We start from the raw sequence: 54,739 nt of genomic DNA, 5'->3' as shown, positions 1-54,739 counted from the left end.
GGTGCTCGTCGTCGTCCGGGCTGATCGGCTCGGCGGTCTCGGTCTCGGTCTCGGTGTCGTCGTCGGGGAGTTCGACGGTCGGCATTTCTTCTCCTCGGGGGGTCTTGAGGGCGTGGGTTGCCGTGTCCGGCAGGGCGGCTACTCGTCGTCTTCCGGGGCCCCGTACAGGCTTTCCGGGGTGTGGTTGCGTACGTGCCGGTCCAGGAGCGCGCCTTGTGTCTGGTCGGGGCGCGACCGCGGTAGTGCCCGCCCCCTGCCAGTGATCACGTTTGGGGAAGCGATCCAGTCGGGGCAGGGGGCGGAGTCGCACTGGGGAGGTTTGGCCCCGGCCGTCGGACGGAGACGGCCGGGGCCAGGGGCGCCGACCCTCAGCGGTGCCCCTCTTCCCTCAGTCCTGTGGGGATCGTTCACATCAGGGCTGAGGGGGTGCCGCTCCCGCGCGATCCTCCGCAGCGCCGGGGGGACGCTGCCGCGCGGAGCGGGGGTTGGTTGGCCCGCCCAACTGCCGCTGTCTGGTTATCAGTTGGGAGGGCGCGCTCAAGGCGCAGCCTGGACCAGCTCGGGTATGTGCTTCCGGTGTCGGCCTCGCCGAGCCGGCGCCGAGGGGGACGGACTGGCACGGGCGGATACGGGCCAGATCGTGAACGAGTAGAGCCCGCTGTGATCGGCGACGATCAGGGCCCACGGGTCCCCGCCCTGAAGTTGGCGGTACGCGTCACGCCGGTCGGTGTCCGAGTCCGCCCACTCGCGCAGGCGGGTAGGTACGTCGCCCTCGGCGATGACCGCATCGGAGACGGTGCGCAGTGCCCCGACGGGACACCAGGCCACGCCGGGCTCGGGGTCCAGTGCGTCAGCGATCCGAAGTGCCCGCGCTGCTGTCCAGTCGAGGGCAGCCTTGATGAACGGGGAATCAAACCGTCCGAGGATCGCGCGGCCCACGTGATCTCGCCCGTAGATGGGGCCCTCTGCGGTGATCTCTGACCAGTACGCATGGGGGTCGGTCACGTGGTCACCCCATTGATGGTGAGGGGGTCCACATCTGCGGGCGGGTCCCACTGGACCGTGTCGCAGATGAAGCGTTCGTAACGGCGGTGCCCGGTGCGACGGAAGTGGTACTCGGCCCACGCCTCGATGTCGTCCGGGGTGAGCCCTTTCGTGGCGTCGGGCGGTTCCGCCCCGCACGGGGGGGAACCGGATACGCACTCGACGTGTGCGCGGACACCCAAGGACTCCACATGCGTCAGCGTCCATAAGAGGTGACGGAACAGCCGAGTCATCCCCATGGAGAACTCCCGCTACTGCGCTCGTTCACTTCGGCGAGAGCGGGGCGAAGTTGGTCCGCCACGGTCGCCGACCGAACGTCCGCACACAAGGCGGTCCACTCGATACCGCCCTTGGGCGGACGGAGAGAGCAGTGAGCTTCCGTCGTGCCCGTACGCGTCTCCATGACCACTCCGAGGGCTTCCTTGCGGATGTCGAACACAAGGTCACCGACGCTGAGTTGGGGTGCCTGATGTTCCGATACGTTCTTGCCGGACATGGCCCGCTCCTCTCCGTAGCCTCTCCGCTACCAAGGGCTGTCAGAGTGGCCTAGGGTGAAGTGCAGTTCAACTTGGAGTATCGGCAAACAAATTTGGGGGCCACGCACATGGCGAACCGGAAGGATCTGAATCCGGATGCTGGTCCGCAGGCAGCTCTGGGGGCACGTCTCCGTCGCGAGCGGGAGCAGCGCGGTTGGAAGCAGCGTGAGTTGGGTGCTCGGATGGGATACTCGCCGACACAGATTTCGCATGTTGAAACTGCTCTGAAGATTGCTACTTTGCCTTTCTGTCGCGCCGCTGATGTCGTGTTAGGGCTTGCAGGAACGGAGGAGAGTTTCGAGCGCGAGTGGTTGGGGATGAAGTACGGCGCGTTACTGGAAGGCTTCCCGGGGTTCATCCGGTACGAGAGCCGGGCCGTGGAGATCCGGTTCTATGAAGTGGGCGTGATCCCCGGCCTGTTTCAGACGCTTGAGTACGCGGCAACCATCGAAGAGCACAGCGTCACGCGGGGTGCGATCACACCTGAGCAGGCCCGCGAGCGGGTTGCCATAGTTGCGGACCGGCAAGCAGCCATCGACCGGACACCACGGCCACTGATTCATGCGGTTGTGGATGAGAGCTGTATCCGTCGATGGGTTGGCAGCCCTGAGATCATGAGCGCAGTACGACCGGCTGTTGGAGTTCGCGGAGCACCCGAACACGATGCTTCAGATCGCACCGTTCACCATGGGAGAGCGCAGGCCCTTCAACTTGCCGCTCTACGTCCTGACGCTGTCGGACCGCTCGCTCGTGTCCTACGCAGAGAGTGCTCACCGGGGGCACCTTGAACGGGATAGCCGCTTCGTGGGGCCCACACTTTCGGCCTACTATCAACTGCAGAAGTACGCGCTTCCGCAGGCGGACTCTGTCGCCATGATCAATGAGGTACGAAAGGGCACCACGTGACGACCACGACCGAACCTTTCAACTGGATCAAGTCTTCATACAGCGGCAACGGCGGTGCCTGTGTCGAGTGGGCTCCCGCGCATGCATCCGCCATGGGCGTCGTCCCCATCCGGGACAGCAAGCGCCCGACCGGCCCGGTCCTGACGGTCTCCCCCTCGGCGTTCGCCGGCCTGGTCGCGCTCGCCCGGTCCGCCGAACTGTAGAAACGCAACCGCACGACCCCGAGCCCCGCCGTTTCCCATCCTCCGGAACGGCGGGGCTCGGCGTGTCATCCGGCCAGGGTCACGGACAGTACGGCGCAGGTCCACACCTCCGGTGCGTGGCGGCGCTTTGTTCACGCTGCACGGACCCAAGACCCGTTCATGCTGCGGCGACGTCCGACCCCCAACAGGTCCACGGGTCGACAGCAGGCACCATTCGCCCGGTCTCAGTGCTTCGCGCCCATTCGTAGTGCCCTGTGAGGCGCCCCGTAACGATGGTGTGGACCACCATGCGGAAACGCCGGGGCGGGCGGTGGGGGAGTCGCCGGACGTGCTGGTGGTGGGGTACGAGACGGAGGTTGAGGAACATCCATGTCAGATCGTGCACTAAGCCCTCGCGGCCCTGTTCGGCACTTTGACCTGGGCTGATCGGCGGCGGAGCCTTCGCGGGTCGATGTTGTCGATCTTCGGAGGCCCCGGTGGCGGTCGAGTTCTTGTCGGATCAACAGGCAGCCCGGTACGCAGCGTTCAACGGAGCGCCGTCTCGTGCGGATTTGGAGCGATACTTCTTCCTGGATGACTCGGATCGGGAGAAGGCGCAGGCCAAGCGGCGGGCCCACAACCGGCTCGGGTTCGCGGTCCAGATGACAAGCGTGCGCTACTTGGGCCGGTTCATGCCGGACCCGCGGCAGGTGCCGGCGGGGTCGCCGAGTACCTGGCCGAGCAGATGGGGATCGCCGATGCGTCGTGCCTGAAGGAGTACGGGGAGCGTGACGGGACGGCCGGTACGCACGCTGGGGAGATCCAGGAGGCCGGGGGCCGGCGTGACTTCGCCGAGGTCCGGGACGAGCTGAGCGAGTGGCTGGACGCGCGGGCCTGGAGGGGTGTGACCGAGATACACGCCAAAGGGGCAACGAGATGATCTTGAAGCCCTGAGTGCCCGGGCCGTCACCCGTTCGGCTCAGTGTCGTTGGTGGTGATGTTGAGCGTCGTCTGGGCCTGGGGTGGGTTGTGACTTCGATCGAGCGGACCGCGTATCCGCGGTTCAAGCGGCTGATCACCGCGCACGAGCTGCATCTGTTCTTCTCGCCGACTCGCGAGGAACTGGAGTGGGCAGCCGAGGCCACGGACTGCGACGAGCACCTGCTGGCCCTGCTGCTGAAGTCGTACCGGCGCATGGGGTGTTTCCCGGCGCTGGAGGACGTTCCGGTGATGGTGGTGGACTTCGTACGGCGGGCGGTGGAACTACCGGAGAGCACGCTGCCGGTCTACCGGGCGGAGAGGACGGCCAAGCATCACCGTGGCCTGGTCCGCAAGCGGGTCGGCGTGACGTACGACCAGGCCAGGGCCCGCGCGATCGTCGAGCAGTCGATCCGCAAGGAGGCCGCGGCGAAGAACCGCCCGGCGGATCTGATCAACATCGCGCTGGAGAAGGTGGTGGAGGCCGGGCTGGAACTGCCGGGGTTCTCCACCTTCGACAAGATGGCCTCGAAGATCCGCACCGAGGTGAACGCCTCGATCTGTACGGGCATCCACGACCGCATGAGTCCTGCTCAGCGGGCGAGGCTCATGCGCCTGCTGGAGGAGCGCGACAGCGACGGGACGACGCTGTTCAACCGGTTGAAGAAGCCCGCCAAGGGCCCGACCTGGTCGCACTTCAAGAACCTGACCAAGCGTCTGGAATGGCTGGACGCTCTCGGCGACAGCGATGTGTGGATGGACGGTGTCGCCGCCGGGAAGATCACTGACTTCGCAGGGGAGGCGGACGCGGCGGATGCCTCGGAGCTGCGGGACTTCGTCCCCGTCAAGCGCATCGCGCTGGTCGCGGCCCTGACGCACAAGGCGAGGATGCGGGTACGCGACGACCTCGCGACGATGTTCTGCAAACGCGTGGCGACGAAGATCAAGAAGGCCAAGGCGGAGCTGGAGGAGATCCGGCTCGCCGAGCGGGAGATCGTCGAGGCCCTGATCGGGAACTACCACACCGTGCTCAAGCACATCGACGAGGGCGGCCCGGCCCAGGAGGCGCTCACGAAGGCGGCGGCCATGACCGCCGAGACCCGTCAAGCGCTGGATGGCCTGGACGAAGAGGCGTCGGTGGACGAGGTCGCGAAGCGGCTTCAGGGCCGAGTCTCCCCGGCAGTGATCGCCCTGGTGAAGGCCCAGATGGTGCAGGTCGGCGGGCTCGGCTCGGTCACGCGGGCGGTGGAGGGTTTCGGCGGGTTCGCCAAGCAGTACGAGCAGATCGAGAAGGTCTCCGCCCACCACGGCAACTTCTGGGAAGTGCTGTTGTACGGGCAGATTGGCCGGGACCGGGCGGTGATGTTCGACCTGGCCGGTGCCGAGAACCTGAAGTTCACCGCGACCAGCGAGGACAGCCGGGTGCTGGACGCGCTCGCGCACGCCCAGCGTCACCAGGCGGCCCGAGGCGAGTACATCACCGCCTTCGATGAGGAGGGCAAGGAAGTCGACATCTCCTTCGCCACCCAGAACTGGCGCAAGGCCGTGGTCGACAAGACCCGGAGTGGGCAGTTCGTCCGCAAGCACTTCGAGGCGATGGTCTTCACCGCGCTGGCCGAGGAGCTGCGTACCGGCGACGTCGCGGTGGTCGGCTCGGAGGAGTACGCCGACTGGTCCGAGCAGCTGCTGGACTGGGAAGCAGTGCAGGAGACACTGGGGTCCTACCTGGTGGAGGTCGGCCTCGCCGAGCCGGGCGAGAGCGCCGAGTTCGACGCGAAGTTCTTCCGTCGGCAGCTGGAGGACAAGCTGCGGAACGCTGCCGCGGCGGCGGACGCCGGGTACCCGGAGAACGAGGGCCTGGTCATCGATCCGGAGACGGGCATCCCGTCGCTGAAGGCATTCCGCGCCGACGGTCAGCGGCCCTCGGCGAAGCGGCTGGAGCAGGAGATCAAGGCGCGGATGCCGGAGCGTTCCCTGATGGGGATCGTGGCCCGCACCGCGTACTGGGTGGAGTGGTGGCGCTGCTTCGGCCCGCCGTCGGGCAACGAGCCCAAGCTCACCGACCCCTTGGGCCGCTACGTCATCGTCACGTTCGTCAAGGGCACCAACATGGGTCCCTACGAGGCCGCCCGGCATATCCCCGGCGTGTCCGGGCATGAACTGTCGTACGTCGCCAACAAGCACTTCTCGATCGTGCTGCTCAACGAGGCGATCGCCGACCTGGTCAACGCGCACGCCCGCCTGGACATCTCGCAAGCGTGGGGCGACGGCACCGCCGTGGCGGCGGACGGCACCCACATGGACACCTACCTCGACAACCTGCTCTCCGAGACGAGCGTCAGGTACGGCAAGCCGGGCGGCATCGCCTACCACCACGTCTCGGACACCTACATCGCGCTGTTCACGCACTTCATCCCATGCGGCGTCTGGGAGGCCGTCTACATCATCGAGGGCCTGCTGAAGAACACGAGCGAGGTGCAGCCGACCACGGTGCACGCCGATACCCAGGGCCAGAGCTTCCCTGTCTTCGCGCTCGCCCACCTGCTGGGCTTCGACCTGATGCCCAGGATCAGAAATTGGAAGGAACTGACCTTCTACCGGCCCTCCAAGACCACGGAGTACGTGCACATCGACGCCCTGTTCGGCGAGGCCGGGAAGAATGTCATCGACTTCGACCTGATCGAGACCCAGTTCCGCCACCTGATGCGTGTAGCCGTCTCCGTACGCGAGGGCGCCATCTCCTCCTCCACGCTGCTCAAGCGGCTGCGGTCGGGGTCGCGGAAGAACGCCACGTACGCCGCGTTCCGCGAGGTCGGCCGCGTGATCCGCACCGTCCAGCTCCTGCGCTACCTCTCCGACGCACCGCTTCGCCGGCGGGTGACCGCGGCGACCAACAAGGTCGAGTCGTTCAACCGGTTCTCCCAGTGGATCGGCTTCGGCAACCGCGGTGTCATCGCCGACAACGACCCCGTCGAGCAGGAGACGGCGATGAAGTTCAACGCGCTGCTCACGAACGCGGTGATCTTCCACAACGCCCTGGACATCGCGGAGATCGTCCGGCAGCTGCTGGACGAAGGGTGGGAGATCGACCCGGAGGACCTGGCCCACATCTCGCCGTACCTGACCGAGCACATCAACCGGTGCGGCGAGTACTCCACGCACGAGCTCGGCATCCAGCCCGACGCGTACGACCCGAAGCTCGACGTCGACTTCACTCCGCTGCGCGAGCGGGACCTGCCCGCCGCCGGCCTCGGCCAGGCCGCCTGAACCAGCGAGGCGCCCACCCACCTGGTGACGTGCCTTCAGCAGCGCGGGGTGTCGAAGGTGTAACCGAGCAGCGGGCGGGCGGCGCCGAGGCCGGCGGCTGCCAGGAATGCGGTCGACGGCGGCTTGCTGGGGGGCATCGCGGGTATGGCCGTCCGCGGCGACCCGCCGACGGCCGGGCACGGTGGCCAGCGGGTGGCCGATGCATGCGGGGAGACGTTGCCCAGCTCGCGGTAGATCTTGCCGACGTGACAGACCGGCACGGTGGGCGCTTTAAGGGCTTTGCGTTCTTGGCGTCGGTGACGTCGGCCGTGGCGGGGCATGAAGTCCACTGTCAGTGGCAAGTGTCGGCCCGGGAGACGTGGGCTCCTACTGACCGCCGGTCCGAAAACACACATCGATGGCGAGGAGAACCGCTCCTCGCCATGCTCAACGTTTAGCGCACTGGGGGCCTTGCGGCAAGACCCCGGTGGTGCCGCAGAATCGTCGGCCTGGGCCGGGAAGTGGCCCGGAATCGTCGATAGCGGGAGAATCGCAACGTGCATGTGCTTTTGTCGACTTATGGGTCACGCGGGGACGTCGAGCCGCTGGCAGGGCTGGCGGCACAGTTGCGGGAGCTCGGTGCCGAGGTGCGGGTGTGCGCGCCGCCGGATGAGGACTTCGAGCGGCGATTGGCCGAGGTTGGGGTGGTGCTGGTGCCGGTCGGTATGTCGGCGCGGGCATTGACGAAGTCAGCGCCGCCGCCGTCGGCGCTGCCCGAGCGTGCCGCCCAGGTGATCGCCAGCCAGTTCGAGGTCGTCACCGCGGCGGCTGAGGGATGTGACGTGTTGGTGGCGACCGGCATGATGCCGGCCGCGGCGGGTGCGCTGTCGGTGGCCGAGAAGCTGGGCATCTCCTCGGTGTCCGTGACGTTCCAGCAGCTCACCCTCCCCTCGCCGTACCGACGGCCGCTGGAGTACGCAGGTCGGTCCTTTCCGCTGGAAGTGACTGACAACCGCATGCTGTGGGAGCTGGACGCCGAGATCAACAACGAGTTGTTCGGTGCGGTGCTCAACACCAACCGGGCGGCGGCCGGCCTGCCGCCGGTCGACGATGTCCGCGGCTACGTCACGGGCAGTCGGCCGTGGCTGGCCACGGACCCGGTCCTGGACCCGTGGCAGCAGGCCCCTGGTTTCACGGACTTTGACGTTGTGCAGACCGGGGCGTGGATCGTCCCCGACGCCAACCCGCTCCCGCCCGATCTGATGGCGTTCCTGGACGCCGGCGCGCCACCGGTGTACGTGGGCTTCGGCAGCATGCCCATGCTCGCGGCGACGGACGTCGCCCAGGGGGCACTGGCGGCCGTCCGGGCGCACGGCCGCCGCGTGATCATGGCTCGCGGCTGGGCGGACCTGGATGTGCTCGATGACCGGGACGACTGCTTCGTCGTCGGCGAGGTCAACCAGCAGGCGCTGTTTCCCCGGATGGCCGCCGTTGTACACCACGGCGGGGCGGGAACGACGACGACGGCCACCCTGGCCGGCGCACCGCAGGTGGTGGTGCCCCAGGCAGCTGACCAGCCGTATTGGGCTGGCCGGATCGCCGACCTGGGCATCGGCGTCGACCACGGCGGTCCGGCGCCGACCGGCGAGTCCCTGTCGGTCGCGCTGGCGACGGCTCTGAACCCTGAGACCCGTGCGCGTGCCGAGGCCGTGGCCGGACGGATCCGGACCGACGGGACGGCGGTGGCCGCGAAGCTGCTGGTCGACGCGTGCGGTTGAGCAGGTACGGGCCCGGCGCGGCGGGCATCTGTCGATCTGGTTGACAGCAATGGTGAGATATAGAGCTCGCCTCGAGAGGGCGGTATGTGCCGTGATGTCGCGTCTGTCGCCACCAGAACGTGCGGGACCGAAATTTCGCGCTGACCAGAGTGGTCTGCCGCGCTGGAGCGTCACCGTGGGCGTTCGCCAGTCCTGGAAGAGCGACTTGTCTGACGAGCGCGGGGCCTTGATCAAGTTCGGCCGAGGCCAGGTCGTCGACTAGAAGCGGCCCACCGCGATGAAGACCGCGACCGCGAGGTAGACGATGTTCACCGCTACGAGCTTGTACTGGCCGAGGCGGCCGTGGGTGACCATGGCGCCGACCATCAGGGCGATCCAGCAAGCGGCGGTCACCGGGACCATGACCGTTGCTATGCCGAGCGCCTTGGGCAGGACGAGGCCGACCGCGGCCAGGAGTTCGAGGGCTCCCAGGGCCCTGATGGCATTGGCGCCGAATCCCGCGGTCCATTCAGCGCCGTGGATGGTGGCGAGCTTCTCCTTCGGGATGAAGGACTTCGTAATGCCCCCGGTGAGCGCGACCAGGGCGAGCAGACAGGCGGTGATCCAGAGCGCGAGGTTCATGACCCCTCCTTCGATGCAGTCATTGCGCTGATATGCCGGCCCGGGGTGGGTGATCCCGGCCGGGCGGTGGTCGGTGTGCTGGTCATTTGGCCATTCCGGCGAACTGGCCGGGCTGGTAGGCGCCTCCGGGGTTGCGCACGATCACGTTGAGTCGGTTGTTGGCGTTGATCATGGCGATCAGGGAGACCAGCGCGGCGATCTGGTCGTCGTCGTAGTGCTCGCGCACCCGACTCCAGGTCTCGTCCGACACGCCCTGGTGGGCGTCGGCGATCCGGGTGCCTTCCTCGGTCAGTGCCAGCGCCGCGCGTTCGGCGTCGGTGAAGACCGTGGACTCGTGCCAGGCGGCGACCAGGTTGAGGCGGGTGGCGTTCTCTCCGGCCGCCGCGGCGTCCTTGGTGTGGTAGTCGACGCAGAAGCCGCAGCCGTTGATCTGGCTGGCGCGCAGCATCACCAGGTTCTGGGTGTCCGCGGGCAGCGGCGAGTCGACTATCGCGAGGGCGACGTTGTAGATCCTCTTGGCGATCTTGGCGCCGAGGTCGTTGGCCAGCAGGTTGAATCGGGGTTGCATGGTCTGTGTCCTTAGTCGTGGGTCCGGGGGCCGAGCTGGTGCTTTGCGTGGCGTCGTGCGGATCGTGGTTCGCCGACTACCCGAGGCGGCCGGGCTCGTAGTCACCGCCGTGTTGCCGGACGATGACGCTCATGCGGTTGGTCGCGTTGATCAGGGCGATGAGCATCACCAGATCGGACAACTGGTCCTGGGCGTAGTGCTTGGCGGCGTCCGTCCAGACCTCGTCGGTGACGCCGCCGACGGCGTCGGCGATGCGAGTGCCTTCCTCGGTCAGTGCCAGCGCCGCGCGTTCGGCGTCGGTGAAGACCGTGGACTCGTGCCAGGCGGCGACCAGGTTGAGGCGGGTGGCGCTCTCTCCGGCGGCCGCGGCGTTCTTGGCCCAGACGTCGGTGGCGTAGCTGTCGCCGTTGATCTGGCTGGCCCGCAGCAGTACCAGCTTCTGGGTCGCGGCGGGCAGGCTCGACTCCTGAAGGATCGTCTTGCTCGCCGTGCCGAAGTGGGCGGCGGCCTTGGCCGCGGTGGCGTTCGGGTTACCGAGCAAACTCAAACGAGCGGTCATGGTGTGCTCCTTGCACGTCGTCGTTGGTCGAAGTCGAACAGGAGATGCCGGTGGCCGGAGTTGCGTGACAGTGCGGTGGTGTGACCCATGTCACCGAAGGCGGGCGTCACGAAGCCGGCGGGACCGGCATCTTGTGTGCGGCATTAAGAAGATCCAGAACGGATGGGAGCCGGCGATGAGCGAGCGCAGTGACCGAACCATGGAAGCCACCGAGCCGCCCACTGATCACGGCGGCGCGGATCAGGCCACCGAAACCTTCGTCGGCCACCGGAACCTGTTGTTCACCGTCGCCTACGAGATGCTCGGCTCGGCGGCCGACGCCGAGGACGTGCTGCAGGAGACCTGGATGCGGTGGGTGGAGGTCGATCCGGGCATCGTGCGCGATCCGCGCGCGTACCTGGTCCGGATCACCACCCGCCAGGCGCTGATGCGGCTGCGGGCGCTGCGCCGGCGCAAGGAGACCTACGTCGGCCCCTGGCTGCCCGAGCCGCTGCTGACCGCGCCGGACGTGGCCGAGGACGTCGAGTTGGCCGAGGGCGTGTCGATGGCGATGCTGCTGGTGCTCGAAACGCTCACGCCCACCGAGCGCGCGGTGTTCGTGCTGCGGGAGGTGTTCGGTCTGGAATATGACGAGATCGCCGAGGCCGTGGGCAAGAACCCGGTCGCGGTCCGGCAGATCGCACACCGGGCGCGGAACCATGTCGCCGCGCGCCGGCCACGTGGCGCCGTGTCCCAGGCCGAGAACCGTGCGGCCCTGCTGGCGTTCCGGTGGGCGGTTGAGACCGGTGATCTGCAGAGTCTGCTCGACCGGCTCGCCCCCGACGTCGTCTTCCTGAGCGACGGCGGCGGAGTCGTCCAGGCCGCGCTCACGCCCGTCGTGGGCGCCGCGCTCGTTGCCAACCTGCTGACCGTTGGGCTGGGCAGGATCGCAGGCTCCGCATCGGTCCAGTCGGCGCAGGTCAACGGTCACACGGCACTGATCGTCCGGATCGGCGGGCAGATCGAGGGCGCCCTGGCGGTGCGGACCGAGGACGGCCTGATCACCGGGCTGTACTTCGTGCGCAACCCCGAGAAGTTGTCGCGTCTCGAGCAGGAGACCGCCCTGCGCCGCTAGCCCCCTACCCGGGGTGCACCCGATCGCATGCCGCTGCCCACCTGGGCCAAGCCCGTTCGCGGTGGCCGGCGGCCGGCGTCCGGTGACACATGGCCACCAGACGACGGCTCAGCCGCCGCCGGGGCTGCCCTTCCGGGCCTCAGCAGCTGTTCCGGGACCGGAGTAGGAGCAGCCCGGTTGTCAGGTTCCGGATGGCACTGTGTCAGAGGTGGTCATCAGCGGTGATCAGGCGTCTGGCGGAGTACTAGGGAGACGAAGCCCCAGGTGTCCCGGTAGACGCGAAGCCATTCGGTGCGGTGAGTGGTCGACGCGGCGAGCGCACGTGAGCTGTCCGGCTCGGCCGGATGGTCGAGCGCCCAGGAGGCCAGCGAACCCCAGCAGGCCCATTCGTAGTCGTCCATTTCGCGGCGGGTACTGACATGCCCGCGGATCGGCGTCCACCCGTCGGCAACGACGCGGTCCACGGTTGTCGCGAGGTCGGTGAAGTCCCCGAGCATGTCGATGGCCTCCTGGTACGGGGGGCGGTCCCAGAAACCCTCACCGATCAGGACACGGCCGCCGGGAGCCAGGTGTTCGCGGGCCGCGGCAAGGGTGGGCAGGAGACCGCCGAAGGCGTGCGTGGCGCCGACGCTGATCACCAGGTTGAACGGCTGTGCGGCTGCGAAGTCTTCGGCCTCCTGGTGGTGGAGGACAAGGCGATCTTCCACGCCCCGGTCGCGCGCCGACTGCCTGGCCTGCGCCAGGGCGTCCGCGGAGACGTCCACGCCCTCGGCGCGCAGGTGCGGCCGTGCGGCCAGCGCGCGCAGGAGCCATTCCCCGCTGCCGCAACCGAGGTCGAGCACTCGCTCGTCGCCTCGGGGCAGCCCGCTTTCCAGGAGCCGACGCACGGACGCGTCGTGCAGAGGGGACTTGATCGGGTGGTCGGTATGGGCGATACGGGAGATCTGTTCACGATTCACGTGCAGGCCTTCCACGACGGGGCACACCTCGCTCGCTCCAGGCTGGAGATCCGCGAAGTACTCGTCATTCCTCAGGTTCTGACGACGAGTGGGATTGCGCCCGCGGGCCGGTGTCGGCGTACACCTGAGAGAAGTCAGTACGCCGGCAGCCGGCCCCCGGACTGCCTTACGCGCTGTGCCGGTCCTGGGGTCGGCTACCGCGGCGAGAGGTCGAGTTTGTAATGGATGACCTGATGAGTCGGCGAGTAGCCGAGCGCGTCGTTGATCGCACGCATCGGGAGGTTGCCGTCAGCGGTGTCGGTGCGCAGGCAACCGAGGTCCGGGTGACAGTCGCGGGCCTGCAGGATGGCTGCTGCCTTCATCCACCGGCCCAGGCCGTGCCCGCGGTGCTCGGGCAGGACCCCGGTGCCGTAGTGCTGCCCGCCGCCCGTGCCGTCGCCGGAGACGACCAGTTCGGTGAATCCGGCGATCGAGCCGTCCGCCTCATCGACGGCGACGACGGTGTGCAGCACATCGCCGCGTCGGGCGACGGCTGCGGCCACGGCTCGGACGCGATCCACGTCCCAGTCCACCGTGCCGTAGTCGGTGCCGCCCATCGGCATGTCATCCATGGCGCGGCGGGAGAGTGCGAACGTGTCGGCGAGGTTGTCCGGGACGGTGCCGTCCCAGCGGGACAGTCGATAGCCGGGATGCGCCTGTTCGACGATCGCGGTGAGCGCCGACCGGTTCGTGTCGCCCAGGTTCAGCCGGGTGAACGTGAACGTCGCGGCTTGGCCGAAGCCTCTGGCGCGCAGGAACTGCGCACCGGGGGAGCCGGGTTCGGCCTGTGCCACGAGTGAACGGCGGCCGTCCTCGCGGGCGGCGTGCGCGGCGGCGTCCAGCAGCAGCGTTCCCGTCCCGTGCCTACGCTCGGACGGGTGGACGTGCAGGTCCATCTCGGCGTAGTGCTTCTGCCCAGGCGTGGTGAACAGCCGCAGGAACGCTGAACCGACAGGGAATCCATCGGTGTCGGACGCCAGCCACGCAAGGCGGCGGCTGGACGAACCGCGCTCAGGATCGATCAGTGAGGTGAGGTGAATGGACAGGATGACTCCATCGTGAGGTAGCGAACGTCGAAATCGGGTTCGGCAGCTCAGCACTTGTGCGCATCTGCTGCACACCTCCTCCTCGTCGATGGGCCTGCCGTATTGCGGCCAAGTGACCCTAGCGACCCGGGGAACACGGACGCAAAGCTTTTTCTCCTGCCGCGGTCTGCATACGGTTGCCGACAAGACCAACGCGCTGCCAAGGCCCCGAAGCCGGGGCCGGACGCACGACGACCAGGCCCGGCACCTGTGTGCCGCGTCGGCAACCGCATGCCCACTTGACACCCAGGCCCTTCATATGAGCTTTTGCGGGTCATGACGCTGTTGACGTGGCGTCGGCCAGCGGTTTCTGAGGGTAGGCGCGGAGCACGAGGGATGTGGTGACGGGCCCGTAACGGGCAAGTGCGTCGACGATTTCTGCGAGTCGTTCTGCCTGCGGGCAGTAGACGTCGAGGATGAGGCAGTCTTCCCCGGTGACTCTGAGGGTGGAGGCGATCTCGGGTGTCCGGGAGGCGAAGTCCAGGGCGCGTGAGAGTTGGGCGTGCGTAGTGCGCAGCCGGATGACCGCGTGAATGTTCAGACCGAGGGCTGCGGGGTCGACGGTGGCTCGGTAGCTGGTGATGACCTCGTTCTTCTCCAGCCGCTGGATGCGCGCGCTGGCCGCGGGCTGCGAGAGTCCGACGCGGCGCCCTACCTCCGCGCCGGTCAGCCGGCCGTCGGTCTGGAGCAGGGCGAGGATGTCTCGGTCTATCCGGTCGAGTGATTGCATTGTCGTCCGCACTACTTTCTTTGAGATCACTTGCGCCACTGCTGCAGTCCTGATGCATCCAACAGAATCTGCGTCAGGCGCCCCCGCGATCCTAGGGAGCGACGAGTGAAATGGTGGTGGGAAGTGGTCGCGTACGTCATCATCCCGGGCATCGATGGCTCGGACGGGCAGCACTGGCAGACCTTGTGGGAGCGACAGTGGGGCACCTCGGCGGTGAGGATCTCTCCTGCCTCGTGGTCCGCCCCTGACCTGGAGGACTGGGTCGACGCTGTAAAGGAGGCATACGCCGAAGCTTCCCGGCAGGAGAGCCGGGTTGTGCTGGTAGCCCACAGCCTGGGCTGTTGGGCGGCATCCACCTGGCTGAACAAGAACCCCTCAAGCCCGATAGGCGGCGCGTTCCTGGTCGCGCCGCCCGATCCGGGCGGGCCGGAGTTTCCACGCTGGGCGGCGGCGACGTTCACCGAGGTGTCGGCACGACCGTTGCCGTGCCCGGCCCTGGTGGTGGGCAGCGCCGACGACCCGTACTGCTCCCCCGAGGCAGCCGCCGGCTTCGCGGCGCGGTGGGAGGCACGATGGAACCTGGTGGGCGCGTGCGGCCACATGAATTCCGCCAGCGGCCTGGGCCCGTGGCAGCACGGTCGTGATCTCCTGGAATCGCTGATCCCGCGTTGATTAACCACCGTGCGGGACGCATAGCCGCCAGGGACTGCGCAGCGGTTCCCCTTCGAGGAAGGAAGCCTGCCCGTTGATGTGCAAGAATGCGCCGCTGTCCGTCGAAGGTCGCCGTCGGCTTGTCGAACGGTGCCGGACGCGACCCATTGCACACGTGGCAGCCGAGATGGGCGTCTCTCGAGCGTGCGCGTCCAAATGGGTCAACCGCTACCGACGCCACGGTGACCTCGGCCTACTCGATCGTTCTTTGGCGGCGCATCGTCAGCCGACGACCACCGTTCCCCACTTCGCAGGCCGGGGTACCTCGTTCAGCCGCCCTTCATCGAGCGCGTCGTGCCAAGGGCGGGGCTCCCGGTCGTTTCATAGGTGGTCGCTCATGAAACACGCGGCCGCCTGACCGTCCACCTGCGGCGATCATGTTTCATGAGTCGTTGCAAACAACTGGACATCTGAAACACCCTCATGAAACAGTCCGGGGTCGTGAGCGACGACTTCAAGCGCGTGGAATCGCACGACTGCCCGATGTCCACCTGCGCCGCCCCCGCGGGCTCCCCATGCCGGACCGGGAAGGGCAAGGTGGCGATCCAGTACCACACCGCCCGGTTCCGCCTGGTGCCCCAGCTCGCCAAGGCGCTCAGCGTGCCGACCCCTGCCGTACGCAAGCCGGGCTCGGCGTGGACCGAACTACCCCGGCCCGTGCGTGCCGGCGCCGAACCGGTCGGACACGTCCGCCTCGGTTACGCCCGCGCCTCCACAGCCCGTCAGTCCCTGGACGCGCAGCTCGACTCGCTCGGCGAGGCCGGGGTCACCCGGGTCTTCTCGGAGAAGATCTCCACCCGCGCCACCAAGCGCCCCGAGCTGGAGGCCGCCGTGAAGCTCGCCGGGGAGATCCGCTCCTCCGGTGTCGCCGTCACCCTCGTCGTGCACGAGCACAAGCGGCTCGGCCGCGGCATCGAACTCGCCATGCTCGCCGAGGAACTGAAGGCGAGCGACGTCGGCCTGGAGTTCCTCACCGGAGAGCTGAAGGGCTCGCACGACCCGTCCGGCATCGTGTTCACCGTGCTCGCGGCCATGTCCGGCATGGAGCGCGAGTACATCCGCGACCGCACCCTCGAAGGCCACGAGAGCGCGCGGAAGCGCGGCAAGACCATCGGCGGCGCCGGGGTCACCGACGACGACATGTTGTCCATGGCGCTGCACCTGCGCGACCAGGAGATGAGCCTGCGCGACATCGCCAAGCGCCTCGTCATCACCACCGGCGCGAAGAAGGGGCAGCACCCCTCGCCCGCCACCGTCATGCGGATGCTGCGCGAACACGACGAGTCGACGGCCTAAGCGCCCAAGATCATCCCGTTGCCCCTTTGACGCGTATCTCGGTCACACCCCCTGGACGACCGGCGACGGGCCGAAGTCGCTGTTCGACGCGGCGGGCGGGTGGCTGCGTGAGCGCCGGGTGCTGCTGCCCCTGGCGAGCCGCCTGGCCCGGCTGGTGGGCAGCGTCCGGGAGACGGCGAACAACCGGCTGTGGAACACCCTCTACGGCCTGCTGAGTACCGGCCAACGGGCTGTACTCGACTCGCTGCTGACGGTACCGCCTGGAGGACGGGTGTCGGAGCTGGACCGGTTGCGCCGGGGTCCGGTACGAATCTCCGGGCCTCAGATGAAGTGGGCGCTGGAGCGGGCGGAGGAGATCGCCGACTTCGGGATGGGTGAGGTGGACGTGTCCGCGATACCGCCGCGGCGACTGGCGGAGCTGTCGCGGTACGGGGTCGACGGCAAGGCGTCGCTGCTCAAGCGGCACGGCGACTCCCGGCGCCTGGCCACGCTGCTGGCCACTGCGGTCTACCTGACGACCCGAGCGGTTGACGACGCCCTCGACCTGCTCGACGTGCTCATCGCCACGAAACTGCGCCTTCCAGGATGCGGCCCGCGGCCGGGTCGATATCACCAGGATCGAACGGCACTGGGAGGACATCCTTCGGATCATCGGCTCCGTCCACACCGGCGCCGTGCGCGCGTACGACGTCATCCGCATGCTCTCGCGCGACGGCCGCCCCACCCGGCTCGGCGACGCGATCGCCCACTACGGGCGGATCGCGAAGACCCTGCATATCCTGCGCCTGGCCGACGAACCCGGCTACCGCCGCCAGATCAAGGTGCAGGCCAACCTCCAAGAAGGCCGCCACGCCCTCGCACGGGAGATCTTCCACGGCCGCTACGGGCAGTTCTACCAGCGCTACCAGGACGGCATGGAGGACCAGCTCGGCGCCCTCGGCTTCGTGCTCAATGCACTCGTGCTGTTCAACACCCGCTACATGGACGCCGCCCTCACCCAGCTCCGCACCGACGGATTCGAGGTCCGCGACGAGGACGTCGCCCTGCCCCCGCTCGCGCGCCACCACATCAACGTGCTGGGCCGATACTCCTTCCAACTCCCCGATCTGCCCGGCGGCCTGCGGCCCCTGCGGGACAAAAACGCCGCCACCGACGAGTGACCCCAGAACGGCCGTCATGACTGTTCGGTGCGGGGTGTGGCATTTCGGGAGAAGCCCCGCCTTGCGCTGCAACCAGGTATCTAGGCTTCTCGCGCGACGGACGGGGCCCCGCCGTAGCGGCAGCCTGCTGCACGGTGAGCCCTCATTTGGGGGAACCGGGCGCGATCCGAGGGCCGAGCGGGTTGGGCGTCTCCATGATCAATACATGAGGTCTCGCGTGGTGCGGGCCCGACGATCAAGGAGAGCCAATGACGTTCCTGCCCCGTACCCTCGCCGCCACTGTCGTTGCCTGTATGGCTGTCGGTTTGAGTCTGCTGCCCCAATCAGCCGGAGCCGCGCCTGCACCGCCGGGCGCGGACAAAACCATTCCCAAGGAGCAGTTGCCCAAGGCCGAGGCGTTCCTCAACGGTGAGCCCGCCGACCTGGCAGCCGCGGTCGCCTTCTGCAACAGCGGCCCGGACGCCTGCACCTTCGCCGCCGCCCCCGACAAAAGCTTCCGCTACTACGCCCCCACCCGGGTCGTCGGGGAGCCCGTCGTCAACTGCACCCGTACCCCGATCGAACACACCCGGCGGATCAGCTACGCGGAGGACACCTACGACAGCGTCAATCAGACCCAGAAGGACCTGTTCGCCCGTCCGAGCCTGGCCCGGCCGCAGGACACCAGCGAGATGGCCCAGCAATTCGCCCAAGCCCAACAGGCCCAGCAGCGACCGTGGGTCTGGACTACCACGAACACGCGCGACATTGCCGAGTGGATCCAGCCCGGTGAGGTGTCCTGGGTGGAAGTCCAGCCTGCCCGAGAACGCACCTACGGTTCGTTCACCGCAAGTGGCGAGGACGTACCCGACTGGCGGATCAACATCACTGTCGACAGCCCCAGCAGAGCCTTCCCGGACCGCATCCTCCAGCGAACCGGGCCCATGTCCGCGTCGGAAAAGCAACAGTGCGCCACCCACTGATCAGACGCCATCACGTCCTCAGGCGACGACCGCCCACGGCGCGAAAGCGCTGTTCGGCCACACGGTGGGCTGGCTGTGCCCCAACTGGGTGCTGCTGCCGCGAGCTGTTACCGACTCGGATCGAGGAACCATGTGGTTCGGGGCCGGTTACTGGACGATCTTGAAGGCCCATTCGAGTTCGGCCTGCTTGGTGCCGTCATCGTCGACCAGGGCGAGCTTGGCCGTGTAGGAGCCTCGGGCAATCACGCCCGAGGGGGCCTGCTCCCAGCCATTGCGGGGCAGTGAAACCTCGCTGGGTGCGATTTGCGGCACGAAGGATCCGAGCATGTTTTTGTCCGTCGAGACCTTGATCCCCTTGCGGTAGAGCGTGCTGACGGCCTTGAGTCCGGACACCAGGTCGTCGGACACCTTGAAGGTGATCCGCAGCTTGTAGTGGGAGTCTTCGGGCAGCTCGACCTCCTCGGACGGGGTCAGTGCCTGGGGTTCGTCGCGGCCCTTCAGCAGGATGTTGAACGAGACGATCTCCAGCTTGCCCGTCGTCTGCGCGGTGTCCGCCATCTGCATGCTCCTCGCTGTTCTGGAATGCGTTTCAGTGGTATCGATCGTGCTGGCCGCGGCCCCGTCCGGGGGTACGGGCGCAACCGGGGCGCGCCCGTACCCCGCCTCGCGAGCCCGGGGCGGGGTACGGCTTTCGGCCCTGTTCTCCCCGAAGCTGTCGCGAAGTGACAAGTAGCTCTCTGTAATCAGAGTGACACTCGGCCAGGGGCCGGCATGACTCAGATACGCCAGAAACCTGGCACGAGATCGTGAACACCTGACGGGATCAGCGGTGGGTTCGGGGGTCGGCCAAAGACCCCGACGGCCACCGCCCGGGGAGACTGCACACCGGCCAGGGCATTGGTCAGGCGCCGGTGGCTACAGAACGGCGACGGTGAACGGAACGTCGACAGGGTCGTTGTTGTAGTTGGTCGTCACGACCCTGATAGTGCGGGTCAGGCCATTGCAGTTGGAGTTCGGAATGGCGGTGATCATGGCGCGGAAGTTGTTGACCGTGGCGACCACTGCCGCGTCGCGCAGGTCAACAGTCGGGTCGGACACCTGCACGCAGTAGTCGCCCGCAGGCCTCCCGTCCAGCCGGGCCGCCGACGCGACGTTCTTGGTGGCCAGGAGCGTTCCGTTTCCAGCCACCTTGGCCGCAGCACGTGCGTAAGGCGCGTTCAGATTCTCTGGAGCGGCGGAAGCCGTACCGGCCAGGGCCGGCACGGACACCACGGTTGCAGCGACAAGGGCGAGAGCTCGAATACGCATGAAGTTTCCCCTCTCGGCCGCATCCGCCATAAGCTGCGGCCCGATTGCCTGGTCCAATGGACAGCGGCAGCCGCACCGACACCGGACGCCCACCGCTCACCCGGGAATCACGGTAGAGGCGATACTCCCCGCACGATTGCGCTGACCTGCTGAAACCCCTCGTCCGCGTGAACCCGACGCACGCGCAGGTCGAAGCACTCCCACTGCGGGAACACTCCGGCCCCTGTCGTCAAACGAACGCCATCCGCACTGCCTTCGACACGAGCGCCCCGGTCCCGGAGCTGCCGGTCGTGCTCGACGTGTCGCCGCGAGTACGAAAACCGCGTCAACGCCCCCACCACCGACCCCCGCCGCTGACGAGGCAACCACGCCAGGGCGAGTCCCTGATAGGCGAAAGGACCGGGGGCTCATCCGCCCCGGCGTTGCCCTTCGAGCCGGCAAGGCTTAGGTGGGCGGGCTGGGGTGTTGGACGCGTTTACGCGCGTGCTGTCTTGATGGGGGCCGGTGCGGGGTGCCGGGTGGTGCGTACCACGTTCTGATGATCTTCGTAAGAGTGATCGAGAATGTGTAGATGTGTTGCTCAACACGCCTATGTGGGACCGGAATTGATCGTCCACGCGCATAGATCGTTCGTTGAACGGGCAGTCTCCTGCGGCTTGTTTGATTGATCAAGTGCTTGCGGGGAGCGGGGCCCTGTGAGCCTCCCCTGTGAACCTCCCCCTAGGAGACAGAAGATGCCGCAGGATGTGCGCTTCGACATCCCGTTCAGCACCCCCGTCAGCGCACATCTGGCGTCCGCGCGTGAGCAACATCTGCGCTGGGTGCGGGAGACGGGGCTCGTCCGTAGTCAGGCCGGGTTCGACGAGTACGAGTCCTGGGACCTGGCGCAGGCCGCTTGCCGTACCTATCCGTACGCCTCGGCCGACGACATGGTCGTCCTCATGAACTGGTTCTCGCTGGCCTTTCTCTTCGATGACCAGTTCGACGCTGAGATACCCGACCGGGCGGACCGCGTCGCCGAGGTCGCCCGGGAGCTTGTCGCGACGCCGCTGCGGCCGGTGGGCAGCGCGCCCCGGGTGGTCTGCCCGATCACGCTGGCCTGGGCCGAGGTGTGGGAGCAACTGTCCGACGGGATGTCACCGACCTGGCAGGGGCGGTTCGCCGCGTCATGGGGGCGGTTCCTGGTGGCGCACGTCGAGGAGGTCGATCTCGCGGCGGGCGACGGAGGCGTGGAGCTGGGGGTCGAGGAGTACGCGGCGTTCCGGCGCCGGACCGTCGGGATACACCACAGCATCGACGCGGGGGAGCGGAGCCGGCGGTTCGAGGTGCCCGCCCAGGCGCAGGCGCATCCCGTGATGATCGGGTTGCGGGACGCCGCCGCCGACACCATCGGGTTCATGAACGACATCCACTCCTTCGAACGCGAGAAGCGTCGAGGGGACGGGCACAACCTCATCGTCGTGCTGCGGCGGGAGCGGGGGTGCTCCTGGGAGGCGGCCGTGGACGAGGCGGTGGCCATGACGACGGAGGGGCTGCGGCAGTACGTGGAGTTCGAGGCGCGGGTTCCGGAGATGTGCGAGGAGCTGGGGCTCGGGGTCGCCGAACGGCAGCAGGTGTGGATGGGGGTGGAGGCGGCGCGGCACTGGATCAACGGGAACTACGAGTGGGCGTTGACCACGGGGAGGTACGCCTCGGGCGCCGTCAGCCGTTCGGCGCCGGACGACTTGCTGACCGTCTGACCCCCACCCGCCCGCCCTCTCCGCTTCCGCGTGAGGGCGGGCGGAAACTACGCCGTCGTCCACTCCGCCGGCAACGTGTCCAAACGCGACTCCCACGTCGACGCCGTGGACGTCAGACCCGTCGTCGGGACCGACATCCGCAGGCCCGGGAGGCGGTGGAGCAGGACGTCCACCGCTGTTTCGATGATCGACTGGCCCACGCCCTGACCGGGGCATTCGTGCGCGCCGCCGCTGAAGGCGAGGTGGGCCTTGTTGCCGTGGAGGGCCACCGCCGCGTCGGGGCGTACCTCCGGGTCGAGGTTGCCCGCGGTGAGGCCGAGGACCAGGAGGTCGCCCTCCTTGAGCCGCTGGCCCCCGAGTTCGAGGTCGGCCGTCGCGAAACGGCCGGGGCACACCGCGAGCGGCGGCGTGTTCCACATGACCTCCTCGACCACCGAGGACACGTTCAACTGCCCGCTCACCAGCCCCGCGAGGCGATCCGCGTCGGTCAGGACGAGTTGCAGGACCCGCGCCAGCAGATTGCTGGTGGTCGTGTGCGCGGCGATCAGGACCAGCCGGAGATGGCTGATGATCTCCTCTTCGTCCAGGTCCGCGTGGTGCTCGATCAGCCCGGACGTGAAGTCGGAGCCGGGTTCGGCGCGTTTGCGCGCGGCGAGTTCGGTGAGGACCTCGCCGATCAGACGGTCGTGCTTCACGGCGTCCTCGCCGCCCTTGATCAACTCCGCGCAGGACAGGGCGAGTTTGCGGCCCTGGTCCTCACCGAGCCCGAACATCCTGGTCAGGACGAGCATCGGCAGGAACTCCGCGTACTCGCCGACCAGATCCGCCCGGCCCTCCTCCGCGAACGCGTCGATCTGCTTGTTCGCGAAGTGCGTCACATGCCGCCGGATACCGCGCCCCGCGACCGCCTGAAGGCTGTCGGTCACCGCGCCGCGCAGCCGCCGGTGCGGTTCGCCGTCCTGCGAGACGCAGTCGGGGCGCCAGCCCACCATCGGGATGAGCGGCGACATGGTGTCGATCCGCCCCTCCTTCCAGTCCCGCCAGATCCGCGAGTCCCGGGCGAACTGACGCGGGTTGTCCAGGACCCGCCGGTTCTCCCGGTAGCCGAGGACGAGCCAGGCCGGTACGTCGCCTTCGAGCAGGACCGGTGCGACGGCCCCGTACTGCTTGCGCAGCCGGGCGTAGATGCTGTGCGGGTCGGTCGCCGCGCCCGGTCCGTAGAGGCGGACCAGGCCGTCGGGACCCGTCGACACCGGGCACCGCCCCGTCGAGTCCGTCACTGCGGGCGCGTCAGTCATCGGGGCTCCAGGGCGAGAGCGGCAGAGCGTTCCTTGAGGTGCTGGATCAGGGCGATGAGCACATCGCGGCTGGACGCCCGGTCGCGGGCGTCGCAGGCCACGACCGGGGTGTGCGGGGAGATGTCGAGCGCGTCGCGGATCTCGTCGACCGGATGGTGCTGCGAGTCCGGGAACACGTTGAGGGCGATGACGAACGGCACCTTCTGCCGCTCCATCTCCTCGATCGCCCGGAAACTCGACGCCAGCCGGCGCGTGTCGACCAGGACGATCGCGCCGAGCGCGCCCTTGAACAGCCCGTTCCACAGGAACCAGAACCGCTCCTGGCCCGGCGTACCGAACAAGTACAGCATCAGGCGCTCATTGATCGCGATGCGCCCGAAGTCCAGGCTCACCGTCGTCTCCTGCTTGTCCGCGACACCGATGAGATCGTCGACGTCGGCGCTCGCCTGCGTCAGCGTCTCCTCGGTGGTGAGCGGCCTGATGTCGCTCACCGCGCGGACCATGGTCGTCTTGCCGGTGCCGAAGCCGCCGGCGATCATCACCTTGACCGAGCGGGTCGCGGGGTCCGCGCCGCTCGCGCCCGCCGCCGCCGGCATGTCGGGGCGGTCAAAGCCGTTGAAGTCCACTGAGTACCTCCTCAAGCAGCGCGAGGTCCGACCCGTGCCCGGCGGACGCCGAGAGCGGGTTACGCGCTTCCACCCGGCCCGCGTCCAGCAGGTCGGTCACGAGCACCGCGAGAATGTTGAACGGCAATCCGAGATGGGCGCCGAGTTCGGCCACCGACAGCGGATCGCGACACCACCGGAGGATCTCCTCATGCTCGCGCTGCATTCCCGCGACGGGCGCGGTACGGGTCACGATGAGGGTCGCCACGTCCAGGCTGAAAGCCGAACCGCCCGGTCCGCTGCGGCCTCCGGTGAGGACGTAGTACCGCTCAAGACCGGACGGATCCGTGGGCCGGTGGGGGTCAGTCATCCAGGATGCTCTTCCAGACGGGGTGTGGTGCCGAGCAACTCGCCCATCCTGCGGGCCAGATCACGCATCTGGTGGCCGAGGAGTCCTTGGTCGAGCCCTTCCCGGGCGATCACACCGAGGTAGGTCTCCAGGCCGGCGCGGACCACGAACAGATGGCCGCCGTCGACCTCGATCATCGCGAGGCGCAACTGCCCGCCGAACTGCGGGAACTGTTCCGCCACCGGCTGTGCGAGCGCCTGGAGCCCCGCGACGACGGCCGCGAAGCGGTCCACGTCGTCCGGGTCGTCGGCGCCGAAGGACGTGATGGCCTTGCCGTCGCTGGAGGCCACGAGCGCGAAACGGATCTCCTCGATGCTGTCGACGAGATCGCGGAGCGCCCAGCTCACGTCGGTTCCGTGTTGCGTCATGTGGCTAGTCGCTCTCTTCGTTACGGGGCTCGTCGGTCTCTCTTCCGGCGGTCGCGAACGCGGCGAGGCCGGTGAAGGAGGCGTCGGGTGGTACGGGGACGGGGGCCGTCGTCGTGGCGGTGGTCGAGGCGGAGCCGTTCGCCGTGGCAGCGGGTGCCGGCTGCGGGTCGGCGTCCGCGGACTCGTACGTGTCCCGCTTGCTGCGCCGCCGGGGCAGGCCCCCCGGGGTGGTGCCCGTACCGGCGTGGGTGTCCGCGAGGGTGCGGGTGCCGGGGAAGGGCTGGGTGTGGGGCTCGGTGTGGTGGGCGAGCGCGTCGACGGGGGTGCCGTTGACGCCGGTTTCGGCGGTGTCGGTGCCGATACCGAAGCCGGCTTCGGTGCGCCAGTCGTCGGGGAGGACGTCCGGGGCCGTCATCGAGGTGCCGGAGGGCCGCAGTACGGGCAGTTGCGTGAAGTACTTGTGCGGGACGACGACCACGACCGACGTACCGAGCCACGGCGAGTCCGCGAACGTCACGCGGATGCCGTACTTCTGCGCCAGGATTCCCACCACACGCAGACCGAGATGGGCGTCCTCGGACAGACCGGCGAGACCCGGGCCCTCCGCGATGCCGGCCAGCGCCTGTTCGGCCTGCCGCTTCTTCTCCTCGGTCAGGCCCTTGCCCGCGTCCTGGATCTCGATGCCCACACCGTTGGGCACCTCCTTGCCGGAGACGACGACCGGCTCACTCGGCGGCGAGTAGCGCGCCGCGTTGTCGAGGAGCTGCGCGAACACCAGCGTGAGGTGGTCCACCAGGCCGCCGTCGACGCCCAGTTCGGGCAGATGCCGTACCTGGACGCGGTCGAAGTCCTTGATCCGGCCGATGCCGCCGCGCACCACACTGAGCAGCCGCTGCGGCTCCTGCCACTGCCGTCCGGGCCGGTCCGAGCCGCCGAGTACGCCGATGCTCGCCGCGAGACAGTCCGCCGGGCCGATCGCCTGGTCCAGCTCCATCAGTCCGCGCGCCACCGCGGGCAACCGCCCGTGCTCACCCTGCATCTCGTGCAGCCGCCCCCGGATCTTGCTGGTGAGGACATGGATACGGCTGCCGATACTGATCACCGCCTGCTCCGCCGACGTACTGCGGTCGAGTTCCTCCTCGACCGAGATCAGCGCCGCACGCAGCACCTTGCGCAGCTCCGCCCGGAACTCCGGCGACGCCGCCGCGTCCGCGTCCTCACCCAGCGGGGCGAGTACGTCGTCGATCGCGTCGCCCGCCCGCAGCCGCTCCAGCGCCTTGGGCAGGTAGTCGCCGCTCAGCCGGGCGGTCAGGGCCTTCTGACGATCCGCCACATCCTGGCCGCCGCGCGTCGCCTCGGTCACCCGCGCCTCGAACGCCGACCGCTCCGCCCGCAACTCGCCTTCCATCGCGGCCAGTCGCTCCTGCCACTGCTGATCCTGTGCCGCCGCGCGCTGCTGCCACTGCTGGAGCTGCTGGGCCTGTGTCGTCTGGAAACCGGCCGCCGCGCGGCGCAGCTCGGCCCGCGAACGGAGCAGGAGCCGCACACAGAAAGCCGCCGCCGCGGTCACCACCACCCCCGCGACGAGCCCGGGTATTCGTACCCCGTCGGGGCCCGCGGCCACGGTCGTGACCGTGCCCGCGGCAAGTCCCAGCGGCAGGAGCCACCAGGCGTGCCAGGTGGCCGAAGCCCGGACCGCCGGGGGCGGAGTGGCAAGTTCCATCAGCATCCTCGAAACCAACGCGATCGAACAGAGTGGGGAGAAGCGTGTGGGGGCCCCTGCGACGACAGGCACGGCCCGCGTGGCGGGACACGACGGGGTGTGCATCGCGTCAACTCGGCACGCCACAAAGGAGCTTAGCGGGTGACACGACCTGTTGATCAAGCCCGCCCACTCAGCCGCCGCTCACTGGTCGATCTTCGGCCACCCCACTACAAGTCGACAAGTCGCCTCCCGTACGCCCCAGTCGCACCGCCGACGAGGTGGGGGCCCGTCCACGGAAAGTGGCGCGATCGAACGGAACCGCAACTATCTGGCCACTTCTCAGCCGGTGGGGTCCTCGACCGGCCGGGGCGCGGGGGGTTCCCCGAAGCGGGTCAAGGCCAGGGCGCCCGCGATCGCCACCACGAAACCGAGGGCGGCCAGCCAGGCGAGACCGGGGCGCGTACGGTCACCCAGCCAGAGGATGCCCACCAGCGCCGGCCCGATCGTCTCGCCGATCACCATGCCCGCGGTCGCCGTCGTCACCGAACCCCGCTGGAACGCCGACGTCAGCAGCAAGAACGCCGCGCCCCCACCGATCAGCAGCGCATACGTCGCCGGATTCGTCAGCAGCGCCACCGGCGCCACGTCGTCGATCAGCCGCACCGCGACCTCGACCACCCCGAACCCCACCCCCGCGCCGAGCCCCAGCGCCGCCGCCCGCACCCGGTCCGGCAGCCGCCCGGCCACCGCACCGAGCCCGAGCACGGCCACGGCGGTACCGAGCATCGCGTACCGCAACGCGTCCGAACCCGTACCCGCCCCCTCCGCCCCCGACGCCAGGCCCAGCATCGCCAGGCCCGCGCAGACCAGCGCCACCGCGCCCCACTCGCGCCCGCTCAGCCGTACGCCGAGCAGGCGCGACGCGACCACCGCGGTGACGGCGAGGCTCGCGGCGAGCGCCGCGCCGACCGCGTAGATCGGGAGGGAGCGCAGCGCCACGATCTGGAGCACGAACCCCATCCCGTCCAGGGCCAGTCCGGCGAGATAGCGCCACTGCCGCAACGCCCGCAGCAACAGCGCCGGATCCACCCCGGACCCGGTCCCCGGCTCCGCCGCCCGCGCGGCGACCGCCTGCAACACCGACGCCGTACCGAAGCAGACCGCCGCACCCAGCGCGCAAAGCATCCCTAGAGCCACGAAGCGACTCTAAGCGGGTTCGGGGAAGTCCCGTGCGGTACGCCCGGTCAGTCCGTCAGGACCTCCCGCAACCGGTCCAGGCCCCAGTCCAGGTCCTCCTTGCTGATGATCAGCGGCGGCGCGATCCGGATCGTCGAACCATGGGTGTCCTTCACCAGCACCCCCTTGTCCATCAGCCGCTCCGAGATCTCCCGGCCGGTGCCGCGCGACGGGTCGATGTCGACACCCGCCCACAGGCCCCGCCCGCGCACCTCCCGTACCGCGCTGCCCGGACCCCCCGCAAGCAGCCGCAGCTCATGGTGGAGGTGATCGCCCAGCTCGGCCGCCCGCTGCTGGTACTCACCGGTCTCCAGCATGTCGATCACCTCAAGCGCCACCGCGCACGCCAGCGGGTTCCCGCCGAACGTCGAACCGTGCTCACCGGGCCGGAACACCCCGAGCACCGCCTCGCTCGACACCACCGCCGACACCGGTACGACCCCGCCGCCCAGCGCCTTGCCCAGGACATACATGTCCGGCACCACGCCCTCGTGCTCGCACGCGAACGTCCGCCCCGTCCGGCCGAGCCCCGACTGGATCTCGTCGGCGATGAACAACACGTTCCGCTCGCGGGTCAGCTCCCGGACCGTCCGCAGATACCCCGCCGGCGGAACCAGCACCCCGGCCTCGCCCTGGATCGGCTCGATCAGCACCGCGACCGTGTTCTCGGTGAGGGCATTGCGCATCGCCGTCGCGTCGCCGTACGGAACGATCTCGAAGCCCGGCGTGTACGGGCCGAAGTCCGCCCGCGCCTCCGCGTCCGTCGAGAAGCTGACGATCGTCGTCGTACGGCCGTGGAAGTTGTCCGCCGCGACCACGATCTTCGCCATGTTGTCCGGGACGCCCTTGACCCGGTACCCCCACTTCCGCGCGGTCTTCACCGCCGTCTCGACGGCCTCCGCGCCGGTGTTCATCGGCAGCACCATCTCCATCCCGCACAGGGCGGCGAGCCGGGTGCAGAACTCGGCGAACCGGTCGTGGTGGAACGCCCGCGAGGTCAGCGTCACCCGGTCCAGCTGCGCCTTCGCGGCGTCGATAAGACGCCGGTTGCCATGGCCGAAGTTCAGCGCCGAATAGCCCGCCAGCATGTCGAGATAGCGGCGGCCCTCGATGTCCGTCATCCACGCGCCCTCCGCGGTGGCGACGACCACGGGCAGCGGGTGGTAGTTGTGCGCGCTGTGCGCATCGGCCGATGCGATGACCTGAGCGGTCGGATTTTCGGTGGTGGACACGGGTTCTCCGTTCATCCTGCGGCGGGCGGGCGGGGTGGCGCCCCTTTCTATCGCCTTCCTCACGTCGATCGGACGTCTTTCTATGGTCGCTCGAATGCCGGACAACGAAACCTTCCCCGTCGCAGGTCCAGCTAGGGTGGATTTCACGTACGGCGACTGGCGCGCAGGGAAGCGACCCTGGGGAAGCCGTACGCGGTACGGGCGTCCCGACGCCCGCCCGCCTTCGAGGTGCCGCCCGCCTGGGCACCCCGGGACCACGACCGGACACTGACCGCTCGCCCCGGAGGACGCCATGTCTCTTCCCCTCTCGCATCCCGCACTCTCCGCGACCGACCCCGAACTAGCCTCCCTCGTCGCCGCCGAGGAGCAGCTCCAGGCCGACACGCTGCGCCTGATCCCCAGCGAGAACTACGTCTCCACCGCCGTCCTCGAAGCCGCCGGCACCGTCCTGCAGAACAAGTACAGCGAGGGCTACCCCGGCCGCCGCTACTACGAGGGCCAGCAGATCATCGACCAGGTCGAACGCCTCGCCGCGAACCGCGCCAAGGCCCTCTTCGGCGTCGACCACGCCAATGTCCAGCCCTACTCCGGCTCCCCGGCCAACCTCGCCGTCTACCTCGCCTTCGCCGAGCCCGGCGACACCATCATGGGCATGGCCCTGCCGATGGGCGGCCACCTCACCCACGGCTGGGGCGTCTCGGCCACCGGCAAATGGTTCCGCGGCGTCCAGTACGGCGTGCGTCAGGACACCGGCCTCATCGACTTCGACCAGGTCCGCGACCTCGCCCTCGCCGAACGGCCCAAGCTGATCTTCTGCGGCGGCACCGCCCTGCCCCGCACCATCGACTTCGCCGCCTTCGCCGAGATCGCCCGCGAGTCCGGCGCCGTCCTCGTCGCCGACATCGCCCATATCGCCGGCCTCGTCGCCGGTGGCGCCCACCCGTCACCCGTACCGCACGCCGACGTGATCTCCACGACCACGCACAAGACCCTCCGGGGCCCGCGCGGCGCGATGCTGATGTCCCGCGAGGAGCACGCCAAGGCTCTCGACAAGGCGGTCTTCCCCGGGCTCCAGGGCGGTCCGCACAACCAGACCACCGCCGCCATCGCCGTCGCCCTCCACGAGGCGGCCCAGCCCTCCTTCCGTGCATACGCCCGCGCCGTCGTCGACAACGCCCGCGCCCTCGCCGACGCCCTGCTCGCCCGCGGCTTCGACCTGGTCTCCGGCGGCACCGACAACCATCTGATCCTGATCGACCTCACCCCCAAGGACACCCCCGGCAAGATCGCCGCCAAGGCTCTCGACCGGGCCGGGATCGTCGTCAACTACAACACCGTGCCCTACGACCCCCGGAAGCCCTTCGACCCCTCCGGCATCCGGATCGGCACCCCCTCTCTCACCTCACGCGGCCTCACCACCGCCCATATGCCGACGGTCGCCGAGTGGATCGACCGCGGGGTCGCCGCCGCCCGCTCCGGCGATGAGGACGCCCTCGCCAAGCTCCGTACCGAGGTCGCCGACCTGATGGCCGTCTTCCCGGCCCCGGGCCTCCCGACCGACTGACCCACGGGCGCGGCGGGCGCGGCGGGCGACGACCCAGCTCTGTCGGACCGGTCCGGTCCGGACCGGCACTGGGGCCCGGTGGTCGCCACCGCCTCGACTCACAGGTCCCGCAGCTCCTGGCGCAGCCCCGGGTCCCGGTCCCTGTCCCCATCCCTGTCCTTGCCGCGTCGGCGCCACGACGCCACCGGGCCCGTGGTCGCCGCGCGCAGGGCTATCGGGCGCAGGAACAGGGCCAGCAGTGCTCCTGCCGCCAGACCCGGCACGGACCACCACCAGTTCTCGGACGGTCCCGTGGACGCCTTCGCCGCCGACGCGTGCGGCGCCGGAGCCGCCGTCTCGGATACCTCCGTCTCGGGCGCGGCCGTCTCCTCGGGCGCCGTCGCCGGCTCCGGGAAGATGCCGCCCGCCCCCTGCGGCGACGCCTTGCCCATCAGGCCCAACTTCTTGACCAGCGTGCGCAGTTCCTTCGGTTCCTTGGCCCGGTGCCAGGTGCCTTCCCCGATGTCCGACATGGTCTGTGTCGTATGGATCCAGACGGCGTCGGTCCCGCGCTGGTCCGGGAAGACCCGGTCCAGGCGCCACGGCGATATGTCGTGGGCCATCCAGGTCACGTTGATCTGGCGGCCGGCATTCCCCAGCTTCAGGTCCTCCGGCGGCTTCTCGCCGTCCCGTTCCGCCTGGCCGAGGAGCCGCATCAACTCGTCGTACTCCCTGTCCGAGTAGTAGAACGCCCTCGCCTGGGCGCTCTCGGGGGAGACCACCAGCACGCTCGTCGGCCCGCCCGCCGTCGCCGTCGGCGCCCCGAGCAGGACCAGCACCAGCGCCGCCACCGACGCGACCGCCATCCCCGCCCAGGTCCCCCAACGGACCCTCGCCGCCCGCCACTTCCCGTACACCCCGTACATCCGAACCCCCAGTCGCTCCCCGATACGGCCCCTCCGCACCGGCTCACTTCTGGTACACCGCCCGAGCCCTCCGGGTTCCCACTTCGGACCGCCCATTTCGGACCGCCCAGTTCGGACCGTCAGTCCCCGGAGCCGTCGACCCCGGGCGTCGACCTCGCGATGTCCAGGGCCCGTTCACTCGACGGCACCCCCTCCAGCCGCAGCGTCAGCCCCTCTCCTGGGTGCGTCCACAGCAGCGTCGGTCCCGCGACCCGTTCCGAACGGGTCCACCGCTCGCCCTCGTCGTCCCGCATCCAGAAGGTGAGCCGGTGGGGCGCCGCGAACCAGAGCGCCGGGTCGTTCGGCGGAGCGCCCTCGCCCTCGTCACGCGGTCGTAGTTCCAGCCACTCCGCCGGCACCGCCGTCACCTTGGCGAAGGTGAAGTCGAGCTGCGCCGGGAACTCGTCCAGGCGGACCGTGCCGCCCGCGTCCCGCCAGCACAGGCTGATCAGGGCACGGTCCCCGCGCCCGCCCGTGACCTGGACCGCGTCCGGCGTGCCCAGGGCCTTCGGGACCACCGGCGCGAAGCCCGCCCGGCGCCCGGCCTCCGCGAGGGTCAGCGTCCGGCCGCAGCCCGGCACCTTCGCGTCCGACGTCGGCGCCGAGGACGGATCGACCCGGACCCGCACCCCGCCGAAGCCGAACCAGTCCGAGACCGCAGCCCGTACCGGAGGGGTCAGGGCGAGGACCGTGAGCAGGCCGCAGAGGGCCGCCGTCAGCGCGCGCCGACGCGCCCGTATCCACCGTTTCGCGCCGTGCGCCCACCGCCGCGCCCTGCCGGACGGCCCCCGGGGCTCGGTCAGCGCCACGGGGGCCGGGAGATCCCCGGCCAGTATCCGCTCCAGCACCCGCTCGACCATCGACTCCGTCCCGGCCTCGGCATCGGCCCGCGCCAGCGCCCGCCCCAGCCCCCGCAACTCCTCCGGCAACCGGTCCTTCGACACCCGGTCCCCCGGCACCCGGTCCGCCGACGACCGCCCCTCGGGCACCCCCGGCTCCACCCCGGCCCCTTCGCCCCCGTCACCCGTGGCGCCCATCCTTCTCACCTCCCTCCTCCCCGATCGACCGTCCCGCAGCCCTACCCGCTCCCGCCGCCCTACTCGCGCCCGCTTCCGTTCCCTCTCCCGCGTCCTCCCGTATGTCCATCCCCGGTGGCAGCAGCCGTGCCAGCTTGTGCAAGGCCCTGTTCAGACGGGACTTGACCGTGCCTCTGGGCCAGGACAGGGCCTCGGCCGTCTCCGTCTCGTCCATCTCCAGGAGATAGCGGTACGTCACGACCAGCCGGTGGTCCTCGCTCAGCCGGTCCAGCGCCGTCAGCAGCGCCACGCGCCGCTCCCGGGCGACCGCCGCCTGCGCCGGATCCACCGAGTCCGGTATCAGCGGCTCCGCCTCCCGCAGCGCCGCCTCGCGGTCGGTGACCGAGCGCCGTCGCGCCGCCGACCGCACCGTGTTCCTCGCCTCATTGGCCACGATGCTCAGCAGCCACGGCCGGAAGGCCGCACCGTCCCTGAACCGGCCCAGGGTGCAGTACGCCTTCAGAAAGGACTGCTGCACCACGTCCTCCGCGTCCGCCCCCGCCCCCAGCGCCCGCGCGGCACGCAGTGCCAGCGCGGTGTGGGCGCGGACCAGCAGCGCGTACGCCTCCGGCTCCCCGGCGCGCACCCGCGCGATCACCGCGCCCTCGTCCACCGCGCTGTCGTCGACGGCGATGCGGTCCCCCTCCCGCGTCCTCACATCGTTGATACACCGCCCGCCCCCGATCGGTTCCCACCCGGCGCCACCCGATTTCCGCACCCTTCAGCTTCCGGTTCAGCTTCCGGTTCGGCTTCCGGTCGTCCGGAGCGCCTCTCCCGCCTCGCGAATCAGTTCCCGGCCGTCGTAGGTAGCTGTCACAGGTACCTGAGAGAATGGGGGACATGGCCTCAGACCGTCCCCGCGTGCTCTCCGGAATCCAGCCCACCGCAGGCTCGTTCCACCTCGGCAACTACCTCGGCGCGGTCCGCCAGTGGGTGGCGCTGCAGGAGTCCCACGACGCGTTCTACATGGTCGTGGACCTGCACGCGATCACGCTGCCGCAGGACCCGAAGGAGCTGCGGGCCAACACCCGGCTCGCCGCCGCGCAGCTCCTCGCCGCGGGGCTCGACCCGGAGCGCTGCACGCTGTTCGTGCAGAGCCATGTGCCGGAGCACGCACAGCTCGCCTGGGTGATGAACTGCCTCACCGGGTTCGGCGAGGCGTCCCGGATGACGCAGTTCAAGGACAAGTCGGCCCGGCAGGGCGCGGACCGCGCGAGCGTCGGCCTGTTCACGTATCCGATCCTCCAGGTCGCCGACATCCTGCTCTACCAGGCGCATGAGGTGCCGGTCGGTGAGGACCAGCGCCAGCACATCGAGCTGACACGTGACCTGGCCGAGCGGTTCAACGGCCGGTTCGGGAAGACCTTCACCGTCCCGGCGCCGTACATCCTCAAGGAGACGGCGAAGATCTACGACCTTCAGGACCCGTCGATCAAGATGAGCAAGTCGGCGTCGACGCCGAAGGGCCTGATCAATCTGCTGGACGACCCGAAGGCGACCGCGAAGAAGGTCAAGAGCGCGGTCACGGACACGGACACGGTCGTGCGGTACGACGCGGTGGAGAAGCCCGGCGTCAGCAATCTGCTCACGATCTACTCGACCCTGACGGGGGCGGGTATCACCGAACTGGAGCACAAATACACCGGTAAGGGCTACGGTGCGCTGAAGACTGACCTCGCAGAGGTCATGGTGGAGTTCGTGACCCCGTTCCGGGAGCGCACACAGCAGTATCTGGACGACCCCGAGACCCTCGACTCGATCCTGGCGAAGGGTGCGGAGAAGGCGCGCGCCGTCGCCGCCGAGACGTTGGCGCGGGCTTACGACAAAGTGGGATTTCTCCCAGCCAAACACTGAGCCGCCCGGCCGTCGGTCGGAGTCGTACAGTCGTAGCGGTCGCATCCGCCACGCCGGTAGGACCCTGCCCGCCACACGAGCACCCTGCCCACCACACGCAGACGGGAGACGACGTGGGGACCGTAACGATCGGAGTGTCGATCGCGGTCCCGGAGCCCCATGGCAGCCAGCTCCAGGAGCTGCGCGCGGGCTTCGGTGATCCCGCCGCGCACGGCATCCCCACGCATGTCACGCTGCTGCCGCCGACCGAGGTGGAGGAGGCGGCGGTCCCCGCGATCGAGACGCATCTCGTCCGGGTCGCCGCCGCGGGGCGCCCCTTCCCGATGCGGCTGTACGGGACGGGTACGTTCCGGCCGCTGTCGCCCGTGGTGTACGTCCAGGTGGTCGAGGGCGGTTCGGCCTGCACCTGGCTCCAGAAGCGGGTGCGGGACGCGTCGGGCCCGGTCGCGCGCGACCTTCAGTTCCCGTACCACCCGCACGTCACCGTCGCGCACGCCATCGGCGAGGCGGCGATGGACCGGGCGTACGAGGAGCTGTCCGAGTACGAGGCCCAGTGGCCGGTCACCGGTTTCGCGCTGTACGAGCAGGGCGCCGACCGGGTCTGGCGCAAGCTGCGCGAATTCGCCTTCGGCGGGCCGACGGTGCCCCCGCAGGCCACGGCGCCGGCCGAGCAGGGGACGCTGCCCGCCCGCTGACGGGAAATGGCGCGATCGGCCGTCTCCGCAATGATCTGGCCACTTTTCAGAACAGACTCCCCGCCCCCCTGGAAACCAAGCCCCCGGAAACCAAGCCCCCGGCTCACATCGGCAGGCGGCGGAACACCGCGCGCGGGGCGTGGCGCAGCGCCGACATCACCACGCGGAGCGTGCCCGGGACCCAGACCAGTTCCGCGCGGCGCCGCAGGCCCGTCTCGATCGCGGTCGCCACCGCCTCCGGGGTGGTCGCGAGGGGTGCCTCCGCCAGGCCCGCCGTCATCTTCGAGCGGACGAAGCCGGGGCGTACGACCATGACGTGCACGCCCGTTCCGTGCAGCGCGTCGCCGAGGCCCTGGGCGAAGGCGTCGAGGCCCGCCTTGCTGGAGCCGTAGATGAAGTTGGACCGGCGGGCCCGCTCGCCCGCGACCGACGACAGGACCACCAGCGAGCCGTGGCCCTGGTTCTGGAGGGCTTTCGCGGCGACCAGGCCCGCCGAGACGGCGCCGGTGTAGTTGGTCTGCGCGACCCGCACCGCCGACACCGGGTCGCTCTCGTCGCGCGCCTGGTCGCCGAGGAGTCCGAACGCCAGCAGCACCATGTCGAGGTCGCCCTCGGCGAACACCTTGCCGAGCACGTCCTCGTGGGACTCGGGGTCGAGCGCGTCGAAGGCGACGGTACGGACGTCCGCGCCCAGGGAGCGCAGATGCTCGGCCGCGGCCTCCAGGGCGGGCGAGGGGCGGCCCGCCAGCCACACCGTACGGAGCCGGCGGGCGATGAGGCGGCGCGCGGTCGCCAGCGCGATCTCCGACGTACCGCCGAGTACGAGCAGGGACTGGGGGGTGCCGAACGCGTCCTTCATGGAAACCACACTCCGAGAGATCCGGGAGATCCGGGACAGGTGAAGACAGGTGAGCAGGGACAAGGGGACGACGTCCCTCAGAGAGCCAGGCGGCGGGACAGGTCCGAGCGGAAGACCCCGTGCGGGTCCAGTTCGGCCCGCAGTGCGCGGAAGTCGGCGAGCCGGGGATACATGCCGGGGAGCAGTTCGGGCCGCAGCCGGGAGTCCTTGGCGAGGTAGACCCGGCCACCGGCCCCGGCCACCTCGTCGTCCAGGCCGTCGAGGAAGCTGCCGAGGCCCGGCAGGCTCGCCGGGATGTCCAGGGCCAGGGTCCAGCCGGGCATCGGGAACGACAGCCAGCCGGGATCGCCGTCGCCGAACCGTTTGAGTACGGCGAGGAAGGACGGGCACCGGCGCCCGGAGATCCGCCGCACGATCCGGTGCAGGGCCTCCTCCTGGCCGTGCCCGACGACGAACTGGTACTGCACGAAGCCCGCGCGCCCGTACACGCGGTTCCAGTGCGGTACGCCGTCCAGGGGGTGGAAGAAGGCGGGGATGCTCTGGAGGCGGCCGGTCCGGGCGCGGGGGGCCTTGTGGAACCAGAGCGCGTTGAACAGGCCCACGGAACGGCGGCCGAGCAGCCCGTTCGGGAGGAAGTCGGGGGCGGCCGGGAGCGTGCGGGGGCTGAAGGCAAGCGGGGTACGGCGGGTCCGGGCGGGCAGCGCGTCGAGCGGGGCGTGGTCGCCGCGCGTGAGGACCGAGCGGCCCAGCGACCTGCCGCGCGCGAGGAGGTCGATCCAGGCCACGGAGTAGCGGTAGCGGTGGTCGGTCGCGGTGAGGCGGGCCATCAAGTCGTCCAGATCGGCGGCCCGTTCGGTGTCGACGCACATCAGTGAGGTCTCGACGGGCTGGAGGCGGACCCGCGCACCGAGGATCACCCCGGTCAGCCCCATCCCGCCCGCCGTCGCGTCGAAGAGGGGGGTGCCGGGTTCGACGGTACGGACCGTGCCGTCCGCCGTGAGCAGGTCGAGCGAGTCGACGTGCCGCGCGAACGAGCCCGCCCCGTGGTGGTTCTTGCCGTGGATGTCCGCGCCGATCGCCCCGCCGACCGTGACATAACGGGTGCCGGGCGTCACCGGCACGAACCAGCCGAGCGGCAGCAGGACCTCCATCAGCCGGTGCAGGCTGACCCCCGCGTCGCACCGCACGGTCGCACCCGGGCGCGCACCCGCCGTACCGGGGTGCGCGTCGATCGCGTGGATCCGGTCCAGCGCCGTCATGTCGAGGACGCCGCCGCCCGCGTTCTGCGCCGCGTCCCCGTACGCCCGGCCCAGGCCCCGCGCGATCCCGCCCCGGCCGCCCGCCGCGCACGCGAGGACGGCGGTGACGGCCTCCTCGTACGAGCGCGGGCGCAGCAGCCGGGCCGCCGTCGGCGCGGTGCGGCCCCAGCCGGAGACGGAGACCGGGAGCGCGGCTTCGAGGGGTACGGCGCGCGAGAGGGGTGTGGGGGGTGTGGGGGACTCGGTGGGCATGCGAGCGACCGTATCGCCGTGTATGTGCGGTTTGCCGGAGCTGCCGGATGCCTGACGGTTCCTCGCGCCGTCCCTCACCGAGATGGGTGAGTGCGGGAGTGTCCTCCCATAAACCGGCAATCACAGGATGTTGCGTATATGGAGCAATCAGCGTCAATCGGAAGAATCAACGCCATTCGGAATCGTTCACAAGCAGTCAGAAACAATCACCTTCATTGACTCAAGGGGCCTCATGCACGCCATGGACCACCGGTTGCTGTCCGTACTGCGCGAATGCGGCGCGGACCCGCACGTCGCGGCGGCGGCCCGCGCCCTGTCCTGGACCGGTGAACACGGCGCCCTCTGGCTCGCCGCGGGGCTCGCCGGAGCCGCCGCCGACCCCGAGCGACGCGGCGCCTGGCTGCGCGGCACCGCGCTCACGGCCGCCGCGCATCTGGCCAGCATGGGAGTGAAGCTCGTCGTACGCCGGGCCAGGCCCACCCGCGTCGAACCCCTGGTCCGCACCGCGGGCCGGCACTCCTTCCCCAGCTCGCACGCCACATCGGCCGCCGCCGCCGTCGTCGCGTACGGCGCCCTGCACCCCGCGGGCGAACGCGTCGTCACCCCGCTCGCCGCCGCGATGTGCGTGTCGCGGCTCGTCGTCGGCGTGCACTACCCGACCGATGTGGTGGCCGGAGCGGCGCTCGGCGCGGCCACCGCGCGGCTCGGGGTGCCCTGGATGCGCCGCGCACTCACAGGAGGCACCGCCCATGTCTGACACCTCCGACGGCCCCGCCGAGAGCACTGCTCTCCTGACCCGGGACACCCCGAGCCCCGCACCACCGGAACCGGAACCGGAACCGGGCCGCCGCCGTGCGGGAGGCCCGCTCGCCCTCCCGCTGGGCCTGATCAGGACCGCCCGCCCCCGCCAGTGGGTCAAGAACGTCCTGGTGATCGCCGCCCCGGCCGCCGCAGGCGAACTCTTCACCTGGCACGCGGCAAGCCAACTCGCCCTGGTCTTCGCCCTGTTCACGGCCTGCGCCTCCGCCGTCTACCTGATCAACGACGCCCGCGACGCCGAAGCCGACCGCGCCCACCCGGTCAAACGGCACCGCCCGGTCGCCGCCGGACAGGTACCCGTACCCGTCGCCTACGCGGTCGGCGCGGCGCTCGCCGTGCTCGCGCCCGCCGTCGCCGCCGTCCTGTGCACCCCGATGACGTCCGCGCTGCTCACCGCGTACGTCGCGATGCAGCTCGCGTACTGCCTCAGCCTCAAGCACGTCCTCGTCGTGGACCTCGCCGTCGTCACCGCCGGGTTCGTGATGCGCGCGATGATCGGCGGGATCGCGCTCGGCATCCCGCTGTCGCGCTGGTTCCTCATCACCACCGGGTTCGGCGCGCTGTTCATGGTGTCCGCCAAGCGGTACTCGGAGGCCGTGCAGATGGCGGGCCGCGCGGGCGCCACGCGCGCGCTGCTCACCGAGTACACGACCGGCTATCTGCGGTTCGTGTGGCAGCTTGCGGCCGGGGTCGCCGTGCTCGGGTACTGCCTGTGGGCGCTGGAGGGCGGGGCGGCGGGCGGCGCACTGCTGCCCTGGCGCCAGCTCTCCATGGTCGCGTTCACGCTCGCCGTGCTGCGGTACGCCGTCTTCGCCGACCGGGGCACCGCGGGCGAACCGGAGGACGTGGTCCTGCACGACCGCGCGCTCGCCTGCATCGGACTGCTGTGGCTGGCCATGTACGGGCTCGCGGTCGTGAACCTGTGACCACCCCGGAACCTGTGACCACCCCGGAACGCATGACGACCGGCAGGGAGCTGTTCGGATTCGCCACCACCGGACTCTGCGCCTACGCCGTCGACCTGGGCCTGTTCCTCTGGCTGCGCGACCCCGAAGGCCCCTTCGCCCTCGAACCGCTCACCGCGAAATCCCTGTCCTTCGCCGCGGGCTGCACGATCGCCTACGCGGGCAACGCCCTCGGCACCTACCGGCGGCGCCCGCCCGAGGTGTCCCGGCTGCGCCAGTACGGGATCTTCTGCGCGGTCAACCTCGCGGGCGCCCTCGTCCAGCTCCTCTGCCTGGCCGTGTCCCACTACGGGCTCGGCCTGACCTCACGGACCGCCGACACGGTGTCCGGCGCGGGCATCGGCATGGCCCTGGCGACCGTACTGCGGTTCTGGGGCACCCGTACCCTCGTCTTCCGACCGGCGCGACCCTCGCGTACCGCACCCGCACCCGCACCCGCACCCTTGGACCACCTCGTACGGGGCAGACACGGATCATGGACTGGCTGACGAGACTCCCGGTGATCGGCCCGTATGTCACGCGGCTGACGACCACGCACGCCTGGGCCGCGTACGACCGCCTGGACCGGGTGAAATGGTCGCGGCTCGCGGCGGCGATGACCTTCATCAGCTTCCTCGCGCTGTTCCCGCTGCTGACCGTCGCCGCCGCCGTGGCCGCCGCCACGCTGTCCACCTCCGGGCAGCACAAGCTGGAGAGCAGGATCGCCGAGCAGGTGCCCGGCATCTCCGACCAGCTCGACATCGGGCAGCTCGTCGCCAACGCCGGGACCGTCGGCCTCATCGCGGGCGCCGTGCTGCTGTTCATGGGCATCGGCTGGATCGGCGCCATAAGGGGCTGTCTGCGGGCCGTGTGGGAGCTGCCCGACAAGGACGAGAACCCGGTCCTGCGCAAGGCCAAGGACGCCGTGGTGCTCGTCGGACTCGGCGGCGCCGGGCTCGCCTCGCTGCTCGCCTCCACGGTCGCGAACACCGCCGTCGGCTGGACCGCGCGGCAGCTCGGCATCGACGAGGCAGGCGCGGGCGGGGGGCTGCTCCGGGCGGCGGCCTTCGCCGTGGCCGTACTCGCCGACTTCCTGCTGCTGCTCTACGTCCTGACGCTGCTGCCCGGCGTGCACCCCCGCCGCCGCGATCTGCTGACCGCCGCGCTGATGGGCGCCGCCGGGTTCGAACTCCTCAAGGTGCTGCTCGGCAGCTACATCAGCGGCGTCGCGTCCCGCAGCATGTACGGGGCGTTCGGGGTGCCCGTCGCCCTGATGCTGTGGATCAACTTCACCGCGAAACTGCTGCTGTTCTGCGCCGCGTGGACCGCGACCCGCAGGCCCACGCAGGCCGACGACGCCGAAGCGGAGGTCACGGACGAGGACGGCGGCGGACCAGGTCGGGCAGCGGCCAGCGTCGGTTGACCAGGAACACCCCGGCCGCCAGCACCAGCAGCACCCCGCCCATCACGGCGAGCGCGATACCCATCCCGCCCGACTCCTCGGACGCCGCCGCCTTGGCCGCGTCGGTGCCGGCCGTCGTGCCGCCCTTGCCCCCGGCCTGCGCCTCGGACCCGGCACCGGCGTCACTGCCGTCACCCGAGCCCGCACCCTTGCCCGTACCCGCGGTCGCCCCCGCGTCGGTCCCCGTACCGCCCGTCTTCGCGCCCTTCGGCGGCACCAGCTCACCCACCGGGTCGACCTTCCCCGCCGACTTGAACCCCCAGTCGAGCAGCCGCGCCGTCTCCTTGTACACGGCGTCGTGCTCGGTGGACGACGGGTTCATGACGGTGACGAGGAGCACCCGGCCGTCCCGCTCGGCGACCCCGGTGAAGGTGGCACCGGCGTTGGTCGTGTTGCCGTTCTTGACGCCCGCGATGCCCTTGTACGGGGTGAGCCCGGGGTCGCCGCTGAGCAGCCGGTTGGTGTTCTGGATCTCGAACGTCGGCCGCTTCTTGCCCTTCTCCGCCTCACCCGGGAACTGGGCGCGCACGGTCGAGCAGTACTCCCGGAAGTCCTTCTTCTGCAGCCCGGAGCGCGCGATGAGGGTCAGGTCGTACGCGGACGACACCTGCCCCTTCTCGTCGTACCCGTCGGGCGTGACCACCGTGGTGTCCAGCGCCTGAAGGTCCTCGGCGTGCTGCTGCATGTCCTTGACGGTCTGGTCGACGCCGCCGTTCATCGCGGACAGCACATGCACCGCGTCGTTGCCGGAGCGCAGGAAGACCCCGAGCCACAGGTCGTGCACCGTGTACGTCTGGTTCTCCTTGACGCCGACCAGGCTGGAGCCCGCCCCGATGCCCGAGAGGTCCGTCGGCTCGACCTTGTGCGACTGCGTCTTGGGGAACTTCGGCAGCACCGTGTCCGCGAACAGCATCTTCATGGTCGACGCCGGGGGCAGCCGCCAGTGCGAGTTGTGCGCGCCGAGCACCTGGCCCGACTCGGCGTCCGCGACGATCCAGGACCGCGCCGTCACGTCCTTCGGGACGACGGGCGCGCCCGCCTTGAGGTTGGCCTGGGTGCCGGGCCGGCTGAGCTGGACACCTCCCACCGACGACATCGCGCTCGGGGGCTGGACCTTGTCCTTGTCCGGTTTGGGGTCCGCGTGCGCGGGCCCGGCGAGCGAGAGGGACAGGGGCAGGGACAGGGCGGAGGCGACCAGCAGCGCGGTCATCGCCCGCGCACGGGCGGCGGTGCGCGAGGCGGCGGTGGTGGCGGCGGTGCGCGCGTCGGCGGTCCGGGGGGCAGCAGTCATGGCAGGCACGGACGAGAACGTACAGGGAGCCGTCCGCGAAGTCTCCGGCGAGGTCGGCTGTGTCCACGCTGCCCCACCCTGGCGGCGGCCCCGAACGGACGGTCGCGATACTGGACGCATGAAGCTCAGCCGCCCCCTCTCCTGGTTCCTGCTCGCCTTCGGGGTGTGGAGCTGGGTCATCTGGATCACTTTCGTCAAGAACCTGTGGAAGGACGGCAGCGGACTCGCCTTCGACGGAGCGGGCGACCCCACCGGATACTTCTGGGTCCATCTCACCCTCGCCGTCGTCTCCTTTGTCCTGGGGACGGTCGTCGGAGCCATCGGGTTCCGTGGCCTGCGCGCACTGCGCGGCACGGACGCGCCCGTACGCGAGAACTCGTAGGAAGGCGACCCGGTGGGCATCGTCGTGGGCATCCTGATCGGCGTCGTCGCACTCGCGGTGATCGGCGGTCTCCAGCGGTACGTGTGGCGGCGGGTGGTACGGGACACGACCACGCGCGGTACGAGGGCACGGCGGGCCGGTACGGCCGTGTTCGTGGCGGGTCCGGTGCTGATGGTCGGGGCGCTGGTGGCGGGCAGGACCGCGCCGTTCTGGCTCCAGAAGGTGCTGGCCTGGCCGGGCTATCTGTGGATGGCCCTGATGATGTATCTGCTTCTCGCGCTGGTGGTGGGGGAGGTGGTACGGCCGGTGCTGCGGAGGGCGCTCGCCCGTAAGGACGGGGGTGCCGGGGAGTCGGACCGGGCCGAAGCCGGGGTGACGGTCGGCGTCGGTGCCGCCGGATCCGGGGCGGACCGGGCCCCCGCCGGACCAGCCCCCGCCGACCCGGTGGCCGAAACCCCGCCCGAGGCTCCGGCCCCCACTGGTCCCTCGCGCCGCGTCTTCGTCTCCCGGGTCGTCGCCGGAGCGGCCGTCGCCGCCGCCACGGGCACCGTCGGATACGGCACGTACTCCGTCCTGAACGGCCCGAGCGTGAAACGCGTCACAGTCCCGCTCGCCAAGCTGCCCCGCTCCGCGCACGGATTCCGTATCGCCGTCGTCAGCGACATCCACCTCGGGCCGATCCTGGGCCGGTCGTTCACCCAGCGGGTCGTGGACACGATCAACGGCACGCAGCCCGACCTGATCGCGGTCGTCGGCGACCTGGTCGACGGCAGCGTCGCGAATCTGGGGCCCGCCGCCGCGCCCCTCGCCGGACTCGAAGCACGGCACGGCGCCTTCTTCGTCACCGGCAACCACGAGTACTTCTCGGGCGCCGAGGAGTGGGTGGAGGAGGTCCGGCGCCTCGGACTGCACCCGCTGGAGAACGCCAGGACCGAACTGCCCGGCTTCGATCTCGCGGGCGTCAACGACGTGTCCGCCGAGAGTGAGGGGCAGGGGCCCGACTTCGCCAAGGCGCTCGGTGACCGGGACCCGGCGCGGGCGAGCGTGCTGCTCGCGCACCAGCCCGTGGTCATCCACGACGCCGTACGGCACGGCATCGATCTCCAGCTCTCCGGCCACACCCACGGCGGCCAGCTCTGGCCCGGCAACTACCTCGCGGAGCTGGCCAACCCGACGGTCGCGGGGCTCGAACGGTACGGGGACACGCAGTTGTACGTGACCCGGGGCGCCGGGGCCTGGGGGCCGCCCGTGCGGGTCGGCGCTCCGTCGGACATCACCGTGGTCGAACTGGCGTCGAAACAGGCCTGATTTCCCGGACCGTGGCCGAATCACCATGGGTCCGTGACGTCACGGGGACACCATGGGCCCCTCGCGCGCTGCATGATGTCCGACAGAGATGTCGAACTCGCGTGCTTCATGTGCTTCGTGTGGGGGAGGTGGCGGATGTGCCGCGCCGCACCTCGTTTCGGTTGCCGCTCCATCCGGCGTCGGTGGGGCTGGCCCGGCGCCGGGCCCGTGAACACCTGGCCGGGTCGGACGCCCGCCCCGACGACACGATGGTGGACGACACGGTGCTGATCGTGTCGGAGCTGGTCACGGATGCCGTACGGGAAGGCCCCGACCTTGAGCGGGAGTTCGAGGTCACGGTGGAACTCCGGCCGGACGGCTCCTGCCTGGTCGAGGTCTCCGACGCGTCCCGCCCCGCCCCGGAGCCACGGACTGAGTGGAACCTCCTGGACACGCTCTGCACGACCTGGGGCACCCGCCCCCACACCACCTGGGCCGTGCTACCCCCGCGATGAAGCGGTCAGAGCCCGTCAGGGCTCGCGTCCCGCTCGCAGCGTCACCATGACCGTCAACCCCCGCCCCGGCGCCGTCTCCACCCGCACCTCGCCCGCGTGGGCCTCCACCACGCCCTGGACGATCGCCATCCCCAGACCGCTGCCGGCCCCACCCCCCGTACGGAAGAAGCGGTCGAAGACGCGGGACGCGTCCTCCGGGGGGAGGCCGGGGCCCTCGTCCGCCACCGTGAGGTGGACGCGGCCGTCGACCCGTTCCACCGCCAGGACCACCCCGGCGTCGGCGGGGGTGTGGGTGCGGACGTTGCCGACGAGGTTGCCCAGGACCTGCCGCAGACCCGATTCGTCGGCGTGCACCAGCAGCGCGCCGTCGGCCTTCACCGTGACGGGCCGCTGAGGCTGCTGCGCGCGCAGGTCCTCCGCCGCGTCCCGCACCAGCCGGCTCACATCGACGTTGCGGAACCGGAGTTCGGGCTGCTGGTCGAGGCGGGCCAGGGTCAGCAGCTCGTCCACGAGGCGCCCCATCCGGTCCACCTCGGCGTTCATCCGGTCCCAGGCACGGGCCCGCTCGTCCGGATCGGGCAGCATGCCGCGCTCGTAGAGCTGGAGGTAGCCCCGGATCGCGGCGAGCGGGGTGCGCAGTTCGTGCGAGGCGTCCGCGACGAAGTGCCGTAGCTGCTCCGAGCTGCGCTCCCGCGTCCGGTACGCCGATTCGACCTGGTGCAGCATCGAGTTGAGTGCGAGCCGCAGTTGCTCGACCTCCGTCACCGGGTCCCGGCTGGACGGCACGCGCCGCGTCAGATCCCCCTCGGCGATCGCGGACGCGGTCTCCACCATGTCCTCCAGGGGCCGCAGCCGATGGTGCGCGCCGATCATCGTCAGCACCGCGAGCAGGGCCAACAGCACGGTCCCCAGGGCGAGATCCAGCTTGAGCGCCTTGCCGACGCCTTTGTGCACGGCCTGCGTGGACGTGGCCATCAGGACCGTCGTCCCGTCCGTGAGCCGTGCGCCGACCGCCCGGTACGGATCGCCGTCCAGTTCGAGGTCCCGGGGCGAGTCGGCCGCCGCGAGTGCCTCCGGGTCCCGGACGGCGGCGGCGAGCGCGCGCTGCCGGGGCGTGGGTGTCAGGGTCCCGACCGCGACGGGTTCGCCCCCGGCCCCCACCGCCACGAACACGGTGTCCGCGCGCGGCAGCCCCCCGGCGTCCTTGCCCCCCGGCGAGATCCGGTCGAGCGCGATACCCAGTTCGCTGAGGCTCTCGATCTGCTTCAGGGTGAGCCCGGTGCTGCGCAGCGAGTTGCGTGAGGCGGTCAGCTCGGCGTCCACGTTCTGGAGGAGGTAGTGCCGCATGCCCATCAGGCTGACGGCGGTGGCCGCGATGATGCCGAGAGCGAGCAGCGCCACATTGACGCGGGTGAGCTTGGCGCGCAGGCTGCGCATGCCGCGGTGCCGGTACCTCACGCCGACCTCACGCTCATCACGCCCACCTCACGCCAGCCCGTATCCGACCCCGCGCCGGGTCGTGATCAACGGGGGTCCGAGAGCGTCCAGTTTGCGGCGCAGATAGCTGATGTACGTCTCCACGACGGTCGACTCGGCGCTGTGCTCGTACTGCCAGACATGCCGCAGCAACTGCTCCTTCGGCACGATCTGACCTGCGTTGCGGACCAGGAACCGCAGCAGCGCGTACTCGGTCGGCGTGAGCTGCGCGGTGCGGCCCGCGCGCCGCACGGTGTACGTCGTCTCGTCCAGTTCCAGGTCGCCGTGGCGCAGCGGTGGCCGCCGGGGCAGGACGTCGGCGGGCCGGGTGCGGCGCAGTACGGCGGTGATCCGGGCGATCACCTCGTCGATGTTGAACGGCTTGGTGATGTAGTCGTCGCCGAAGCCGAGCGCCCCGACGATCTCGGCGGGCGCGTCCCGCGCGGTGAGGAAGATGACCGCCAACTCGGGCCAGGCGGCGCGCAGTTCACGGCCGAGCGACCGCCCGTCGCCGTCCGGCAGCATCACGTCGAGGAGCGCCGCGTCCGGGCGGGACCGCTCGGCGAGGTGCCGCGCCTGCCGTACGGTCGCCGCGGTCAGCACCTCGAATCCGTGGTAGCGCAGGGCGATCGACAGGACGTCGGCGATGCTCGGTTCGTCCTCGACCACCAGCACGGTGGCACCTTCGTGCGCGTGCCGGTGCGCGCGCTCGCCGTCCTGGTCCTGGCCGGGGTCTTTGGCGCTGTGGCCCTGGCCGCCGGGGTCTTCGCCGGTGTCGCTCATGACCCCAGTATCCGTGCGCCCGCACCCCCGGGGACCGGCCCGAGCCTTGGAGTTCCCTGAGATTCCTTGGAGTTCCCTGGGAGCCATGGGAGTTCCCTGAGAGTCATGGCCGCGCCGCGCCACGCACCCGCCCCGCCCCCGATGCTGAGCCGCGGACCCGGGGGACCGACGAGGCGACGAAAGGGCAGAAACGTGACGGCATTGGCACGCTGGTGCTATCGGCACCGGCTGGTGGTCCTGGTGCTGTGGGTGGGGGCGCTGTTCGGCCTGGGCGTGGCGGGCACCTCCGCCGGCACCGACTACGCGAACAACCTCTCCCTCCCCGATACGGACTCCACACGCGCCTACGACCTGATGGCGAAGGCGTTCCCGGAGCGCTCCGGCGACACGGACACGGTGGTCTGGCGGGTCTCGGACGGCTCGGTACGCGACGACGCCGTACGGTCCCGTATCGAGCCGGCGCTCAAGGAGATCGCGGGGATGCCGGGCGTCGGCGAGGTCACCGACCCGTACGCGGCCGGACCGGCGGGCGCCGCCCAGATCAGCGGCAACGGCCGCATCGCCTACGCCCAGGTCACTTTCACGGAGCAGGCGAACGAGGTACCCAAGGAACTCGTCCAGGACGTGGTCGACACCGCGCAGGGCGCCGAACGCGCGGGGCTCCAGGTCGAGTTGGGCGGACAGGCGATCACCCGCATCCAGGAGCCCCCGACCGGCACCGCCGAGATCGTCGGCATCCTCGCCGCCGCGATCGTGCTCTTCCTCGCCTTCGGGTCCCTCTTCGCGATGATGCTGCCGCTGGTCGTCGCGATCTTCGGCGTCGGCACCGCGATGCTCGCCACGATGCTCCTCAGCCACACCGTGAACGTGCCCGAGGTCGCCCCGCTGCTCGGCTCCCTGATCGGACTCGGCGTCGGTATCGACTACGCCCTGTTCATCGTCACCCGCCACCGGCGCGGCCTCCTGCGCGGCCTCGAACCCGAGGAAGCGGCCGTACGGGCGCTGAACACCTCGGGTCGCGCGGTCCTCTTCGCGGGCGGCACGGTCTGCATCGCCCTCGCCGGGATGCTCGTGATGAACATGCGTTTCCTCGACGGCGTCGTCGTCGCGACCACCCTGACCGTCGTCCTCAGCGTCCTCGCCGCCGTCACCCTGCTGCCCGCGCTGCTCGGCGTCCTCGGCCCCCGGGTGCTCAGCCGCCGTCAGCGCCGCAAGCTGGCCGTGACAGGCCCGGTGCCGGAAGAGAGCAACGGGCTCGCGGCGCGCTGGTCGGCGTACGTCCAGCGCAGGCCCCGGTCGGTGGCGCTCGGCGCCGTCGTCGTCATGGCCGTCCTCGCGCTGCCCGTCCTGTCGCTGCGGCTCGGCGCCACCGACCAGGGCAACCACCAGGAGTCGACGACGACCCGGCAGGCGTACGACCTCCTCGCGGAGGGGTTCGGGCCGGGCTTCAACGGGCCGCTCCAAGTCGTGACGGACACCGGGAACTCCGGGAACACGGCCGACCTGATGGACCGGATCCGGGCCACCGAAGGGGTCGCCCAGGTCGCCGCAGCGCCGCCCGCCAACGGCGTCTCGGTGATCCAGGTGGTCCCGACGACGTCACCGCAGTCGGTGGAGACGGACCGGCTGATCGACCGGCTGCGCGACGACGTGATCCCGGCCTCGGGCGTCGAGGCGCACGTCGGCGGGGTGACGGCCATCTCCAAGGACTTCGCGTCGGTGACGTCGGACCGGCTGCCGTACTTCATCGCCGCGATCATCGGCCTCGGCTTCGTCCTCCTGCTGATCGCGTTCCGCTCGCTCGTCGTGCCGCTGACCGCCGCCGTGATGAACCTGATCGCCGCCGCGGCCTCCTTCGGTGTCCTGGTGGCGATCTTCCAGTGGGGCTGGGGCACGGAGCTGCTCGGCATCGGCAAGGAAGGCCCGATCACGGCGTTCCTTCCCGTGATCATGCTGTCGCTGCTGTTCGGCCTGTCCATGGACTACCAGGTGTTCCTGGTCAGCCGGATGCACGAGGAGTGGGTGCACACCCGGGACAACGCCCGTGCGGTACGGGTCGGCCTCGCCGAGACCAGCCGGGTCATCAACTGTGCGGCCCTGATCATGATCTGTGTGTTCAGCGCCTTCGTGCTGAGCGGTGACATGGAGGGCGCGATGGCGGGCATCGGGCTGGCGGCGGCGGTCGCCCTCGACGCGTTCGTCCTGCGGACGGCGATGGTGCCGGCGGTGATGCATCTGCTGGGGCGGTCGAACTGGTGGCTGCCGGACTGGCTGGAGAAGAGGGTGCCGCATCTGGCGGTGGAGGCGCCGGAGAGTACTGAGGCAGCGGAAGTTCAGGGTCGGCGGGAGCCGGTGGCCGACGGCTCGGACGGCGCCTCGGGTGGCGCGGCGTCGGTCGTCCACGGCTTCATCCGCACCACCGAGGGCGAACCCGTCGCCGACGCCGTCCTCACCCTGATGTCCCCGGGCGGCAGCCAACTCGACCGGGTCACCTCGCTCGCCGACGGCTCGTACATCCTCGCCGTGCCGGCCCCCGGCGGCTACCTCCTGGCGGCGACGGCCCGAGGCTTCGAGGCCCGCGCCCGCCATGTCCGGGTCGCGGACGCGCCGCTGGTGTACGACGTGGAACTGGCGCCGGAGGGAGCGGACGCGGTGACCTGACGACGGGCCCCACGGCAGGCCCTACGACAGGCCATACGACGGGCCCTACGGGAGGGCAGCTTCGGACCGGGGCTCGGGGGCGCCCTCGTACACCCCCCGCCCCACCCTCCGTACCCCCGGCACCGCCGCCGTCCCCGCGCAGGCCACCGCGGTCAGGGCGGCGGCGGCCCACAGCGGGGCGGCCGGGCCCCAGGCGTCGGCGGCGAGCGGGGCCAGGACGTAGCCGAGCGGCATCGCGGCCATCGACAGCAGCCAGTCGTACGAGGTGACCCGGGCCAGTACGCCGGACGGGATCGTCGCCTGGACCGTGGTCTCCCAGACGGGGTTGAGGAAGCCGAGGCCCGCCAGGGCGACCCCGTACGCGGCGATCACGGCGGGCGCCGGGGCGGAGGCGGCGAGGAGGGCGAGCGGCAGCGCGTACGTGGCCAGGCCCAGGTTCGCGACGAGCACCGGGCGGCGGGGGCGGGCGCGGCCCGCGAGCAGGGAGCCGAGCAGCAGCCCGACCGCGCCCGCCTGGAGTATCAGCAGCCAGGTCTTCTCACCGCCGAGTCCGTGCACCGCGAGCGCGGGGCCGAGGGTCGCCAGGACGGCGGCGGCGCCGTTCCACGCGGCGTGCGCGATCAGGCTCGTCCAGTACCAGTCGCGGGAGCGGACCTCGTGCCAGCCCTCGACCAGATCGGCGCGCAGCGACCGGTGCTCGACCCGGACGCGGGGCGTCCGCATCAGCGCCAGCAGACCCGCGCTCACCGCGAACGACGCCCCGTCCAGGACGAACGCCCAGCCGGGGCCCACGGTGAGGATGAGCAGCCCCGCGAGCGCGGGCCCGCCGACCGCCGTACCGCTGCGCACCACGCCGAGCGCCGCGTTGGCCGCCTGCCGCTGCTCCTTCGGCACCGTGCCCGTGATCAGCGGCGGCAGGGTCGGCATCGCGAAGGCGGACGCGGCGCCCGCGGCCACCTCGGCGAGCGCGATATGCCACAACTCCGGTTCTCCAGAGAGGAGTTGGGCGCCGACGAAGAGCTGCGAAGCACACCGTACGAGATCGGTGGTGAGCGCCACCTTCCGCGCGTCGAACCGGTCCCCGACGACTCCGCCGAGCGGCAGCAGGAGCAGCCGGGGCACCATCGCGCAGCCGAGGACCAGCGCGAGCGCCGAGGTGGAGCCGGTGGCGCGCAGTACGGCGAGCGCGAGCGCGGCCGGGATGACGGCGTCGCCGACGAGGGAGAGGGAGCGGCCGGCGAAGAGGAGGCGGAAGGAGGGGTTGCGGAGGAGGGGGTGCGCGAGGGCTGAGCGGGGGGACGGCAGCGTGGGCATGGCGGAGAATGTATTTCGGTACCGAAGTATTCGTCAACGAAATATCTGGAAGCGAAGGGAATCGCTGAGGGAGGGTAGGGTGCGGGCGCATGGAGGCCGAAGAGCGGGACGCAGGGTCGGACCGGACGCCGGGTTCGGTAAGTGATCCGGCACGGGACCCGGCGCGGGACTCGGTACGGGACTCGGTCGACGATCATGTCGCGCGGTGGTTGCCGGTGCTGCCGGGGCTCGATCCGGACATCGAGGGCGCCGTGACCCGGATGCAGAAGATCACCGTACGGCTGCGCCGGTTCCGTGAACGGTCGCTGGTGGACTTCGCCCTCGACCGCCACGAGTTCGACACCCTGCACCAACTGATCGCCCGGGGCGGCAAGGCCGCGCCGTCCGACCTGGCCGCCGATCTGGACCTCGCCCCGGCCTCGGTGACCGGCCGCCTGGACGCGCTCGAACGCCGCGGCTTCGTCCGCCGCGCCCCCTCCACGACGGACCGCCGCCGGGTGAACGTCGAGGTCACGGAGGAAGGGCGCGCGACCTGGCTCGGCGCGATGGATGTCGTGGGGCACGAGGAGTACCGGCTACTCGGCACCCTCTCGTCCGACGAGCGCCGTCAGTTGTCGGACCTGCTGAGGAGGGTCATGCGGGCGGCGGAACATCCCCCGGAACATCCTCCGGAGCGGAAACGGGAGTAGTCGCTCCTGTCGAGGTCGTGGCACCGTTCTCCGTCCGGGGCCGGGTCATCCCGGGCAGGAAGTCCGTGAACAGCTCATGGACTTCCCGTACGAGCGGACGCAGCGCCCGGAACCGGGCGAGCGCGACCCCGCGCGAGGTGAGCCGCGCCCCGCGCTCGGCGAGCCGCCTGCTCCGCGCCCGCCCCTCGGACCGGTCGAACACCCAGAACAGCACGAGCCCCATCTGCGAGAGCCACATCAACTCCGGCAGTACGTCGGCCAGTTCGGCCGGAACCTTCGCCTTGGACCCGGCGAGTACCTCGCGGTGGACCGCGATCGCCGACTCGCGCGCGTGCTCCGACTCCGGCGAGAACGGGCTGAGCGGGCTCTCCGGGTCGGCCGCGTTCTTGAAGAACTGCGCCGCGAACTCGTGGTACGGCGCCGCCACGTCCACCCAGATGGTGAGCACTCCGGCGAGCCGTGCCTGAAGGTCCGTCTCCTGGTCGAGCAGCGGCCGGACCGCCGCCTGGTGCTCGGCGGCGATCCGGTCGTAGAACCCCTGGACGAGGTGTTCCTTGCTCCCGAAGTAGTAGTACGCGTTGCCTACGGAGACGCCCGCCTCCTGCGCGATGGCGCGCATGGTCGTCTTGTCGTAGCCGCGCTCCTGGAAGAGCCGGAGAGCGGTCTCCAGGATGAGCGTGCGGGTCTGCTCGCTCTTGGCGGACTTGTCGTCGCTGTTCTTCGGTGTCTTCGGTACCGGCACGGTGTCAAAGCCTAGCCAGAGGCGCAGGCGTCGTCCGCACAGCCGCCGGGTCCGGTACGGGAGCCTTTGCCAAGGTCGTCGTACGACCAGCCGGTGTCGGTGTCGTACCGCCAGCCGTCCTGGCTCCGGTAGGTCCCCCCTCCCCAGCGGCGGTCGCGTTCCACGCGCGCCTTGGCGGCCTCCCGCCACTTGGCGGCGGTGACCACGGCACCCTTGGCGAGCCGGGCGCCGGCCGGAGTGCTGAGCCGGTGCGCGAGGGGCCGGTACGAGGCGAGCGCCCACAAGCAGACGATCCAGGCGGCGGGGCCCCGGTAGAGCTGGCCCCCGTCGCCGACGACGGTGATCTCGGCGAGGGTCGACGCGGGGTCCAGCTCCGGAAACCGCTGCCGCGCCGCGTCCGACCCGGCCGGGACGAAGTCGAGCGGGACCAGTCGGCGCTGGCCGGCGAGCCACTTGCGGACGTGGGCGCAGAGGGGGCAGTCGGCGTCGTAGAGGACGGTGAGGCGGTGGACGGGTGGCTGCTGGACGGGTGGCTGGTGGGTGGCGACGGCGTCGGCCATCGGGTCACGCTCCGGCGGGCGGGGCGGTGGGTCCGGACGGCGTGGCCCACGCGTCCTTGCCTCCGTAACCGAGGTAGCCCTGCGGCGGTACGGGCGGCTGCTGCTCGCGCTCCATGATGCCGCGGCGGCGCATCTTGCTGAGGACCCACACATTGCCCAGGTGCAGGACGCCGAGGACGAGCAGGACGACACCGAGCTTCGTGGACAGGGCCTCGAAGACGCCCCGGGTGTCGGCGATGTTGTCGTCGCCGCTGAGGTAGAGGGCGACGAAGCCGAGGTTGACCAGATAGAAGCCGACCACCAGGAGGTGGTTGACCGCGTCGGCCAGCTTCTCGTTCCCGTGCAGGACGTCTCCGAGGAAGATCCGTCCGTTACGGCTGAGGGTGCGCGCCACCCAGATGGTCAGCCCGATGCTGACCACCAGGTAGACGACGTACGCGACGACTGTCAGATCCATGGTCCCCACCCCTTCACTTGCGTTCACCCGCAGTTGCCTGCTGATGCTGTTGAACGTGTTCAAAAACGCTGCCGAGAGAAAAGTAGCGCGCTTTTTGAACACGTTCAAGGCGGGGGTGGGTGGGGGCTGGCTCAGATGGCGCGGGCCAACTCGGGCCGCTTGCTGTAGTCGGTGAACCCGACGACGTTGCCCCAGGGGTCGGCGACCTCGACGACCCAGCCGGTGGAGACGGAGAAGGGCGGATCGACCGGCGGCACCCCGGCGGCGGCGAGCGCGCGGGCCTTGGCGCGGGCGTCGCGCACCTCAAGCCAGACGCGGGCGGCGGGCCAGGGCGGCGGCCGGTGCGCCACGCCCTCCTCGACCCGCAGCAGCACGCCGGGGGTCTCGGCCCCCACCTTCACCAGCGCGATCCCGACCTCATCGATCCGAAACGCCAAGGGAAACCCGGCCCGCTCGTAGAACGCGACGGCTTCACCGAGATCACCGACGGGAAACAACACGTTGTCGAACCCGAGGAGGTCGTCGGGGGCGGGGTCACCGGAAGAGGAATCTGACATTCCGTCAGACTAGGGGTTCGGGAATCCGGGAGCCGGGATCAGCACGGGTGTCGACCGGGGGGAGACAGGTTCGACACCGTGCCCGCACCCGCTCGTGAGCTGATCCGACAAATAGCCCTGGAGTACGGGGTGGCGAACCCGAGGACCGAGACGCGCGTGGGCCCGTCCGGGGTGGCACTGTGGGGCGTGAGGTGTCTGTCGCCGTCACGGCAGCGCGGCGCTGCGCTCGCGGCCTCGCGGGAACCCCCAATGACGGGCCTGAGCACCGTCGCCCGTATCGCCCACCATCAGGCGGGCGCCGACTTCTGGAGCTTCTGGTGGGACTGAGAGAGGTGCCGCCGCGTCGTGGCATTTCAGGGGAGCCGTACGTGAACTTGAAGTTCACGGCGGCTCAAGGAGAGCGCGTTGAAGTGTGTTTCGAACCGGTAGGGACGACGTTCTCTTTGGTCGACGGAGAGTCGATCTACCTCCGAACTCCCATGGAGAGCGTGGCGTCGCTGGAAATCGTCTCCTGGCCCAACGGCGTAGGCGTATGGGTTCCGTATCCCGGGACAGGGGAGTACGCGATTCTCGACTCCGAGGGCGAGGAGCTGGACACGCTTTAGCGCCTCGCCGGATCAGTAGTCGCGGGTCGAGCGCCAGGCGTGGCTGTGTGGGTGGGCGGCGTAGAGGGTGCAGATTTCGTGGTCCGGGTCGTATTCCTGGCAACCGTCTTTGATCTGGGTGCGCGCGTGCTTTTCGTTCCACAGGAGCCATACCGCCTTTCCCTCGGTGTCTCCGGGGAGGAAGAGGAGGTGGGCGGCGTGGTCTTGGGTGGTGGTGTCGTGGGGGTCCAGTTCGCAGGTGACGTACGGGGGGAGTTCGTCCACGTCTGACTCGGGGCCGGCGAGGATCAGGGTGTGGGCGACGATGGTGAGGCCGAGGGCGGTGGGGGCTGCGCAGGCGGGCACAGGGGTTCCCTTCTGGTGACAGGGGTCAGATGGCGGGTGTGTTGTCTTCGCAGGTGTGGTGTTGAAGGGGGCGGTGCCGCGATGGGTTTGCACGGGGCCGAGCCACAGCACGGGTACGCCGACGCGGTCGCAGCGCCAGCACTCGCCCTGCGTCCAGGGATTCGTCACCGGCCGACGCCGAGCGCGATCGCGGTCAGCAAGGCGGCGACGGTGACCACGTGGAGTAGTTGTCGGGTCCGCTCGCTCACCGCTCCGGCTCCAGCTCCGCCCACACGCGCTTGCCCCAGGGCAGGGCATCCGCGCCCCACGTGTCCGAGACAGCCGCGACGAGGGCGAGGCCACGGCCCTCGACGTCATCGGGCCCGGCGTCCCGAGGTGCAGGCGGGACACGGGACTTGTCGATGACGTCGACCCGTACGCGCCCCTCCGCCATCCGGGACACCGTCACCCGGATCGCGGGTCCCCGGGAGTGCTCGGCGGCGTTGGCGACGAGTTCGGTGACGGTGAGTACGGCGGCGTCGGTGAGCGCGGTCAGGCCCCACGCGGCGAGGGTGTCCGCGACCAGGCGCCGCGCGCGGCTGGCGGATTCGGCCCGGCGCGGCAGCGTCACGGAGACGAGTGCCCTGACACCGGGGCGGGAGAAGGACTCGGCGACACTCACGCGCTCACCTCGGCAAGGCGTTCCCGACCCATGCGGATCAGAACACGCACGGACGCGGGCGCGCACAGATCCCCGTCGTAAGCGGGAGGCACCACCCAGTACGGACCGGGCGGCCCGACGCGATCCGGACGCGACACCCCCAGATACGTACCGACCTCGACACACGAAGTCCCGCACCGCCCCTCCCAGATGAGACCGGCGTGCCAGGGGATGAGGGCCTAGACGAGTCATTCCGAATGCTGACGGTGTGTCTGGGAACGCAGACAGGGCGTCCAAGATCGTTGTGTGACGAACAACCTGGACGCCCTGCTG

General features: G+C 70.1%; 56 protein-coding genes and 4 pseudogenes (1 of these 60 cut by a window edge). 26 read left to right on the top strand and 34 right to left on the bottom strand.

The window, feature by feature from the left end; genetic code table 11:
* The 3 genes from ACIQNU_RS43355 to ACIQNU_RS43345 form a co-directional block, all read right to left on the bottom strand.
* A protein-coding gene (locus ACIQNU_RS43355) for a hypothetical protein (RefSeq protein ID WP_401378120.1) crosses the window boundary here: on the bottom strand, nucleotides 1-85 show its 5' portion. It extends 50 nt beyond the left edge of the window; only the first 85 of its 135 coding nucleotides appear in the window; the start codon lies at nucleotides 83-85; the stop codon falls past the left edge of the window.
* A gap of 452 nt (nucleotides 86-537) precedes the next feature.
* Nucleotides 538-1,005: a hypothetical protein gene (locus ACIQNU_RS43350; RefSeq protein ID WP_401378118.1), complete on the bottom strand. Its 468-nt coding sequence runs from the start codon at nucleotides 1,003-1,005 to the stop codon at nucleotides 538-540.
* Entirely contained in the window at nucleotides 1,002-1,235 is a 234-nt protein-coding gene (locus ACIQNU_RS43345; protein ID WP_401378116.1) for a hypothetical protein, read from the bottom strand. Before ACIQNU_RS43345 ends, ACIQNU_RS43350 begins: the two co-directional genes overlap by 4 nt.
* 413 nt (nucleotides 1,236-1,648) lie before the next feature.
* Between ACIQNU_RS43345 and ACIQNU_RS43340 the strand changes: the two are divergent.
* From ACIQNU_RS43340 to ACIQNU_RS43325, 4 genes and pseudogenes are all read left to right on the top strand, one after another.
* Nucleotides 1,649-2,486: pseudogene (locus tag ACIQNU_RS43340) on the top strand (helix-turn-helix domain-containing protein).
* Nucleotides 2,483-2,689 carry a DUF397 domain-containing protein gene (locus ACIQNU_RS43335; RefSeq protein WP_401378114.1) on the top strand — a complete coding sequence of 69 codons (207 nt, stop codon included), beginning with the start codon at nucleotides 2,483-2,485 and terminating at the stop codon, nucleotides 2,687-2,689. Before ACIQNU_RS43340 ends, ACIQNU_RS43335 begins: the two are co-directional and overlap by 4 nt.
* 476 nt (nucleotides 2,690-3,165) lie before the next feature.
* Nucleotides 3,166-3,566 (top strand): annotated as a pseudogene (locus ACIQNU_RS43330) (DUF4158 domain-containing protein); the annotation flags it as partial.
* Between the two features lie 131 nt (nucleotides 3,567-3,697).
* Nucleotides 3,698-6,913 carry a Tn3 family transposase gene (locus ACIQNU_RS43325; RefSeq protein ID WP_401378112.1) on the top strand — a complete coding sequence of 1,072 codons (3,216 nt, stop codon included), beginning with the start codon at nucleotides 3,698-3,700 and terminating at the stop codon, nucleotides 6,911-6,913.
* A 35-nt stretch (nucleotides 6,914-6,948) separates the two neighbouring features.
* Here ACIQNU_RS43325 and ACIQNU_RS43320 read toward each other — a convergent pair whose 3' ends face one another.
* On the bottom strand, nucleotides 6,949-7,173 hold the full coding sequence (locus ACIQNU_RS43320) for a hypothetical protein (protein ID WP_401378109.1): 225 nt from the start codon (nucleotides 7,171-7,173) through the stop codon (nucleotides 6,949-6,951).
* 282 nt (nucleotides 7,174-7,455) lie between these two features.
* Here ACIQNU_RS43320 and ACIQNU_RS43315 point away from each other — a divergent pair, with 282 nt between their 5' ends.
* Entirely contained in the window at nucleotides 7,456-8,670 is a 1,215-nt protein-coding gene (locus ACIQNU_RS43315) for a glycosyltransferase (RefSeq protein WP_401378138.1), read from the top strand.
* Nucleotides 8,671-8,928: 258 nt separating this feature from the next.
* Here ACIQNU_RS43315 and ACIQNU_RS43310 read toward each other — a convergent pair whose 3' ends face one another.
* From ACIQNU_RS43310 to ACIQNU_RS43300, 3 genes are all read right to left on the bottom strand, one after another.
* Nucleotides 8,929-9,291 carry a DoxX family protein gene (locus ACIQNU_RS43310; RefSeq protein ID WP_401378108.1) on the bottom strand — a complete coding sequence of 121 codons (363 nt, stop codon included), beginning with the start codon at nucleotides 9,289-9,291 and terminating at the stop codon, nucleotides 8,929-8,931.
* Nucleotides 9,292-9,373: 82 nt separating this feature from the next.
* Nucleotides 9,374-9,859: a carboxymuconolactone decarboxylase family protein gene (locus tag ACIQNU_RS43305; protein WP_401378105.1), complete on the bottom strand. Its 486-nt coding sequence runs from the start codon at nucleotides 9,857-9,859 to the stop codon at nucleotides 9,374-9,376.
* Between the two features lie 76 nt (nucleotides 9,860-9,935).
* A complete protein-coding gene (locus ACIQNU_RS43300; protein WP_401378103.1) occupies nucleotides 9,936-10,418 on the bottom strand; it encodes a carboxymuconolactone decarboxylase family protein in 483 nt (160 codons plus the stop codon).
* A gap of 175 nt (nucleotides 10,419-10,593) precedes the next feature.
* Between ACIQNU_RS43300 and ACIQNU_RS43295 the strand changes: the two genes are divergently transcribed.
* Nucleotides 10,594-11,532, top strand: a complete 939-nt coding sequence (locus ACIQNU_RS43295; protein WP_401378101.1) for an RNA polymerase sigma-70 factor — start codon at nucleotides 10,594-10,596, stop codon at nucleotides 11,530-11,532.
* Between the two features lie 215 nt (nucleotides 11,533-11,747).
* On the opposite strand, the gene ACIQNU_RS43290 is transcribed toward ACIQNU_RS43295, so the two are convergent.
* The 3 genes from ACIQNU_RS43290 to ACIQNU_RS43280 all read right to left on the bottom strand — a co-directional run bounded on the left by ACIQNU_RS43290 (nucleotide 11,748) and on the right by ACIQNU_RS43280 (nucleotide 14,345).
* Complete coding sequence (locus tag ACIQNU_RS43290) at nucleotides 11,748-12,491, bottom strand: SAM-dependent methyltransferase (protein WP_401378136.1); 744 nt, start codon at nucleotides 12,489-12,491, stop codon at nucleotides 11,748-11,750.
* A gap of 194 nt (nucleotides 12,492-12,685) precedes the next feature.
* The gene (locus tag ACIQNU_RS43285) at nucleotides 12,686-13,576 is read right to left on the bottom strand and encodes a GNAT family N-acetyltransferase (RefSeq protein ID WP_401378133.1); all 891 of its coding nucleotides are present in this window, start codon (nucleotides 13,574-13,576) and stop codon (nucleotides 12,686-12,688) included.
* Nucleotides 13,577-13,889: 313 nt separating this feature from the next.
* A complete protein-coding gene (locus ACIQNU_RS43280) occupies nucleotides 13,890-14,345 on the bottom strand; it encodes an Lrp/AsnC family transcriptional regulator (RefSeq protein ID WP_401378098.1) in 456 nt (151 codons plus the stop codon).
* A 123-nt stretch (nucleotides 14,346-14,468) separates the two neighbouring features.
* On the opposite strand from ACIQNU_RS43280, the gene ACIQNU_RS43275 reads away from it, so the two are divergent.
* The 5 genes and pseudogenes from ACIQNU_RS43275 to ACIQNU_RS43255 all read left to right on the top strand — a co-directional run bounded on the left by ACIQNU_RS43275 (nucleotide 14,469) and on the right by ACIQNU_RS43255 (nucleotide 18,474).
* Nucleotides 14,469-15,017, top strand: a complete 549-nt coding sequence (locus tag ACIQNU_RS43275; protein ID WP_401378095.1) for an RBBP9/YdeN family alpha/beta hydrolase — start codon at nucleotides 14,469-14,471, stop codon at nucleotides 15,015-15,017.
* A gap of 76 nt (nucleotides 15,018-15,093) precedes the next feature.
* A pseudogene (locus tag ACIQNU_RS43270) lies at nucleotides 15,094-15,303 on the top strand (helix-turn-helix domain-containing protein); the annotation flags it as partial.
* A 194-nt stretch (nucleotides 15,304-15,497) separates the two neighbouring features.
* On the top strand, nucleotides 15,498-16,352 hold the full coding sequence (locus ACIQNU_RS43265) for a recombinase family protein (RefSeq protein WP_401378092.1): 855 nt from the start codon (nucleotides 15,498-15,500) through the stop codon (nucleotides 16,350-16,352).
* Between the two features lie 76 nt (nucleotides 16,353-16,428).
* Nucleotides 16,429-17,512 (top strand): annotated as a pseudogene (locus ACIQNU_RS43260) (Tn3 family transposase); the annotation flags it as partial.
* A 248-nt stretch (nucleotides 17,513-17,760) separates the two neighbouring features.
* A complete protein-coding gene (locus ACIQNU_RS43255) occupies nucleotides 17,761-18,474 on the top strand; it encodes a hypothetical protein (protein WP_401378090.1) in 714 nt (237 codons plus the stop codon).
* A gap of 147 nt (nucleotides 18,475-18,621) precedes the next feature.
* Here ACIQNU_RS43255 and ACIQNU_RS43250 read toward each other — a convergent pair whose 3' ends face one another.
* Both ACIQNU_RS43250 and ACIQNU_RS43245 read right to left on the bottom strand, forming a co-directional pair.
* Nucleotides 18,622-19,032: a hypothetical protein gene (locus ACIQNU_RS43250; RefSeq protein WP_401378088.1), complete on the bottom strand. Its 411-nt coding sequence runs from the start codon at nucleotides 19,030-19,032 to the stop codon at nucleotides 18,622-18,624.
* Nucleotides 19,033-19,389: 357 nt separating this feature from the next.
* Entirely contained in the window at nucleotides 19,390-19,782 is a 393-nt protein-coding gene (locus ACIQNU_RS43245) for a hypothetical protein (protein ID WP_401378085.1), read from the bottom strand.
* 734 nt (nucleotides 19,783-20,516) lie between these two features.
* Here ACIQNU_RS43245 and ACIQNU_RS43240 point away from each other — a divergent pair.
* Nucleotides 20,517-21,521, top strand: a complete 1,005-nt coding sequence (locus tag ACIQNU_RS43240) for a terpene cyclase (RefSeq protein ID WP_401378083.1) — start codon at nucleotides 20,517-20,519, stop codon at nucleotides 21,519-21,521.
* A gap of 47 nt (nucleotides 21,522-21,568) precedes the next feature.
* On the opposite strand, the gene ACIQNU_RS43235 is transcribed toward ACIQNU_RS43240, so the two are convergent.
* The 7 genes from ACIQNU_RS43235 to rocD form a co-directional block, all read right to left on the bottom strand.
* Nucleotides 21,569-22,819, bottom strand: coding sequence for a cytochrome P450 (locus ACIQNU_RS43235; RefSeq protein ID WP_401378080.1), 1,251 nt, complete (start codon nucleotides 22,817-22,819; stop codon nucleotides 21,569-21,571).
* Entirely contained in the window at nucleotides 22,816-23,445 is a 630-nt protein-coding gene (locus ACIQNU_RS43230) for a GTP-binding protein (RefSeq protein ID WP_401378078.1), read from the bottom strand. The genes ACIQNU_RS43235 and ACIQNU_RS43230 overlap by 4 nt, the downstream gene beginning before the upstream one ends.
* Nucleotides 23,426-23,794 (bottom strand): DUF742 domain-containing protein, encoded by a 369-nt coding sequence (locus tag ACIQNU_RS43225; protein WP_401378075.1) that lies wholly within the window; start codon nucleotides 23,792-23,794, stop codon nucleotides 23,426-23,428. Before ACIQNU_RS43225 ends, ACIQNU_RS43230 begins: the two co-directional genes overlap by 20 nt.
* Nucleotides 23,791-24,201 carry a roadblock/LC7 domain-containing protein gene (locus tag ACIQNU_RS43220; RefSeq protein ID WP_389880337.1) on the bottom strand — a complete coding sequence of 137 codons (411 nt, stop codon included), beginning with the start codon at nucleotides 24,199-24,201 and terminating at the stop codon, nucleotides 23,791-23,793. The genes ACIQNU_RS43225 and ACIQNU_RS43220 overlap by 4 nt, the downstream gene beginning before the upstream one ends.
* Nucleotides 24,202-24,205: 4 nt before the next feature.
* Nucleotides 24,206-25,924: an ATP-binding protein gene (locus ACIQNU_RS43215; RefSeq protein WP_401378073.1), complete on the bottom strand. Its 1,719-nt coding sequence runs from the start codon at nucleotides 25,922-25,924 to the stop codon at nucleotides 24,206-24,208.
* A 321-nt stretch (nucleotides 25,925-26,245) separates the two neighbouring features.
* Nucleotides 26,246-27,091, bottom strand: coding sequence for a hypothetical protein (locus tag ACIQNU_RS43210; RefSeq protein ID WP_401378131.1), 846 nt, complete (start codon nucleotides 27,089-27,091; stop codon nucleotides 26,246-26,248).
* Nucleotides 27,092-27,150: 59 nt separating this feature from the next.
* On the bottom strand, nucleotides 27,151-28,389 hold the full coding sequence (rocD, locus tag ACIQNU_RS43205; RefSeq protein WP_401378128.1) for an ornithine--oxo-acid transaminase: 1,239 nt from the start codon (nucleotides 28,387-28,389) through the stop codon (nucleotides 27,151-27,153).
* Nucleotides 28,390-28,666: 277 nt separating this feature from the next.
* Between rocD and glyA the strand changes: the two genes are divergently transcribed.
* A complete protein-coding gene (gene glyA, locus ACIQNU_RS43200) occupies nucleotides 28,667-29,938 on the top strand; it encodes a serine hydroxymethyltransferase (RefSeq protein ID WP_401378070.1) in 1,272 nt (423 codons plus the stop codon).
* 98 nt (nucleotides 29,939-30,036) lie between these two features.
* Here the strand turns inward: glyA and ACIQNU_RS43195 are convergent, their stop codons facing one another.
* The 3 genes from ACIQNU_RS43195 to ACIQNU_RS43185 all read right to left on the bottom strand — a co-directional run bounded on the left by ACIQNU_RS43195 (nucleotide 30,037) and on the right by ACIQNU_RS43185 (nucleotide 32,616).
* Nucleotides 30,037-30,783, bottom strand: coding sequence for a hypothetical protein (locus tag ACIQNU_RS43195; RefSeq protein ID WP_401378067.1), 747 nt, complete (start codon nucleotides 30,781-30,783; stop codon nucleotides 30,037-30,039).
* Nucleotides 30,784-30,962: 179 nt separating this feature from the next.
* Nucleotides 30,963-31,919, bottom strand: a complete 957-nt coding sequence (locus ACIQNU_RS43190; protein ID WP_401378064.1) for a hypothetical protein — start codon at nucleotides 31,917-31,919, stop codon at nucleotides 30,963-30,965.
* Nucleotides 31,903-32,616, bottom strand: coding sequence for an RNA polymerase sigma factor (locus ACIQNU_RS43185; RefSeq protein ID WP_401378062.1), 714 nt, complete (start codon nucleotides 32,614-32,616; stop codon nucleotides 31,903-31,905). Before ACIQNU_RS43185 ends, ACIQNU_RS43190 begins: the two co-directional genes overlap by 17 nt.
* A 182-nt stretch (nucleotides 32,617-32,798) precedes the next feature.
* On the opposite strand from ACIQNU_RS43185, the gene trpS reads away from it, so the two are divergent.
* On the top strand, nucleotides 32,799-33,812 hold the full coding sequence (trpS, locus tag ACIQNU_RS43180; RefSeq protein WP_401378059.1) for a tryptophan--tRNA ligase: 1,014 nt from the start codon (nucleotides 32,799-32,801) through the stop codon (nucleotides 33,810-33,812).
* A 113-nt stretch (nucleotides 33,813-33,925) separates the two neighbouring features.
* On the top strand, nucleotides 33,926-34,507 hold the full coding sequence (locus ACIQNU_RS43175) for a 2'-5' RNA ligase family protein (RefSeq protein WP_401378056.1): 582 nt from the start codon (nucleotides 33,926-33,928) through the stop codon (nucleotides 34,505-34,507).
* Nucleotides 34,508-34,610: 103 nt separating this feature from the next.
* Here ACIQNU_RS43175 and ACIQNU_RS43170 read toward each other — a convergent pair whose 3' ends face one another.
* A complete protein-coding gene (locus ACIQNU_RS43170; protein ID WP_401378053.1) occupies nucleotides 34,611-35,366 on the bottom strand; it encodes a decaprenylphospho-beta-D-erythro-pentofuranosid-2-ulose 2-reductase in 756 nt (251 codons plus the stop codon).
* Between the two features lie 77 nt (nucleotides 35,367-35,443).
* Nucleotides 35,444-36,877, bottom strand: a complete 1,434-nt coding sequence (locus ACIQNU_RS43165) for an FAD-binding protein (RefSeq protein ID WP_401378051.1) — start codon at nucleotides 36,875-36,877, stop codon at nucleotides 35,444-35,446.
* Nucleotides 36,878-37,109: 232 nt separating this feature from the next.
* On the opposite strand from ACIQNU_RS43165, the gene ACIQNU_RS43160 reads away from it, so the two are divergent.
* Genes ACIQNU_RS43160 through ACIQNU_RS43145 form a run of 4 tightly spaced genes read left to right on the top strand, consistent with a single transcriptional unit; the run spans nucleotide 37,110 to nucleotide 40,063 of the window.
* Nucleotides 37,110-37,634: a phosphatase PAP2 family protein gene (locus tag ACIQNU_RS43160; protein ID WP_401378049.1), complete on the top strand. Its 525-nt coding sequence runs from the start codon at nucleotides 37,110-37,112 to the stop codon at nucleotides 37,632-37,634.
* Nucleotides 37,627-38,622, top strand: a complete 996-nt coding sequence (locus tag ACIQNU_RS43155; RefSeq protein ID WP_401378046.1) for a decaprenyl-phosphate phosphoribosyltransferase — start codon at nucleotides 37,627-37,629, stop codon at nucleotides 38,620-38,622. The genes ACIQNU_RS43160 and ACIQNU_RS43155 overlap by 8 nt, the downstream gene beginning before the upstream one ends.
* 32 nt (nucleotides 38,623-38,654) lie before the next feature.
* A complete protein-coding gene (locus tag ACIQNU_RS43150; RefSeq protein WP_401378043.1) occupies nucleotides 38,655-39,149 on the top strand; it encodes a GtrA family protein in 495 nt (164 codons plus the stop codon).
* Nucleotides 39,137-40,063 carry a YihY/virulence factor BrkB family protein gene (locus ACIQNU_RS43145; RefSeq protein WP_401378041.1) on the top strand — a complete coding sequence of 309 codons (927 nt, stop codon included), beginning with the start codon at nucleotides 39,137-39,139 and terminating at the stop codon, nucleotides 40,061-40,063. Before ACIQNU_RS43150 ends, ACIQNU_RS43145 begins: the two co-directional genes overlap by 13 nt.
* Here ACIQNU_RS43145 and ACIQNU_RS43140 read toward each other — a convergent pair.
* Nucleotides 40,011-41,393: a D-alanyl-D-alanine carboxypeptidase family protein gene (locus tag ACIQNU_RS43140; protein WP_401378039.1), complete on the bottom strand. Its 1,383-nt coding sequence runs from the start codon at nucleotides 41,391-41,393 to the stop codon at nucleotides 40,011-40,013. The two genes, ACIQNU_RS43145 and ACIQNU_RS43140, sit on opposite strands and share 53 nt — an antisense overlap.
* A 118-nt stretch (nucleotides 41,394-41,511) precedes the next feature.
* On the opposite strand from ACIQNU_RS43140, the gene ACIQNU_RS43135 reads away from it, so the two are divergent.
* The 3 genes from ACIQNU_RS43135 to ACIQNU_RS43125 all read left to right on the top strand — a co-directional run bounded on the left by ACIQNU_RS43135 (nucleotide 41,512) and on the right by ACIQNU_RS43125 (nucleotide 43,577).
* Entirely contained in the window at nucleotides 41,512-41,775 is a 264-nt protein-coding gene (locus ACIQNU_RS43135; RefSeq protein WP_401378037.1) for an SCO4848 family membrane protein, read from the top strand.
* A 12-nt stretch (nucleotides 41,776-41,787) separates the two neighbouring features.
* A complete protein-coding gene (locus ACIQNU_RS43130) occupies nucleotides 41,788-43,083 on the top strand; it encodes a metallophosphoesterase (protein ID WP_401378035.1) in 1,296 nt (431 codons plus the stop codon).
* 137 nt (nucleotides 43,084-43,220) lie between these two features.
* Nucleotides 43,221-43,577 (top strand): ATP-binding protein, encoded by a 357-nt coding sequence (locus ACIQNU_RS43125; RefSeq protein ID WP_401378033.1) that lies wholly within the window; start codon nucleotides 43,221-43,223, stop codon nucleotides 43,575-43,577.
* Between the two features lie 15 nt (nucleotides 43,578-43,592).
* On the opposite strand, the gene ACIQNU_RS43120 is transcribed toward ACIQNU_RS43125, so the two are convergent.
* Nucleotides 43,593-45,014 (bottom strand): ATP-binding protein, encoded by a 1,422-nt coding sequence (locus ACIQNU_RS43120; RefSeq protein WP_401378030.1) that lies wholly within the window; start codon nucleotides 45,012-45,014, stop codon nucleotides 43,593-43,595.
* Between the two features lie 48 nt (nucleotides 45,015-45,062).
* Nucleotides 45,063-45,728: a response regulator transcription factor gene (locus tag ACIQNU_RS43115; RefSeq protein ID WP_401378127.1), complete on the bottom strand. Its 666-nt coding sequence runs from the start codon at nucleotides 45,726-45,728 to the stop codon at nucleotides 45,063-45,065.
* 309 nt (nucleotides 45,729-46,037) lie between these two features.
* On the opposite strand from ACIQNU_RS43115, the gene ACIQNU_RS43110 reads away from it, so the two are divergent.
* Nucleotides 46,038-48,497 carry an MMPL family transporter gene (locus ACIQNU_RS43110; RefSeq protein WP_401378124.1) on the top strand — a complete coding sequence of 820 codons (2,460 nt, stop codon included), beginning with the start codon at nucleotides 46,038-46,040 and terminating at the stop codon, nucleotides 48,495-48,497.
* A gap of 45 nt (nucleotides 48,498-48,542) precedes the next feature.
* Here ACIQNU_RS43110 and ACIQNU_RS43105 read toward each other — a convergent pair whose 3' ends face one another.
* Nucleotides 48,543-49,811 carry an MFS transporter gene (locus ACIQNU_RS43105; protein ID WP_401378027.1) on the bottom strand — a complete coding sequence of 423 codons (1,269 nt, stop codon included), beginning with the start codon at nucleotides 49,809-49,811 and terminating at the stop codon, nucleotides 48,543-48,545.
* Between the two features lie 89 nt (nucleotides 49,812-49,900).
* Between ACIQNU_RS43105 and ACIQNU_RS43100 the strand changes: the two genes are divergently transcribed.
* Nucleotides 49,901-50,500, top strand: a complete 600-nt coding sequence (locus ACIQNU_RS43100; protein ID WP_401378025.1) for a MarR family winged helix-turn-helix transcriptional regulator — start codon at nucleotides 49,901-49,903, stop codon at nucleotides 50,498-50,500.
* Here ACIQNU_RS43100 and ACIQNU_RS43095 read toward each other — a convergent pair.
* The 4 genes from ACIQNU_RS43095 to ACIQNU_RS43080 form a co-directional block, all read right to left on the bottom strand.
* On the bottom strand, nucleotides 50,445-51,242 hold the full coding sequence (locus tag ACIQNU_RS43095; RefSeq protein WP_401378023.1) for a TetR family transcriptional regulator: 798 nt from the start codon (nucleotides 51,240-51,242) through the stop codon (nucleotides 50,445-50,447). The two genes, ACIQNU_RS43100 and ACIQNU_RS43095, sit on opposite strands and share 56 nt — an antisense overlap.
* 11 nt (nucleotides 51,243-51,253) lie before the next feature.
* Nucleotides 51,254-51,802 (bottom strand): thiol-disulfide oxidoreductase DCC family protein, encoded by a 549-nt coding sequence (locus tag ACIQNU_RS43090; RefSeq protein ID WP_401378020.1) that lies wholly within the window; start codon nucleotides 51,800-51,802, stop codon nucleotides 51,254-51,256.
* A 4-nt stretch (nucleotides 51,803-51,806) separates the two neighbouring features.
* Nucleotides 51,807-52,259 (bottom strand): hypothetical protein, encoded by a 453-nt coding sequence (locus ACIQNU_RS43085; RefSeq protein WP_401378018.1) that lies wholly within the window; start codon nucleotides 52,257-52,259, stop codon nucleotides 51,807-51,809.
* 131 nt (nucleotides 52,260-52,390) lie between these two features.
* Complete coding sequence (locus tag ACIQNU_RS43080) at nucleotides 52,391-52,816, bottom strand: VOC family protein (protein ID WP_401378015.1); 426 nt, start codon at nucleotides 52,814-52,816, stop codon at nucleotides 52,391-52,393.
* A 78-nt stretch (nucleotides 52,817-52,894) separates the two neighbouring features.
* On the opposite strand from ACIQNU_RS43080, the gene ACIQNU_RS43075 reads away from it, so the two are divergent.
* Together ACIQNU_RS43075 and ACIQNU_RS43070 are read left to right on the top strand one after the other, a co-directional pair.
* Nucleotides 52,895-53,143, top strand: a complete 249-nt coding sequence (locus ACIQNU_RS43075) for a hypothetical protein (RefSeq protein ID WP_401378012.1) — start codon at nucleotides 52,895-52,897, stop codon at nucleotides 53,141-53,143.
* A 41-nt stretch (nucleotides 53,144-53,184) separates the two neighbouring features.
* Nucleotides 53,185-53,421 (top strand): hypothetical protein, encoded by a 237-nt coding sequence (locus ACIQNU_RS43070; RefSeq protein ID WP_401378010.1) that lies wholly within the window; start codon nucleotides 53,185-53,187, stop codon nucleotides 53,419-53,421.
* Between the two features lie 12 nt (nucleotides 53,422-53,433).
* Here ACIQNU_RS43070 and ACIQNU_RS43065 read toward each other — a convergent pair whose 3' ends face one another.
* Complete coding sequence (locus ACIQNU_RS43065) at nucleotides 53,434-53,766, bottom strand: hypothetical protein (protein WP_401378008.1); 333 nt, start codon at nucleotides 53,764-53,766, stop codon at nucleotides 53,434-53,436.
* A gap of 244 nt (nucleotides 53,767-54,010) precedes the next feature.
* Nucleotides 54,011-54,427 (bottom strand): ATP-binding protein, encoded by a 417-nt coding sequence (locus ACIQNU_RS43060; protein WP_401378005.1) that lies wholly within the window; start codon nucleotides 54,425-54,427, stop codon nucleotides 54,011-54,013.
* Between the last annotated feature and the right edge of the window lie 312 nt (nucleotides 54,428-54,739).

The sequence above is a fragment of the Streptomyces sp. NPDC091292 genome, assembly GCF_044757265.1.
Classification (GTDB): domain Bacteria; phylum Actinomycetota; class Actinomycetes; order Streptomycetales; family Streptomycetaceae; genus Streptomyces.
Note: the sequence above shows the minus strand (reverse complement) of the source record. Positions and strands in the feature narration are given on the sequence as shown.

Bases quoted from the DNA above. Each gene is read 5' to 3' on its own strand.
- ACIQNU_RS43310 (WP_401378108.1), bottom strand. From the start codon at position 9,291: ATGAACCTCGCGCTCTGGATCACCGCCTGTCTGCTCGCCCTGGTCGCG.
- ACIQNU_RS43305 (WP_401378105.1), bottom strand. From the start codon at position 9,859: ATGCAACCCCGATTCAACCTGCTGGCCAACGACCTCGGCGCCAAGATC.
- ACIQNU_RS43300 (WP_401378103.1), bottom strand. From the start codon at position 10,418: ATGACCGCTCGTTTGAGTTTGCTCGGTAACCCGAACGCCACCGCGGCC.
- ACIQNU_RS43295 (WP_401378101.1), top strand. From the start codon at position 10,594: ATGAGCGAGCGCAGTGACCGAACCATGGAAGCCACCGAGCCGCCCACT.
- ACIQNU_RS43280 (WP_401378098.1), bottom strand. From the start codon at position 14,345: ATGCAATCACTCGACCGGATAGACCGAGACATCCTCGCCCTGCTCCAG.
- ACIQNU_RS43255 (WP_401378090.1), top strand. From the start codon at position 17,761: ATGACGTTCCTGCCCCGTACCCTCGCCGCCACTGTCGTTGCCTGTATG.
- ACIQNU_RS43250 (WP_401378088.1), bottom strand. From the start codon at position 19,032: ATGGCGGACACCGCGCAGACGACGGGCAAGCTGGAGATCGTCTCGTTC.
- ACIQNU_RS43245 (WP_401378085.1), bottom strand. From the start codon at position 19,782: ATGCGTATTCGAGCTCTCGCCCTTGTCGCTGCAACCGTGGTGTCCGTG.
- ACIQNU_RS43240 (WP_401378083.1), top strand. From the start codon at position 20,517: ATGCCGCAGGATGTGCGCTTCGACATCCCGTTCAGCACCCCCGTCAGC.
- ACIQNU_RS43235 (WP_401378080.1), bottom strand. From the start codon at position 22,819: ATGACTGACGCGCCCGCAGTGACGGACTCGACGGGGCGGTGCCCGGTG.
- ACIQNU_RS43225 (WP_401378075.1), bottom strand. From the start codon at position 23,794: ATGACTGACCCCCACCGGCCCACGGATCCGTCCGGTCTTGAGCGGTAC.
- ACIQNU_RS43220 (WP_389880337.1), bottom strand. From the start codon at position 24,201: ATGACGCAACACGGAACCGACGTGAGCTGGGCGCTCCGCGATCTCGTC.
- ACIQNU_RS43215 (WP_401378073.1), bottom strand. From the start codon at position 25,924: ATGGAACTTGCCACTCCGCCCCCGGCGGTCCGGGCTTCGGCCACCTGG.
- ACIQNU_RS43210 (WP_401378131.1), bottom strand. From the start codon at position 27,091: ATGCTTTGCGCGCTGGGTGCGGCGGTCTGCTTCGGTACGGCGTCGGTG.
- rocD (WP_401378128.1), bottom strand. From the start codon at position 28,389: ATGAACGGAGAACCCGTGTCCACCACCGAAAATCCGACCGCTCAGGTC.
- glyA (WP_401378070.1), top strand. From the start codon at position 28,667: ATGTCTCTTCCCCTCTCGCATCCCGCACTCTCCGCGACCGACCCCGAA.
- ACIQNU_RS43195 (WP_401378067.1), bottom strand. From the start codon at position 30,783: ATGGCGGTCGCGTCGGTGGCGGCGCTGGTGCTGGTCCTGCTCGGGGCG.
- ACIQNU_RS43190 (WP_401378064.1), bottom strand. From the start codon at position 31,919: ATGGGCGCCACGGGTGACGGGGGCGAAGGGGCCGGGGTGGAGCCGGGG.
- trpS (WP_401378059.1), top strand. From the start codon at position 32,799: ATGGCCTCAGACCGTCCCCGCGTGCTCTCCGGAATCCAGCCCACCGCA.
- ACIQNU_RS43170 (WP_401378053.1), bottom strand. From the start codon at position 35,366: ATGAAGGACGCGTTCGGCACCCCCCAGTCCCTGCTCGTACTCGGCGGT.
- ACIQNU_RS43165 (WP_401378051.1), bottom strand. From the start codon at position 36,877: ATGCCCACCGAGTCCCCCACACCCCCCACACCCCTCTCGCGCGCCGTA.
- ACIQNU_RS43160 (WP_401378049.1), top strand. From the start codon at position 37,110: ATGCACGCCATGGACCACCGGTTGCTGTCCGTACTGCGCGAATGCGGC.
- ACIQNU_RS43155 (WP_401378046.1), top strand. From the start codon at position 37,627: ATGTCTGACACCTCCGACGGCCCCGCCGAGAGCACTGCTCTCCTGACC.
- ACIQNU_RS43150 (WP_401378043.1), top strand. From the start codon at position 38,655: ATGACGACCGGCAGGGAGCTGTTCGGATTCGCCACCACCGGACTCTGC.
- ACIQNU_RS43145 (WP_401378041.1), top strand. From the start codon at position 39,137: ATGGACTGGCTGACGAGACTCCCGGTGATCGGCCCGTATGTCACGCGG.
- ACIQNU_RS43140 (WP_401378039.1), bottom strand. From the start codon at position 41,393: ATGACTGCTGCCCCCCGGACCGCCGACGCGCGCACCGCCGCCACCACC.
- ACIQNU_RS43135 (WP_401378037.1), top strand. From the start codon at position 41,512: ATGAAGCTCAGCCGCCCCCTCTCCTGGTTCCTGCTCGCCTTCGGGGTG.
- ACIQNU_RS43120 (WP_401378030.1), bottom strand. From the start codon at position 45,014: ATGCGCAGCCTGCGCGCCAAGCTCACCCGCGTCAATGTGGCGCTGCTC.
- ACIQNU_RS43105 (WP_401378027.1), bottom strand. From the start codon at position 49,811: ATGCCCACGCTGCCGTCCCCCCGCTCAGCCCTCGCGCACCCCCTCCTC.
- ACIQNU_RS43100 (WP_401378025.1), top strand. From the start codon at position 49,901: ATGGAGGCCGAAGAGCGGGACGCAGGGTCGGACCGGACGCCGGGTTCG.
- ACIQNU_RS43090 (WP_401378020.1), bottom strand. From the start codon at position 51,802: ATGGCCGACGCCGTCGCCACCCACCAGCCACCCGTCCAGCAGCCACCC.
- ACIQNU_RS43085 (WP_401378018.1), bottom strand. From the start codon at position 52,259: ATGGATCTGACAGTCGTCGCGTACGTCGTCTACCTGGTGGTCAGCATC.
- ACIQNU_RS43080 (WP_401378015.1), bottom strand. From the start codon at position 52,816: ATGTCAGATTCCTCTTCCGGTGACCCCGCCCCCGACGACCTCCTCGGG.